56 protein-coding genes and 1 other RNA gene (2 of these 57 cut by a window edge) are annotated in these 55,547 nt (G+C 57.4%); 21 read left to right on the forward strand and 36 right to left on the reverse strand.

Annotated features, from left to right (window positions below; translation table 11 throughout):
• Positions 1-535 carry the 5' portion of a DUF3592 domain-containing protein gene (locus VQ830_RS21990; protein WP_337270297.1) on the reverse strand. The gene continues 155 nt to the left of window position 1, outside the view, so 535 of the gene's 690 nt are visible here — the first part of the coding sequence; the start codon lies at positions 533-535; the stop codon falls past the left edge of the window.
• A gap of 80 nt (positions 536-615) precedes the next feature.
• On the opposite strand from VQ830_RS21990, the gene VQ830_RS21995 reads away from it, so the two are divergent.
• Together VQ830_RS21995 and VQ830_RS22000 are read left to right on the forward strand one after the other, a co-directional pair.
• Positions 616-762: a hypothetical protein gene (locus tag VQ830_RS21995; RefSeq protein ID WP_337270298.1), complete on the forward strand. Its 147-nt coding sequence runs from the start codon at positions 616-618 to the stop codon at positions 760-762.
• A complete protein-coding gene (locus VQ830_RS22000) occupies positions 755-1,228 on the forward strand; it encodes an HIT family protein (RefSeq protein WP_337270299.1) in 474 nt (157 codons plus the stop codon). Before VQ830_RS21995 ends, VQ830_RS22000 begins: the two co-directional genes overlap by 8 nt.
• Positions 1,229-1,384: 156 nt before the next feature.
• Here VQ830_RS22000 and VQ830_RS22005 read toward each other — a convergent pair whose 3' ends face one another.
• Complete coding sequence (locus VQ830_RS22005) at positions 1,385-3,202, reverse strand: methyl-accepting chemotaxis protein (protein WP_337270300.1); 1,818 nt, start codon at positions 3,200-3,202, stop codon at positions 1,385-1,387.
• Positions 3,203-3,669: 467 nt separating this feature from the next.
• Between VQ830_RS22005 and VQ830_RS22010 the strand changes: the two genes are divergently transcribed.
• On the forward strand, positions 3,670-4,824 hold the full coding sequence (locus VQ830_RS22010; protein ID WP_337270301.1) for a lysozyme inhibitor LprI family protein: 1,155 nt from the start codon (positions 3,670-3,672) through the stop codon (positions 4,822-4,824).
• A gap of 55 nt (positions 4,825-4,879) precedes the next feature.
• Here the strand turns inward: VQ830_RS22010 and VQ830_RS22015 are convergent, their stop codons facing one another.
• From VQ830_RS22015 to VQ830_RS22050, 8 genes are all read right to left on the reverse strand, one after another.
• Positions 4,880-6,085, reverse strand: a complete 1,206-nt coding sequence (locus tag VQ830_RS22015) for a phosphoglycerate kinase (protein WP_337270302.1) — start codon at positions 6,083-6,085, stop codon at positions 4,880-4,882.
• Positions 6,086-6,153: 68 nt separating this feature from the next.
• Entirely contained in the window at positions 6,154-8,004 is a 1,851-nt protein-coding gene (locus tag VQ830_RS22020) for a potassium/proton antiporter (protein WP_337270303.1), read from the reverse strand.
• 279 nt (positions 8,005-8,283) lie between these two features.
• Positions 8,284-8,856 (reverse strand): DUF1349 domain-containing protein, encoded by a 573-nt coding sequence (locus VQ830_RS22025; protein ID WP_337270304.1) that lies wholly within the window; start codon positions 8,854-8,856, stop codon positions 8,284-8,286.
• A gap of 136 nt (positions 8,857-8,992) precedes the next feature.
• Complete coding sequence (locus VQ830_RS22030; RefSeq protein WP_337270305.1) at positions 8,993-9,703, reverse strand: GIN domain-containing protein; 711 nt, start codon at positions 9,701-9,703, stop codon at positions 8,993-8,995.
• A 40-nt stretch (positions 9,704-9,743) separates the two neighbouring features.
• Complete coding sequence (locus VQ830_RS22035) at positions 9,744-10,298, reverse strand: DUF1700 domain-containing protein (RefSeq protein ID WP_337270306.1); 555 nt, start codon at positions 10,296-10,298, stop codon at positions 9,744-9,746.
• Complete coding sequence (locus VQ830_RS22040) at positions 10,295-10,621, reverse strand: PadR family transcriptional regulator (protein ID WP_337270307.1); 327 nt, start codon at positions 10,619-10,621, stop codon at positions 10,295-10,297. The genes VQ830_RS22035 and VQ830_RS22040 overlap by 4 nt, the downstream gene beginning before the upstream one ends.
• Positions 10,622-10,867: 246 nt before the next feature.
• Entirely contained in the window at positions 10,868-11,245 is a 378-nt protein-coding gene (locus VQ830_RS22045; RefSeq protein ID WP_337270308.1) for a cell division protein ZapA, read from the reverse strand.
• A gap of 24 nt (positions 11,246-11,269) precedes the next feature.
• Positions 11,270-11,545, reverse strand: a complete 276-nt coding sequence (locus VQ830_RS22050; RefSeq protein ID WP_337270309.1) for a DUF4164 domain-containing protein — start codon at positions 11,543-11,545, stop codon at positions 11,270-11,272.
• A gap of 351 nt (positions 11,546-11,896) precedes the next feature.
• On the opposite strand from VQ830_RS22050, the gene tkt reads away from it, so the two are divergent.
• The 4 genes from tkt to gnd all read left to right on the forward strand — a co-directional run bounded on the left by tkt (position 11,897) and on the right by gnd (position 16,666).
• The gene (gene tkt, locus VQ830_RS22055; protein ID WP_337270310.1) at positions 11,897-13,870 is read left to right on the forward strand and encodes a transketolase; all 1,974 of its coding nucleotides are present in this window, start codon (positions 11,897-11,899) and stop codon (positions 13,868-13,870) included.
• Between the two features lie 300 nt (positions 13,871-14,170).
• Entirely contained in the window at positions 14,171-15,181 is a 1,011-nt protein-coding gene (gene gap / locus VQ830_RS22060) for a type I glyceraldehyde-3-phosphate dehydrogenase (RefSeq protein WP_337270311.1), read from the forward strand.
• Between the two features lie 143 nt (positions 15,182-15,324).
• Positions 15,325-15,484, forward strand: a non-coding RNA gene (gene ssrS / locus VQ830_RS22065) — 6S RNA.
• 162 nt (positions 15,485-15,646) lie between these two features.
• Positions 15,647-16,666 (forward strand): phosphogluconate dehydrogenase (NAD(+)-dependent, decarboxylating), encoded by a 1,020-nt coding sequence (gnd, locus tag VQ830_RS22070; protein WP_337270312.1) that lies wholly within the window; start codon positions 15,647-15,649, stop codon positions 16,664-16,666.
• 82 nt (positions 16,667-16,748) lie between these two features.
• Here the strand turns inward: gnd and VQ830_RS22075 are convergent, their stop codons facing one another.
• The 5 genes from VQ830_RS22075 to VQ830_RS28850 all read right to left on the reverse strand — a co-directional run bounded on the left by VQ830_RS22075 (position 16,749) and on the right by VQ830_RS28850 (position 21,077).
• On the reverse strand, positions 16,749-17,996 hold the full coding sequence (locus VQ830_RS22075) for an MFS transporter (RefSeq protein ID WP_337270313.1): 1,248 nt from the start codon (positions 17,994-17,996) through the stop codon (positions 16,749-16,751).
• Positions 17,996-18,625 (reverse strand): winged helix-turn-helix domain-containing protein, encoded by a 630-nt coding sequence (locus tag VQ830_RS22080; RefSeq protein WP_337270363.1) that lies wholly within the window; start codon positions 18,623-18,625, stop codon positions 17,996-17,998. Before VQ830_RS22080 ends, VQ830_RS22075 begins: the two co-directional genes overlap by 1 nt.
• 242 nt (positions 18,626-18,867) lie before the next feature.
• Positions 18,868-19,371, reverse strand: a complete 504-nt coding sequence (locus VQ830_RS22085) for an OsmC family protein (RefSeq protein WP_337270314.1) — start codon at positions 19,369-19,371, stop codon at positions 18,868-18,870.
• Positions 19,372-19,440: 69 nt separating this feature from the next.
• Positions 19,441-20,271 (reverse strand): GGDEF domain-containing protein, encoded by an 831-nt coding sequence (locus tag VQ830_RS22090; RefSeq protein WP_337270315.1) that lies wholly within the window; start codon positions 20,269-20,271, stop codon positions 19,441-19,443.
• Positions 20,272-20,597: 326 nt separating this feature from the next.
• Positions 20,598-21,077: a GNAT family N-acetyltransferase gene (locus VQ830_RS28850; RefSeq protein ID WP_438618463.1), complete on the reverse strand. Its 480-nt coding sequence runs from the start codon at positions 21,075-21,077 to the stop codon at positions 20,598-20,600.
• Positions 21,078-21,298: 221 nt separating this feature from the next.
• Between VQ830_RS28850 and VQ830_RS22095 the strand changes: the two genes are divergently transcribed.
• The 3 genes from VQ830_RS22095 (at position 21,299) to VQ830_RS22105 (ending at position 27,701) form a co-directional block, all read left to right on the forward strand.
• Entirely contained in the window at positions 21,299-23,413 is a 2,115-nt protein-coding gene (locus VQ830_RS22095; RefSeq protein ID WP_337270316.1) for a mechanosensitive ion channel family protein, read from the forward strand.
• 302 nt (positions 23,414-23,715) lie between these two features.
• Positions 23,716-26,319 carry a bifunctional lysylphosphatidylglycerol flippase/synthetase MprF gene (mprF, locus tag VQ830_RS22100; protein ID WP_337270317.1) on the forward strand — a complete coding sequence of 868 codons (2,604 nt, stop codon included), beginning with the start codon at positions 23,716-23,718 and terminating at the stop codon, positions 26,317-26,319.
• Positions 26,316-27,701: an AcvB/VirJ family lysyl-phosphatidylglycerol hydrolase gene (locus tag VQ830_RS22105; protein WP_337270318.1), complete on the forward strand. Its 1,386-nt coding sequence runs from the start codon at positions 26,316-26,318 to the stop codon at positions 27,699-27,701. The genes mprF and VQ830_RS22105 overlap by 4 nt, the downstream gene beginning before the upstream one ends.
• A gap of 125 nt (positions 27,702-27,826) precedes the next feature.
• Here the strand turns inward: VQ830_RS22105 and VQ830_RS22110 are convergent, their stop codons facing one another.
• The 7 genes from VQ830_RS22110 to ruvC form a co-directional block, all read right to left on the reverse strand.
• On the reverse strand, positions 27,827-28,390 hold the full coding sequence (locus VQ830_RS22110) for a DinB family protein (RefSeq protein ID WP_337270319.1): 564 nt from the start codon (positions 28,388-28,390) through the stop codon (positions 27,827-27,829).
• Between the two features lie 123 nt (positions 28,391-28,513).
• Positions 28,514-28,732, reverse strand: coding sequence for a hypervirulence associated TUDOR domain-containing protein (locus tag VQ830_RS22115; RefSeq protein ID WP_337270320.1), 219 nt, complete (start codon positions 28,730-28,732; stop codon positions 28,514-28,516).
• Between the two features lie 106 nt (positions 28,733-28,838).
• The gene (locus VQ830_RS22120; RefSeq protein ID WP_337270364.1) at positions 28,839-29,294 is read right to left on the reverse strand and encodes an NUDIX hydrolase; all 456 of its coding nucleotides are present in this window, start codon (positions 29,292-29,294) and stop codon (positions 28,839-28,841) included.
• A 50-nt stretch (positions 29,295-29,344) separates the two neighbouring features.
• Complete coding sequence (locus VQ830_RS22125; protein WP_337270321.1) at positions 29,345-30,259, reverse strand: metallophosphoesterase; 915 nt, start codon at positions 30,257-30,259, stop codon at positions 29,345-29,347.
• Positions 30,249-31,289: a Holliday junction branch migration DNA helicase RuvB gene (gene ruvB, locus VQ830_RS22130; protein WP_337270365.1), complete on the reverse strand. Its 1,041-nt coding sequence runs from the start codon at positions 31,287-31,289 to the stop codon at positions 30,249-30,251. Before ruvB ends, VQ830_RS22125 begins: the two co-directional genes overlap by 11 nt.
• Before the next feature lie 96 nt (positions 31,290-31,385).
• The gene (gene ruvA / locus VQ830_RS22135) at positions 31,386-32,003 is read right to left on the reverse strand and encodes a Holliday junction branch migration protein RuvA (RefSeq protein WP_337270322.1); all 618 of its coding nucleotides are present in this window, start codon (positions 32,001-32,003) and stop codon (positions 31,386-31,388) included.
• Between the two features lie 102 nt (positions 32,004-32,105).
• Entirely contained in the window at positions 32,106-32,615 is a 510-nt protein-coding gene (ruvC, locus tag VQ830_RS22140) for a crossover junction endodeoxyribonuclease RuvC (protein ID WP_337270323.1), read from the reverse strand.
• Positions 32,616-32,891: 276 nt separating this feature from the next.
• On the opposite strand from ruvC, the gene VQ830_RS22145 reads away from it, so the two are divergent.
• Positions 32,892-33,935, forward strand: coding sequence for a catalase family peroxidase (locus VQ830_RS22145; RefSeq protein WP_337270324.1), 1,044 nt, complete (start codon positions 32,892-32,894; stop codon positions 33,933-33,935).
• Entirely contained in the window at positions 33,935-34,489 is a 555-nt protein-coding gene (locus VQ830_RS22150; RefSeq protein WP_337270325.1) for a cytochrome b, read from the forward strand. The genes VQ830_RS22145 and VQ830_RS22150 overlap by 1 nt, the downstream gene beginning before the upstream one ends.
• A 47-nt stretch (positions 34,490-34,536) precedes the next feature.
• Here the strand turns inward: VQ830_RS22150 and VQ830_RS22155 are convergent, their stop codons facing one another.
• The gene (locus VQ830_RS22155) at positions 34,537-35,049 is read right to left on the reverse strand and encodes a nuclear transport factor 2 family protein (protein ID WP_337270326.1); all 513 of its coding nucleotides are present in this window, start codon (positions 35,047-35,049) and stop codon (positions 34,537-34,539) included.
• Between the two features lie 228 nt (positions 35,050-35,277).
• Here VQ830_RS22155 and VQ830_RS22160 point away from each other — a divergent pair, with 228 nt between their 5' ends.
• Positions 35,278-36,201 carry an MBL fold metallo-hydrolase gene (locus VQ830_RS22160; RefSeq protein ID WP_337270327.1) on the forward strand — a complete coding sequence of 308 codons (924 nt, stop codon included), beginning with the start codon at positions 35,278-35,280 and terminating at the stop codon, positions 36,199-36,201.
• Between the two features lie 79 nt (positions 36,202-36,280).
• Complete coding sequence (locus tag VQ830_RS22165) at positions 36,281-37,282, forward strand: LLM class flavin-dependent oxidoreductase (RefSeq protein ID WP_337270328.1); 1,002 nt, start codon at positions 36,281-36,283, stop codon at positions 37,280-37,282.
• Between the two features lie 27 nt (positions 37,283-37,309).
• Here VQ830_RS22165 and VQ830_RS22170 read toward each other — a convergent pair whose 3' ends face one another.
• The 4 genes from VQ830_RS22170 to VQ830_RS22185 form a co-directional block, all read right to left on the reverse strand.
• On the reverse strand, positions 37,310-37,921 hold the full coding sequence (locus VQ830_RS22170; RefSeq protein ID WP_337270329.1) for an SH3 domain-containing protein: 612 nt from the start codon (positions 37,919-37,921) through the stop codon (positions 37,310-37,312).
• Between the two features lie 8 nt (positions 37,922-37,929).
• Complete coding sequence (locus VQ830_RS22175; RefSeq protein WP_337270330.1) at positions 37,930-38,430, reverse strand: invasion associated locus B family protein; 501 nt, start codon at positions 38,428-38,430, stop codon at positions 37,930-37,932.
• Positions 38,431-38,720: 290 nt separating this feature from the next.
• Entirely contained in the window at positions 38,721-38,984 is a 264-nt protein-coding gene (locus VQ830_RS22180; protein ID WP_337270331.1) for a hypothetical protein, read from the reverse strand.
• Positions 38,985-39,134: 150 nt separating this feature from the next.
• Complete coding sequence (locus VQ830_RS22185) at positions 39,135-39,881, reverse strand: YebC/PmpR family DNA-binding transcriptional regulator (protein WP_337270332.1); 747 nt, start codon at positions 39,879-39,881, stop codon at positions 39,135-39,137.
• A gap of 151 nt (positions 39,882-40,032) precedes the next feature.
• Between VQ830_RS22185 and VQ830_RS22190 the strand changes: the two genes are divergently transcribed.
• Positions 40,033-40,536: a pyridoxamine 5'-phosphate oxidase family protein gene (locus VQ830_RS22190; protein ID WP_337270333.1), complete on the forward strand. Its 504-nt coding sequence runs from the start codon at positions 40,033-40,035 to the stop codon at positions 40,534-40,536.
• 86 nt (positions 40,537-40,622) lie between these two features.
• Here VQ830_RS22190 and VQ830_RS22195 read toward each other — a convergent pair whose 3' ends face one another.
• Entirely contained in the window at positions 40,623-41,465 is an 843-nt protein-coding gene (locus tag VQ830_RS22195; protein WP_337270334.1) for an MBL fold metallo-hydrolase, read from the reverse strand.
• A 267-nt stretch (positions 41,466-41,732) separates the two neighbouring features.
• Positions 41,733-41,990: a hypothetical protein gene (locus VQ830_RS22200; RefSeq protein WP_337270335.1), complete on the reverse strand. Its 258-nt coding sequence runs from the start codon at positions 41,988-41,990 to the stop codon at positions 41,733-41,735.
• A gap of 125 nt (positions 41,991-42,115) precedes the next feature.
• Here VQ830_RS22200 and VQ830_RS22205 point away from each other — a divergent pair, with 125 nt between their 5' ends.
• On the forward strand, positions 42,116-42,604 hold the full coding sequence (locus VQ830_RS22205; RefSeq protein WP_337270336.1) for a hypothetical protein: 489 nt from the start codon (positions 42,116-42,118) through the stop codon (positions 42,602-42,604).
• Between the two features lie 33 nt (positions 42,605-42,637).
• On the opposite strand, the gene VQ830_RS22210 is transcribed toward VQ830_RS22205, so the two are convergent.
• Positions 42,638-43,462: a TIGR00282 family metallophosphoesterase gene (locus tag VQ830_RS22210; protein WP_337270366.1), complete on the reverse strand. Its 825-nt coding sequence runs from the start codon at positions 43,460-43,462 to the stop codon at positions 42,638-42,640.
• 119 nt (positions 43,463-43,581) lie between these two features.
• Positions 43,582-44,172 (reverse strand): 5-formyltetrahydrofolate cyclo-ligase, encoded by a 591-nt coding sequence (locus VQ830_RS22215; protein ID WP_337270337.1) that lies wholly within the window; start codon positions 44,170-44,172, stop codon positions 43,582-43,584.
• A gap of 321 nt (positions 44,173-44,493) precedes the next feature.
• Here VQ830_RS22215 and VQ830_RS22220 point away from each other — a divergent pair, with 321 nt between their 5' ends.
• Complete coding sequence (locus VQ830_RS22220; RefSeq protein ID WP_337270367.1) at positions 44,494-45,321, forward strand: alpha/beta fold hydrolase; 828 nt, start codon at positions 44,494-44,496, stop codon at positions 45,319-45,321.
• A 132-nt stretch (positions 45,322-45,453) separates the two neighbouring features.
• A complete protein-coding gene (locus VQ830_RS22225; RefSeq protein ID WP_337270368.1) occupies positions 45,454-46,155 on the forward strand; it encodes an ArsR/SmtB family transcription factor in 702 nt (233 codons plus the stop codon).
• Positions 46,156-46,167: 12 nt separating this feature from the next.
• Here the strand turns inward: VQ830_RS22225 and VQ830_RS22230 are convergent, their stop codons facing one another.
• Positions 46,168-47,472, reverse strand: a complete 1,305-nt coding sequence (locus VQ830_RS22230) for an MFS transporter (RefSeq protein ID WP_337270338.1) — start codon at positions 47,470-47,472, stop codon at positions 46,168-46,170.
• Positions 47,473-47,704: 232 nt separating this feature from the next.
• Here VQ830_RS22230 and VQ830_RS22235 point away from each other — a divergent pair, with 232 nt between their 5' ends.
• The gene (locus VQ830_RS22235; RefSeq protein WP_337270339.1) at positions 47,705-48,319 is read left to right on the forward strand and encodes a LysE family translocator; all 615 of its coding nucleotides are present in this window, start codon (positions 47,705-47,707) and stop codon (positions 48,317-48,319) included.
• 3 nt (positions 48,320-48,322) lie between these two features.
• Here VQ830_RS22235 and VQ830_RS22240 read toward each other — a convergent pair whose 3' ends face one another.
• Positions 48,323-48,937 (reverse strand): TetR/AcrR family transcriptional regulator, encoded by a 615-nt coding sequence (locus tag VQ830_RS22240; protein ID WP_337270340.1) that lies wholly within the window; start codon positions 48,935-48,937, stop codon positions 48,323-48,325.
• A gap of 33 nt (positions 48,938-48,970) precedes the next feature.
• Here VQ830_RS22240 and VQ830_RS22245 point away from each other — a divergent pair, with 33 nt between their 5' ends.
• Both VQ830_RS22245 and VQ830_RS22250 read left to right on the forward strand, forming a co-directional pair.
• Positions 48,971-49,363, forward strand: a complete 393-nt coding sequence (locus tag VQ830_RS22245; protein ID WP_337270341.1) for a hypothetical protein — start codon at positions 48,971-48,973, stop codon at positions 49,361-49,363.
• Between the two features lie 26 nt (positions 49,364-49,389).
• Positions 49,390-52,791 carry an acyl-[ACP]--phospholipid O-acyltransferase gene (locus tag VQ830_RS22250; RefSeq protein ID WP_337270342.1) on the forward strand — a complete coding sequence of 1,134 codons (3,402 nt, stop codon included), beginning with the start codon at positions 49,390-49,392 and terminating at the stop codon, positions 52,789-52,791.
• Between the two features lie 68 nt (positions 52,792-52,859).
• On the opposite strand, the gene VQ830_RS22255 is transcribed toward VQ830_RS22250, so the two are convergent.
• The 3 genes in view from VQ830_RS22255 to VQ830_RS22265 are tightly spaced (each overlapping or abutting the next) and all read right to left on the reverse strand, a layout consistent with a single transcriptional unit that may run on beyond the window.
• Positions 52,860-53,831, reverse strand: a complete 972-nt coding sequence (locus VQ830_RS22255) for an NAD-dependent epimerase/dehydratase family protein (protein WP_337270343.1) — start codon at positions 53,829-53,831, stop codon at positions 52,860-52,862.
• A complete protein-coding gene (locus VQ830_RS22260) occupies positions 53,828-54,652 on the reverse strand; it encodes a glycosyltransferase (protein WP_337270344.1) in 825 nt (274 codons plus the stop codon). The genes VQ830_RS22255 and VQ830_RS22260 overlap by 4 nt, the downstream gene beginning before the upstream one ends.
• Positions 54,649-55,547, reverse strand: the 3' portion of a protein-coding gene (locus VQ830_RS22265) for an NAD-dependent epimerase/dehydratase family protein (RefSeq protein WP_337270345.1). The gene runs 322 nt beyond the window's last position; only the last 899 of its 1,221 coding nucleotides appear in the window; its start codon lies beyond the right edge, outside the window; it ends in the stop codon at positions 54,649-54,651. Before VQ830_RS22265 ends, VQ830_RS22260 begins: the two co-directional genes overlap by 4 nt.

The raw sequence follows: 55,547 nt of genomic DNA on the forward strand, positions 1-55,547 counted from the left end.
CCGCGACGACCTGATAGGGATTGCGCCCATTGACGGAATAGGCCGCGTTGATCACCACCTGCTTGAAGCTCGCATCGACGGCAACGCCATTTTTCTGCAGCTCTTGGAGACGCTTGCGGGGCCTTGCTTCGAACCATGCGATAACCAGGCCGACGATGGTGAAGATCACGCCGAGGAACAATATAATTCCCACTCCGAACCATCTGCCGAACAAGTCGTCAGTGACCCCATTTAGCGGTTCTTGCGGATCGTAAAGAACCGTGACGGTGTCGCCTTCGGAAAAACGAGGTGGGGTTGATGTAATGCTATCGATGAGTTCATGGCTCTTTCCGTTCACATCTGTGAAGGTAATAATTGCGCGATAACCCGAGCTGTTGCTGCTGCGATCGATAATGAGATCGCTCACGCGACCCTCGGCCCTCAGCGCCCGCGCAACAAACTGCTGATCGCGATAGAAAAGGACTGCGGACCCGATCAAGAGCAGGAATCCGACTGCGGCAAAGCCCCGGCCAATCCAGCGCATGATCTTGGACATGATTTTTCTCCCAAGCTAACATCTGCAGATACTTAGCCTTCATCTTCTTCTTTATCAACCCGGAGAAGAAGAAAGTAATAATGCTATTGAAGGTTGCAGATATTCTGTGGGAGTACGAACATGTCGCTGGCCACTTCTTGATGTCCTGTTGCAGGAGCGCCGTTCAGCCGCTTTCCTTCGGCTCAGGGGATATGGTGAAGATCGAGGAGGAGCATCAGCATGGATGACACCAATTATTTCAAACAGACGAGCGGCTGGACGATCAGTCAACGCGCGGATTCAACCCTGCCTGGCTATCTTATCGTTGCCGCGAAACGAAAGACTTCGGAGCTGTGGTCCTTGCCTGCCGAAGAACTCACGGAGCTGGGTTCTCTTCTGGGGGTGGCCCAAAGGGCGCTGATGGAGACGCTTGGCGCCAAACGCGTCTATATCGGCCGATATGGTCACACGGCAGGCCACTCGTTCCACTTCCACATCATCCCGATCTACGACTGGATTGAAGATATGTTTGCGAGCGATGAGAGATATCGGCTTTTGCAAAGCTTTGCCGACCCAGATTTTGGCACTGAACCTGACGGTGCGGAGCTGACGCTTTATGTGTGGCGGGAATTTTGCGAAAGCCGTCATCCACCACAGGTCCGGGGACCAACAGTCTCGGAGGCGATTGCGCTCTTGCGCGAGCGTTTGATGTAGGCAAAAGCTGGCGTCTATTTTCTGAGGGAATTACTCGAAACCGCTCCGCGAAAGTCGGTTTCGACGCATGCAGTTCGGGCTCGACCATGGTGATCGAGCCCGAACTATTCATTTCGTTATGCTGCTGTCGGTGCTTTGTTAGGTGCCTTCACGGCCTCAAGCGGCGTAACTATGCGATGGGCGCTGATGTCTGCGGCTGTCGAGCCGTGTCTCGTGAAGCTTGAACATCGACACGAGGTTGCCGAGATGAGCCGCCTGGTCGGCGAGCTTGGTGGTTGCTGCCGTGGATTCTTCCACCATGGCGGCGTTTTGCTGGGTCATCTGGTCCATTTGGCTGACCGCAGTATTGATCTCGGCAAGCCCGGTCGACTGCTCTCTGGAGGCGGTAGCGATTGCGCTAACGCGATCATTGATCATCGCGACATGCGTTCTGATCTCCGTCAGTGCTTCACCCGTTTCCGTAACCAGCTTCACGCCTTCCTGCACTTCACTACGCGAACGCGTGATCAGCGTTTTGATATCTTTGGCAGCGGTGGCCGAGCGCTGGGCAAGTTCCCGCACCTCCTGGGCAACGACGGCAAAGCCTTTTCCTGCATCGCCCGCACGGGCAGCTTCCACACCCGCGTTCAAGGCAAGCAGATTTGTCTGGAAAGCGATTTCATCGATCACATTCAGGATGTTGCCGATCTCTCCGGACGCCTGCTCGATCCGCCCGATCGCTGCGACGGCACTCTGGACAACTTCGGCCGATCGCTCGGTGCTATTTCGGGTCTGCGCCACCATCGTTGTCGCTTCCGAAGAGCGATCAGTCGAACTTTTGACGGCAGAGGTGATTTCCTCAAGGGCTGCTGCCGTTTCCTCCAAGGAGGCGGCCTGCTGTTCGGTGCGCTTCGAAAGATCCTGCGACGCCAGGCTAAGCTCTCCTGCGCCGCCGTTGATCATGTCGATAGCGGTGCGCACTTCCATCATGATGGCATGCAGCCGCTCCATCGTCGCATTCACGTTGTTCTGCAGGTCGAGGAACACGCCTTTGAACTCGCCCTGCATATTCTCGGTAAGGTTGCCCTGCGCCAGTGCGGCAACAACGCGATTGGTTTCGGCAACGCCCCGATCCACTGATGTAACGAGTTCGTTGACGCTCACGGCAAACTTATTGAGATCGGGATTTTCATACCGCTTGTTGATCCGGGCCGTGAAGTCGCCGGCAACGGCGGAGGATACGACATAGGCAATGTTGGTTTGTAGATCCGCGTTCTGTTCGTGCAGTGCGGCTTCTTGTCTGTTTAGATCGCGAACCTTGACGGCATTGTCCTTGAAGACCAGAACGGCGCGGGCCATATCGCCGATCTCGTCTTCCCTTTTGGTGTGCGGGACGTCGCTCGACAGGTTGCCGCCTGCAAGCACTTTCATGCAGTGGGTAATGCTTTCGATCGGGGTTGCGATTGCTCTGCGTCCAAAAAGGGCGGACCCAGCCATCAAGATGACGAGGATGGCGGAAAGGCCTATGCTCACCAATGATGCGGTGTTCTGCAAACTGCGGCGCTCGTCGTTTGCCGCTTCGACGCGCTGCTTCGCGACGTTGACGGTTTGGTCAACCAGAGTTGCGAGTTGGTCGCTCATCTTCTTCAGGGCGGGAAGCCGTGCTGTCACGTCCTTTTCGCCCTTTGCCATGGCAGAGCTTAAATCGGTAACCGCCGAATGATATTGATTCAGAAGGTCGGCAATCGTTCCAGCTTGCTGGCGATCAGCCGCAGGAAGCGTACCGCTGCTTGCGAGTTTCAGATATTTGGAAGCAGATTGATAGCGCTGATCGAGGTAGGCATTTGCGGCCGCTGCTTCCTGTTCGGTGCCGGCAAGGCGCAGCTCGCTGGTACCCAGCTCCATCCCACGCAATGAGGCTTTCATATCAACCATGTTGCGGGCGATTTCGGATTGATCACGGCCAAAAGATACAGCCTGATCGATCCAGTGCATTAACAACCATCCAGCGATCGAGATTAAGACCGCGAGGACGATGCCTCCCCCTGACATGAGGGTCAGTTTGGAGCTGATGCGTATAACCCGTAACGTCATGGTGTTTATAAACCTCGATTGAAAAAGCTTAACTTCGCAGTTCTGAGACGTGAGCTATCCGGTCAAAGGATTTCTTCACGTCAATAAAGAAAGTACGAAATCATACCGTTCAGCTTTTAAGAAAGCTTTTAGATCGTTCGCCGACTATTGAATTAATGCACGTCGAAGATGCAGTTCAGCAGGCTCAGGTTAGTCTGCAAGAAGGCAGCTTTTTACTTATTCGACGCCGATCTCTTCGCGCGCAATCTGTCGATCTAGATGCCTTAGCTCTTGGTGGACTGCAGGTGGATCGGCGGCGTGAATAAAATCACGCCTGCGATATATGCACCGTCAGTATAGGTGAGCGATTTTGCAGGAGGTGGCAACGAATGGCTTCACTTCGCCGCGTGATGGGATTGCCTTTCTATCTTGTTATCTTGGCGGTGTTTTTCATCGGCATGCCGCCTGCCATGGCTGATGGCGATCCGCACTCTTGCGCGGGCCCAGGCCCAAACGGTCCCGGCGCGCTCGTCGAGTTGCTTCAGCACGAAAAGACATGTCAGGCGGCTCTGAAAACCCTATGGGAATGCCAATGGGGCTCCAGCGCCGACACAGCCTTCAGTGCTGTCGTCGTTGGAAAGTGCGAAAGCAGTTTCTTCGACCGGCTTAGCTCATCCGCTCAGCGGAACTATGCCGCGCGGATGGAACTCTGCGCCTATCGATACGCGCGCGTCTCCGGAACGCTCTTTATGTCAATGGCTGCTTTTTGCCAGGCACAGGAGGCAGCGAGCACGGCATCAAATCCGGCGCTTGCCGATAAGCCTCTCGATCGGGCCAGCTTCGATTGCACGAAAGCAGAAAGTCCGATCGAGAAGACGATCTGCGCCAGCCCTTCCCTGGGAAAGGCTGATCTTGTGTTGGGGCAAGAATACCGGGATGCGCTCAAGTCGGTCACCAATGAGGATAGGGCACAGCTTGTGGCGGACGAAAAGGCATGGCTTGAGCGCATAACGAGCCAGTGCAAGCCGAATGAAACAGCTTCGCCAACGATTGTCGCGTGCCTGAGAAACGCTTTTGAAATCCGTTTCAGTACCCTTATCAATTGCGGTGAAGGTGGCAACTACACACCAGAGTGCCTGGACGACGACAGCTCTGTAAAACCTGGTGACGATGCAAAGGAGCGCGCTAGTTTCGATTGCGACAGTCCTTCGACGGCAATCGAGATCGCGATCTGTGCCGACGCCGCGTTAGGACAAGTCGACATCGAGATGGCCGCCGCCTATCAAAAGGCGCGAGATCGCGCTGCTGAAGATCATCGGAAGGTCTTGCTGGACAGCCAGCGAAAATGGCTCTTCTTTGTTGAAAAATCATGCCCTCTTGGTGCCATCGGGGGCATTCCACCTTTAGCTGAGCGTGCCTGTATTCGCTCGGCTTACCAAGAGCGCATAGTTCAATTGAACGAGTGCCCGCAGGCGAACCTCGAAGTAGAGGAGCAGTGTCTCGATAGTTTCCGTCTGGTTTCGCAGGACGCGAAAGAACCGTAGCGCGCGGTAACAAAGCCCAACCTCGGCCGATCGGGCTTTGTGTTTTTCCTATGGTTCAGTTCTTCGCTGATGAGAGCACAGCGACACCCGGCAGTTCCTTGCCTTCCATCCATTCAAGGAAGGCGCCGCCTGCGGTCGAGACATAGGTGAAATCGTCAACGACGCCGGCATGATTCAGCGCCGAAACAGTGTCGCCCCCACCCGCGACCGACACCAACTTACCAGCCTTGCTACGATCTGCCGCAATTTTTGCCGCGGCGACGGTCGCTTTGTCGAATGGTTCGATCTCGAATGCGCCAAGCGGTCCGTTCCAGACCAGGGTCGCTGCTTTTTCGATCCAGGACTTGATCGCCTCAACAGATTTCGGGCCTACATCGAGGACCATGGCGTCAGCGGGGATGGCGTTGATGCCAACCGTCTCGTTTTCGGCGTTTGCCTTGAATTCCCGGGCGACGACACTGTCCTCAGGCAGAACGATAGCGCAGCCCGCGCTTGCAGCCTCGATCATGATCTGCTTGGCCGTCTCTGCAAGGTCGTGTTCGCAGAGCGATTTGCCGACATTGGTTCCGCGCGCGGCGATAAAGGTATTGGCCATGCCGCCGCCAATGACAAGAGCATCGACCTTTTTGACGAGGTTCGTCAGGAGGTCGATCTTGGTCGATACTTTGGCACCGCCAACAATGGCGACGACTGGACGCGTCGGATTGCCGAGACCTTTTTCGAGGGCTTCCAGTTCGGCCTGCATGGTGCGGCCGGCATAGGCGGGAAGATGATGCGCCAGCCCTTCCGTCGAGGCATGGGCACGATGGGCAGCCGAGAAGGCATCGTTCACGTAAAGATCGCCATTTGCGGCCAGAGCCTTGACGAAGTCAGGATCGTTCTTTTCTTCGCCTTTGTGAAAGCGTGTATTTTCCAGCAGAAGAATATCGCCATCCTTCATGGCCGAGACGGCGGATGCCGCTGCCTCGCCGATGCAATCGGAAGCGGTTGCCACTGGTTTGCCAAGTACCTTTTCGACATCGCTCGAAATCGTCGACAATGACAGGTCCGGTGACGGACCATCCTTCGGGCGGCCGAAATGCGCAAGGAGAATGACCTTTGCGCCCTTCTGTGACAGTTCGAGAATGGTCGGCGCGACGCGCTCGATGCGGGTCGTGTCCGTCACCTTGCCGTCCTTGACTGGCACATTGAGATCAACGCGCACGAGAATGCGCTTTCCACCGATGGCATGGAGATCGTCGAGGGTCTTAAATGCGGGCATTGTGAACATCCGTCCGTTCTTGAAAAGATGGCGCGACCATAGCAAGGATGATCGCCGACGCAAGGCAGTCAGGAGCGGTTTTCGCCTGACGTTTCATCCGGGCCGGCGGCCACCGCTTTCTTGTCGTGCGAGCGAAAGTAGCGATCGCGAATCCGTGCGACGATTTCCCGAAGATTGATGAAGATCGGCAGGTTGGTAGCGGGCTCCACCGGTTCGAGCGACATGCCGATCGAGGTAATGTGACCAAGATCGTCAAGATCGCGTACGATGAGAATGATCGAGCCAAGGCGCACGCGGTCGGCATATTCTGCCTTGCCGTTGAGGCGCTGGCGCATCAGTTCGGCGATGGTCAGCGTCTTCTCGTTTTCGTTCAGAAGACCTGGCCCGTAAGCCATGTCCAGATCGGCAGCGCTGCGTGCCGGAGACAGCGCAAAAGCACCGAAAAAGTCGGTATCGTCCTCGTCCACAGGCGCGCGGCTTGCGAAGAGCCGGTCGAGGAGACGCGAATAACCGGGCGCGATGAAGAGGTAGACGAGATCGTTTTCCCTCAAGCGACCGGCATATTGGTAACGCATGGACTTGCCGTCGCGGATGACAAGCGACGGGATCGCCCAGCGCGGAATGCGTTCGCCGCGCAGGACTGGACTGTCCTTGACGACGCGATACGACAACAACTCGTGATTAGCACTACCCGGCAGGTCGACCTCGACCTTGTCGATTGCGCCGATCCGGCGCGGGACGATCAGCCCAAGCTTTTTGGCGACCGGTTTGATTGTCCAGCCCTGAATGAGAAGCGAGACGAGGACGATGATGAAGGCCGTGTTGAAATAGACCTGGCCATTTTCGAGGTTGCCAAGGATCGGCATGATGGCGAGAAGGATGGAGACGGCACCGCGCAACCCGACCCAGGCGACGAAGCCGATTTCCTGCTGGGTATAATCGAAGGGCAGGAGCGAGGCCCACACGGCCAGCGGGCGCGCGATGAAAATGAGGAAGAGCGCAAGGGCAATGGCCGGCAGCAAGATTGCTGGAAATTGTGAGGGGGTGGCAAGAAGCCCAAGCACCAGGAACATGATGATCTGCGCCAGCCAAGTCAGACCTTCCTGGAAGCGCTTGATCGAGGCATAAGCGGGCAGGCGCCTGTTGCCGGCATAGATACCTGCAACATAAACCGCCAGAAAGCCGCTGCCGCCGACCGCACCGGTAAATGAAAAGACGAGCATCGCCAGCGCCAGAACGAAGATCGGCGTCAGCCCGCGATCGGTTTCGAGCTTTGTGACGATCAAGACGATCATCATTCCGCCGAGCAGTCCGAGGATGACGCCAAGGCCCATTTGTTCGATGAACATCGCCAGCATGCCGATATTGATGCCGCCATAGCCTTGATCCGTGGCGAGCACCCCCACGAGGGCGATGGTCAGGAATATTGCCATGGGATCGTTGGTGCCCGATTCCACCTCCAGCGTCGAGCGCACCTTGTCGCGGATGTTGATGCCGCCGATGCGCAGGAGAAAGAAGACGGCAGCTGCATCCGTCGACGCCACGATGGAGCCGAGCAGCAAGCCTTCCAGCCAGGTAAAGCCGAGCAGCCACATGGCGGGCAGGGCGAAGATCGAGGCTGTCAACAGCACGCCGGCCGAAGAAAGCGCCAGCGAGGGCACTGCGGCCAGTTTGAAGGCCTGCACGGGGGTACTGAAGCCGGAATCGAAAAGAATGACCGCAAGCGCGATGGAGCCAAGGATGTAGGCGAGATAGTTGTTGGTGAACTCGATACCGAGCCCGTCAACGCCCGCCAGCAAGCCGATGCCAAGGAAAAGAAGCAAGAGAGGCGCGCCGAAGCGAAAGGCGAGCAGACTGGAAAAGGCCGCCAGAAGCACAAGTCCCGTCGAGATCAAAACGACGATGTAAAATGCTTCCACGTCTGTCCCTTTCCATGCTCATGTTGCAAAACCTGCCGGCTTTGCGCTCGTTCCGTCCCGCGGGCAAAATGCCTTGAAAGCAGCGAAAGCCGAAGCAGGTTACCCGTTGGTAACCGGTCCTGCACGTCAAACACCTCATGCCATGGGAAGCTTCGCCAACAAGCGAAACCGGACGATATGCCGTGAAACAGCACATGCTGAATTTTCCTGCTGAATGGGGCGATAGAAGGGCAGGAAAACCATGAGGATGTGCTTTGCAGCATTTTGCGCGTTCGGACCTCAGCTGAGGTCGTGCAGGTCCTTGCCGAGCGGAGCGGTCAAGCGGAAGTCTGAAAACCGGACCGCCAGTCCTGCCCGTTCCGGGGTGCAGCACATTGGGCCGACCAGGTAGGCTTCCGCTTTTGGAAATGGCGCAAGACGAAGCAGCGGCCAAGTGTGCCCATCATGGGATGACTGCAGACGCAGGACACCGTCCGCCACGGTTGCCCGGATATGAAAGTCGCGGGCGTCGTGCTCATAAGGACCGGTCGCCCAATCCGAACGCCCATCGGTCAGCACGCTCGAGAGCATCGCCCGGCCGTCCGATAGTTCGATGCCTGCTTTGACCCAGCGACGCTCGTCAATCCGCACCATCAGTCCGGCCTGGTCGTAGAGCGTCTCATAGTTGGCTCGAACCCGAAGTTGCGCGGTGAAAGCGCTGGCGGTGCAAATGCCGAAGAAGTGGCCGCTGTCACGCGTGAAACCATAGTGGGTTTCGCGCCAGAAATCGCTGCCGGCACTGGTTTCCACCACCAAGTCCTCGCCCTCCCAGGACCAGCTTTTGGGCTCGTTCAGCCATATGCCGTCTTTCATTTCGAGTGTCCTCAAGTCTTTGGAGATGTGAAGATGGCATGCGCCATTTATGGCGAAGTTTTTGCCTGTCCGGTTGCGATATATAGCGCGGCAGCCCGGTTGCAATCGCGTCGCGCAGACGAATGCTTTCGTGCGGTCAGTCGTCCTGCTTTATTCTGCCGCTTCCGTTGATTTCGGATTTGCGCAAGGTTGGGTGACCGGAGAGCCTGACATTGCCGCTTCCATTAAGCGAGACCTCCGCGTCAACGGAGGCCTTGATTTCAGCATCGCCACTGCCGTTTATTTTCACGGCGGCCGACTTTGCCTCAAGACCATTCGTTTGGGCACTTCCGGAGCCGGCGATTGTCAGCGCCAGTTTTTCGACTTTTCCGGTCGCGTTCACGCTGCCGCTGCCATTTATGGTAACGTCCAACTTAGGCTGGTCGATCTCCGAGAGGCTCATTTCGCCCGAACCCATCAGCTTCCAATTGGAAATTGGTGGACCTGAGATAGTGACCTGAAACGAGGAGCTCCCTGAGTTGCTATTGCATTCCATGGTCAGTCGGTCGCCCTCGAATTTGACATTGCCGAGGATCGCAGGGTCGCCTGTCACGATCGCCTGAGCTTCGCCCCCTGGCTGGTAATGTATCGAGGCGGGGAGATCGATTGTCAGATGATCGGTAGGCTTGAAGGGAAGGACGAGCTGATCTCCCAAGGGTGGAGAATCGGCGCAGCTTCCGCTCTGCCGATCAAGGACATTTGCCACCTCGAGCCAGGCAGGACGCCCTGAAAGGGCTTTGCCCATGGACAGCAGAGCAACTGCTCCGAGAATGCCCGTTAAGGCAACGATCTTCAATGCACGCGTCATTCTTCAATCTCCCTCAACTGCCTGACAAGTCTGTTGCGATTTAGTTTGCTGTCTGGATGAGCTGGAAATGAAGCCGCACATAGCGTCCCAGAATGCGGATGGCTGCGCCGGCGCATAAGAGCAGCAAGGCAAAGCCGCCAATCGATCCACTGAGCAAACCGGCGCCCGTGAAGAATTCGGCAAAGCCGGCCGTGCCGTAGCTCAGGACCAGGGTTTTGAAGAGGACTGCAATCCCCGCAACGCCGATGCCGAAAAGCGCAGCCGCAAGCCCAAATGCGACGGCGACCAGTGCGATGAAGACCGGCAGCAGGAAGAGGAAATCGAAAATCGTCAGCCCTGCCAAAGCGAGCATGGCAACCCTAAGGTTCGAAAGGCTCCATCTGGCTTCAAATTGCCGCAAGCCTGCATCAGCCTTCAATTCGCGGGCGATGCGGGCAGGATCGCCCAAGGCCGCGGCGGCCTGCTCTTCGCTGCGCCCCGAAGCTGCGGCATCCACGAAATGGGCCTGGTAATCGGCTAAAATTTCCTCGATCTCGCGCGGCGGCAGCCCGGTCAGTCCCTGTCTCAGCATGCGTAAAAATGCATCTTTCGTCATGACGGGTCCTTCAAAAGTGCTTCTACGGCGCTTGAGAAACTGCGCCAGTCATTTCTATGTGCTTCAAATATTGCGTGGCCGGCTGGGGTCAGCCGATAATATTTTCGCGGCGGCCCGCTCTGCGATTCAACAAGTCGCGTTGCCACCAGGCCATCATTCTGCATCCGGCGCATCAGCGGGTAAATCGTGCCCTCACCCATGCCGACAGCCTCGGCAAGCGTGCTGGCGATTTCATAGCCGTAGCTTTCGCCGCGCGAGAGAACTGCGAGCACGCAAAGATCTAGGGCGCCCTTGCGTAACTGGATCTGTATGGAGTCGGCCATGCTCGCTTCTTTCGTTTTATCTCGTATAAAGCAAGGTACCTTTTAATGCAAGGTACCGTGTATAACTTTGTTCTTGGATGGCATCGTGGCCGTTGAACGTGAATGCATTAGATCGGGGATTTAGAGGGGAGGGGCGCGCGAGCTCTTGGTGCCTACAGCAAGCAAAGCCCGCCCAGGCGAGCAATCTGGTCGGGACTGTCCTGAAATAATGCGCCCCCGCAAAAGCAGTCCGCTCTTCTCGCGAGTTCAGTCCTGTTCGACGGTGACCTTGCCGCTCAGTTTTTCGGCAATGGTGTGGATGCGCGAGGTTACTTCATTAAGAGCCACAGCAAGATTTTCTTCCGTGCGTGCGGTCGCGGCAGTGATCGTTTCGCGGCTCGCCTTCAGCGTATCGAGTTCCTTCTCCAGACTGGAGATCTTGCGGGTCATTTCGGAGAGCTCGTCCATGATCATGATCCCGGACATGACCGTAATCCTGAGGTCGCCGATTTCACCGAACTGACTTTTCAGGTGGCTGACATAGGCATCGAAGCGCGTGGCGAGATCGATCAGATGTTGTTCCTGACCTTCTTCGCAGGCCATCCGATAGGCCTTGCCATCGATCGTTACTGTCACCTGCGCCATGCTTCACGCGTCTCCAAGACTATATCAGCGGTCCAGAACGGCCCTGATGGTTTCCATGGCCGTCACCAGCCGACGCGAAACTTCGCGATTGACTTCCTCGAGACGATTGGCCCGAAACTCTGCCTGATCGAGCTCCTGTGCGAGTTTGGAGCGGTCGGCGTGGATCTGACGCACCTCAATCTCGACATCGCCCTGCTCGCGCTGACGTTCAAGCCGCATGTCCACGGCATTTTCAAGGCTCGACAGCGCTTTGTTCAGCTCGCTAAGCGCCATTTCCAAACTATTGCCACTGGGCGTCATGTCTCTCCGGCTTTCGGCTCGGGGCATCCGGCGAATCGGCCCGAATGATCCAAATTCGACATCGTCAAGATATGCGTTCAGCAGAACGCGCGTCAATAAAGTCTGGCGCATTGCAGCACACTGAAAAGGCCGTAATCTGTGGATGAAGCTATTTGTTTACCATAGCGTTTATTTTGCGCTTTTGTTCAACCGGACATGCAAATGTCAAAAAAATAGCGCAAGAGGGGTCAAGTGACGGTCGCATTTATTGACTTGGCCGTTCCAACTGCTATTTCTCGGCACGCTCTCATCGATGGCCTCCCGCGAGCCTTGGGGCCATCCCCAGTCACTCGGAACACCGTGGACAAAGCCATGACCTCACCCGAACAAAATGACCGGATGGCACATGCAATCCGTTTCCTCGCCATGGATGCCGTCGAAAAGGCAAATTCCGGACATCCCGGCCTTCCTATGGGTATGGCGGATGTTGCGACCGTCCTTTTCACGAAGTACCTGAAATTCGATCCGACCAATCCTCACTGGCCGAACCGCGACCGTTTCATCCTGTCGGCTGGTCACGGCTCCATGCTGCTTTATTCGCTCCTTTATCTTACCGGCTATCCGGACATGACGATCAAGGATATCGAGAATTTCCGTCAGCTCGGTTCCAAGACCGCCGGCCATCCGGAATACGGCCACGCCACCGGCATCGAGACGACAACCGGCCCGCTCGGCCAGGGCATCGGCAATTCCGTCGGCTTTGCGCTTGCTGAGCGCAAGCTGCGCGACGAGTTCGGCGCGGATGTCATGGATCACTATACCTATGTCATCGCCGGCGACGGATGCTTGATGGAAGGCATCAGCCAGGAAGCCATTGCGCTTGCCGGACACCTGAAGCTCAACAAGCTGATCGTCTTCTGGGACAACAATTCGATCACCATCGATGGCTCCACCTCGCTGTCGGATTCGACGGACCAGATCGCGCGCTTCAAGGCGGTTCACTGGAACACGATCGAGATCGACGGTCACGACCAGGCGGCAATCGGTGCTGCCATCGAGCAGGCTCAGAAGTCGGACCGTCCGACGCTCATCGCCTGCAAGACGGTCATCGGCTTCGGTGCGCCGAACAAGCAGGGCACGCACAAGGTCCACGGCAGCCCGCTCGGCGCTGAGGAAATTGCAGCAACCCGCAAGGCGCTTGGCTGGAGCTATGAGCCTTTCGTTGTTCCGAACGACGTCCTTGACGCTTGGCGCGCTGCTGGCAGCCGCTCCAAGGACGAAGTCGCTGCCTGGCAGGGACGTCTCGATAAGCATGCCTCCAAGGCCGAATTCGAACGCCGCTTTGCTGGCGATCTGCCTACAAACTTTGATGCTGCCATCGCAGACTACAAGAAGAAGCTGGCCGAAACCAAGCCGACGGTCGCGACCCGCAAGGCTTCGGAAGACGCGCTTGAAGTCATCAACGGCATCCTGCCGGAGACGATTGGCGGTTCAGCCGACCTGACGCCATCCAACAACACCAAGACCAGCCAAATGAAGTCGATCACGCCGGTCGATTTCTCAGGCCGCTACATGCATTACGGGATCCGTGAGCATGGTATGGCTGCGGCTATGAACGGTTTGTCGCTGCATGGCGGTCTGATCCCCTACGGCGGCGGCTTCCTGATCTTCTCGGATTATTGCCGTCCGTCGATCCGTCTTGCCAGTTTGATGGGTATTCGCGTCATTCACGTGCTGACGCACGATTCGATCGGCCTTGGCGAAGATGGCCCGACGCACCAGCCAGTCGAGCAGATCGCAGCGCTGCGCGCCATTCCGAATCTGATGATGTTCCGTCCCGCCGACGCGACAGAAACGGCTGAATGCTGGCAGATCGCGCTCAAGCACAAGGACCGTCCGTCAGGGCTTGCGCTGACCCGCCAGAACCTTGCGCCGGCTCGCACCGAATACAGCGAAAAGAACCTGTGCGAGCAGGGTGCTTATACGCTGGTCGGTTCTGCCGATGCCAAGGTCACTATTTTTGCTTCCGGCTCGGAAGTGGAAATCGCGATGGCGGCCCGCCAGACCCTGGAAGGCAAGGGCGTTTCGGTCCGTGTCGTCTCCGTGCCTTGCACCGAACTCTTCTTCGAGCAGCCGGAAGCCTACCGCAAGGAAGTGCTCGGCAATTCGCCGGTGAAGATTGCGGTTGAAGCAGCGGTGCGCGAAGGCTGGGACGCCTTCATCGGACCCGAAGGCGCGTTCGTCGGTATGAAGAGCTTCGGTGCGTCCGGTCCTTACAAGGAGCTGTACAAGCACTTCGGCATTACGGCAGAAGCCGTTGTCGCCGCCGCGGAAGCCAAGCTCTGATCCTGGTCGGCGGCGCTTGTAAAAGGCGCCGCCGAGCCCGCTTCGGGTCTGTCTATCGGCCACCACCGCTTCTGCACTATTAGCAATGAAACGAAGATCATCGACCCTGTTGCGAGCACCGCGTCTTAGGCATAGAAGGCTTCAGGCGCGATCGAGGGCGATGGAGAGCGGTACGTTGCTTGATAGCGATGTGTGCTCGGTGGATGAAATTGAACGGGGCGCTGCCGGCGCTCCTTAGAAAGAAACAGCGGGCTTTCGATCGTATCCGGTCGATGCCTGCCAAATCGGGAGTGAATGCTTATGACAGTCAAGGTAGCCATCAACGGTTTCGGCCGCATCGGCCGCAACGTCCTGCGCGCCATCGTCGAATCCGGCCGCACGGATATCGAGGTCGTTGCGATCAACGATCTCGGTCCGGTTGAGACCAACGCCCATCTTCTGCGTTACGATTCCATCCACGGCCGTTTTCCTGCGGAAGTGAAAGTCGAAGGCGACAGCCTGATCGTCAACAACGGCAAGCCGATCAAGGTGACGGCCGTAAAGGATCCCGCAACCCTGCCGCACAAGGACCTCGGCGTCGATATCGCGATGGAATGCACCGGTATCTTCACCGCCCGCGATAAAGCTGCTGCCCACCTGACAGCCGGCGCCAAGCGCGTTATTGTTTCGGCACCTGCCGATGGCGCAGATCTTACCGTCGTTTATGGCGTTAACCACGACAAGCTGACGAAGGACCATCAGGTCATTTCGAACGCTTCGTGCACGACGAACTGCCTCGTTCCCGTGGTGAAGGTTCTGAACGATCTCATCGGCGTTGATCATGGTTTCATGACCACGATCCATTCCTACACCAACGACCAGCCGTCGCTCGACCAGATGCACAAGGACCTTTACCGCGCCCGTGCTGCGGCCTTGTCGATGATCCCGACGTCAACGGGTGCTGCCAAGGCCGTCGGTCTCGTTCTTCCGGAACTCAAGGGCAAGCTCGATGGATCCTCGATCCGCGTTCCGACCCCGAACGTTTCGGTTGTCGACCTGAAGTTCGTTGCCAAGCGCGCAACGACGACGCAGGAAATCAACGAGGCGATCAAGGCTGCTGCGAACGGTCCTTTGAAAGGCATTCTCGGCTACACGGAAGAGCCGCTCGTCTCGCGTGACTTCAACCATGACAGCCATTCCTCGATCTTCGCAATCGACCAGACGAAGGTCATGGAAGGCACGTTCGTGCGCATCCTGACCTGGTATGACAACGAATGGGGCTTCTCGAACCGCATGGCCGATACGGCTGTGGCTTTCGCAAAGCTCATCTAATCGCAACGATTTGATCGTTCGACGCGGCCCGCCTCGTGCGGGCCGTTTGTGTTTTTCTCCGGTCTTTGACGCGACAGAGGATTATTTCGCATGAGGGCGGCATGGCCACTGGCGCAAGGCACCGAACCTGCCTATATTTCGTTTGCGGTCTGCGCTTCCCGACAGGAACAAATGAATCCTCGGGGCCATACCCGATCCTTAGGGAGCTGTCCCTGTCCGGGCTCGTGGGCTTGGACATACGGCGCCCACCTACTTCAGTAGGCGCCCAGGATCGATAGTTTCCATCGGTTGGGTGGACCGCACCTCTCTCCTGCAAAAAAATTTCCTGTCTCACCGCTGTTGTCGCGGAACGGGATGCCGTGGAATGCGAATATCGCCTCTTTGTGACGCAGACGTCGCTTGCCTGTGACAGTCGTGGTGCTATGTGTGGACATACATCCCAATCTGGATCGCAGGAGAAGTTTTATGCAACTTGGTATGGTTGGCTTGGGCCGCATGGGCGCGAACATGGTTCAAAGGCTGATGCGCGACGGGCATGAGTGCGTCGTTTATGACGCCCGGCAGGCCAGCGTTGACGAATTGGCAGGGAAAGGCGCAACCGGCGCCACCTCTCTTGAGGAGTTCGTCTCCAAGCTGTCGCGTCCGCGCGCCGTCTGGCTGATGCTGCCGGCTGCAATCACCGATAAGATCATCGAAACGATCGTGCCGCTGCTCGACAAGGACGATATTATCATCGATGGCGGTAATTCTTACTATCACGATGATATTCGCCGCGGAAAAGAACTCTCGAGCAAAGGCATTCATTACGTCGATGTCGGCACTAGCGGTGGCGTCTTCGGTCTTGAGCGCGGCTATTGCCTGATGATCGGCGGCGAAAAGCCGATCGTGGAATCGCTGTATCCGATCTTCGCCACCCTTGCACCGGGAATCGATGCAGCTCCCGTGTCTGCCCATCGTCAGCCGAGCGACAAGAGCACGGCCGAGCAAGGCTATCTGCATTGCGGTCCGCACGGTGCCGGCCACTTCGTCAAGATGGTCCATAACGGCATCGAATACGGCTTGATGGCGGCCTACGCCGAAGGCTTCAATATCCTGAAACATGCCAATATCGGCGCGAAGGATCATGAAGTGGACGCCGAAACAGCGCCAATCGCCCATCCCGAGCATTACCAATACGATCTCGCACTGCCCGATATTGCCGAGTTGTGGCGTCGCGGCAGCGTCATCACCTCTTGGCTTCTCGACTTGACGGCGGACGCCCTGCATGGCGATGCCGGTCTCAGCCAATATGCCGGCCGTGTTTCGGATTCCGGCGAAGGCCGTTGGACCATCATGGCTGCCATCGATGAAAGCGTGCCGACGCCGGTTCTGTCGGCCGCCCTATTCGGGCGATTCACCTCGCGCGATCAGGACGAGTTTGCCAATAAGGTTCTGTCGGCCATGCGCGCCGGCTTCGGCGGCCACGTGGAAAAGCCCAAGGCGTAAATCACAGGCCGCGCCGCAACGATAATAACTGCGTCGCACCAGAGTGGGCTGTTCAGGCGGCCCACTTTTCTTTCTGATCAGATCACTCTGAAAGCTTGTTCGGCTCAAGATCGTCCGATGAAATCCTTTTAAAATCTCGGAAGCCTTTTCCCGTGAAGGGAAGCATCGAGATTGCCAAGTAAAGTGTTCCAGCTGCGAACAAGCCGCCGCGAAGTCCTAACAGCGTGATCGCGGCGGCTCCAACCAATCCGCCGAACGGTAACAACGCCCAGATCAATGCTGACGTCAGGGCAGTGACCCGACCCAGGAGATGTTTGGGAATATGCTCGAAAATCACTGCGGACAGGATAGGGTTGAGAAATCCCGAGGCAAAGCCGGCAATTGCGAAAGTCGTGATGAGCATCGGCAGGATGGCAGTAGCGGCAACCAGGTAAAAGCGTGGGAACCCGGCGAGCAAGAAAGCGATGATGTAGACGGGAAGACGCGGCAAACGTTCCCCCGTCAGGGCGGCAATCGTCGCGCCCACGATCGAGCAACCCGAGAAGGTGGCCAATAAAATCCCAAGTACCTGCGGGCCATGGCCGGATGTCTTTATCCAAGTCGGCAGGAAAACCGCGCCAAAGCCCTGATCGAGAAGATTGGCCAAACCGACCATGATCGTGATGGCGACCAAAACCTTGTCAGCGTGCAGAAACCTCCAGCCGTCCAGCAGCTCGTTCCCATAGGCGAGAAATCCTGCGACGACGCGACGCGCTGAGGTGGATGCGGGTATGCCGAACTGCACGATAGCGGCGGCAATGGCCAAGGCTGCGCCGTTGGCGGCCAGGGAAAGCGCGGGTCCGAGCGAAGCAATCAGAAGACCGGAAGTGGCCGCTCCCAAGGTCGAGGCAAGTCGCTCGACTGCCGTTATCGTGCCGGTTACACGCTCGATGGGAAAGGCGCCAATCGCCGCGATGTCAGGAACCATGGCTTGTTTTGCCGCATCAGCTGGGCCGCGGAGCGCGCCTAAGACGAAAACGATCGGGAGAAGCATCGGTATCGTCAGGCTATCCGCGAGGTGAAGTGCCGGGATCAATGCCAGAACGACCGCCGACAGCCAGTCGCATCGAGTCGCGATCCGTTTCGGCTGAAGCCGGTCGATGAGAGGTCCGCTCAGTGCCTTCACCAGGACGTAAGGCAGCATCTCTGCCATGCCCACAATCCCGGTCCAAAGAGGACTTTGGGTTTGTGTCAGGACAAGCCAAGGGATGGCGATAGTCGAAAGGCGCGTTCCTGCAGAGGATAGTAAACTGGCTGACGTGAGAGCGACGAAGGGACGGCGCCACGTCATCACTCACCTTTATCAGGCGTTTTCATCACGCGACCAGGATAAGGGAAGGCGTGCAGCATAACCGTTACGGGAGCCATGCCGGCGGGCAGCGGTTGTCCAAGTGGTGGCGCGGTTCGCATTTCCTCGAGGATGAGACCCATGATGGCATCCTTCAGTCGCTCGGCCCGCTCCGGTGAGAGTACAAGAATGAAGTCGCTCACAGTACTTGCCCTGCGCCAAGCGTCAGGAAGGTGGGGATACTCAGCGACCGCTTGCCGTAATTGATCGACCTGCAATGCATGCGCCATCTGCGTGAAGGCAAGACTGGCCTCCAATTTTTCCGGTGCGGCGGCATCGTCCGGCACGGAGGTGAGTTCATGTCTTGCCTTCCACCAGCGATCGCGACGCGACGAGGTGGGAAGTTCTTCGATAAAGCCGAAGCGGGCAAGCTGCCTCAGGTGATAGCTCGTTGCTCCGCTGTTTAGTCCCAGCTGAGCAGCGAGCTGCGTGGCCGTCGCCGGGCCATCGACGCGCAGGATGGCGAGCATCTTGAGGCGCTCAGGGTGAGTGAGCGCCTTCAATGCAACCGGATCGGGACAAACTTGCTCGATTTCGCGGGTTGCGGTTTCACGGTTGTCCAGCTTCTTCATATAGAAACGATAGGACCGCAAAGAAAGTTTTGCAAAGATTTATTTGTAAAATAATTGTGCGAGATCGCTGGCTGTTATCGATTCCCGATGACGATGCGCAGAAAGGTTAAAAGTCGTTCTGTCTGATGCGGCGAGCGCTAAGGGCGACTGGAGCGACGGCAAGGAGCGATCAGCGCTGACGTTTTTGCCGTCGCGGCGTTTGTTCCAGCAAAGTCGGGAGGAGACGCAGCAGAGGTTCCGGCTTAAGCCGTCGGTGGAGAGATATCGATGCCTGTCATCGACGAGATTATCGGCTCGATCGTTACAGGGAATTTGACGGAGCGGGCAATGAAGCACATGTCATGTGCTGTGTGGTGAAGTTCTTCCGCCTTTGCTCGATCTGACGCCGCGGAGATCTCGATCTTTGGACGGAGCGTGACACTGGTGAACTGGCCGGCGCCGCTGCTCTCCTCGGCCATGACGCCCTCGGCTTCATCCTCGTAGGAGAGGACGGTAACGCCGGCATCGGCGCAAAGCCCGAGATACCAGAGTTTATGACAGGCCGATAGGGAAGCGACCAGGAGCTCTTCCGGGTTCCAGCGCGTCGGATCGCCGCGAAAGCTCGGATCGGAAGAGCCTAGAATAGCCGGTTTCGTGTCAGCCTTGATTTCATGATCCCGTCGGTAGCTACGATGGCTTTTCGTGCCTACGCCATCGTTGCCCGTCCACGTGACGCTGACCAAATAGCGATGCGTTCTTTCACCCATGCCTTCTTCCCTCGTCGACGCCAGTCAGCATGGCGCCGCGCATGTCGATTGGTTCCAGCACTGTCGGCACTACCAGGAGAAGCGCTCGAACCGGTCATCGCTGAGAGCGCGGATCACGCAGTTGCGGCCGAGTTCCTTGGCTTTGTAAAGAGCCTTGTCACCGCGGCTCATGACCTGAGAGAGCGTCTCGTTGGGAAGCGCCTCGCTGACGCCGAAGCTGCAGGTGATCTCGCCGCGCTCCAGCGGACGAACCGTCATTGATTCAAAAGCCTTGCGCAGACGCTGAGCAATGCCAGCCGCCCTTACGCTCGGTGTCCGAGGCAAGATGACGCAGAATTCTTCGCCGCCGATGCGCGCCGACAAATCATAGGGTCTCAGGCAGTCCGATAGAATTTCGCCAACTTCCATGAGAACCTGATCCCCGACGCCATGGCCGTGGGTGTCGTTAATTCTCTTGAAGAAGTCGATATCGAAGACAAGCACCGACATCGGTTCGCGCATCCGGAAAGCGCGTGCCTGCTCTATGGGAAAGCGCTCCATCAGCCAGCGACGATTGCGCAATCCTGTCAAAGGATCCGTCATCACTTCATGACGCAGCTTTTTCGTCATGGCATCGACTTGCGAAACCATAGACATCACTGCCGATGTGAGAACACCGATCTCATCTTGGCGCTTGGTCTTTACGACCTGCAGCGTATTGTCGGCTTGATATCGCTTTACCGCGGCTGTGAGCTCTTTCAGCGGATAAATCAGCCTCCACAATGCAAAAAGGCACAGTCCGGTGCCGATCAGCGTGGCCGCCAAAATCACGACGAATGTTCGCGTCGCGTCGGCGGTAAAGCCAGCCGCAAGATAGACGATGAGCGCCAGAAGCGGCACGTGCATGGCCAAAAAAGCCATAACAAAAACTTTGAAGATCAGCGATCTTCGAAACAGACCCAGCACTGTCGCTCCTTCGTAATCATTACGCAGGCTCCGCCAAGGAGCCCGGGGGCGGGTGAGAACCTATGTAGCATCAGTAATTACTTCCTTAAGGTAGTATATAGAACTTTAACGATCTCATGTACTATCCACAAGGTGTATCCTTGACCCGTCAGATAAAATCTTGGCGCACGCAAATGCGCAAAGAAAGTTTTGTTTTAAAAACCTTGCAAATCCAGATCTGAAGCAGCAATCGCAACCACAGGATTGATCGCGAACATCATATTGCTTCGGATGGAGGGGAATCAGCAAAGCACTTTACTAAAGCATACAGCGTCTTCCCTGCCTCGATAAGGGCCATAATTCTCGATTTTTGTGTAATTGTGCGCCATATAAAAGCGCACGGCCCTCTCGTTGATACGACGCGTTTCCAGCCAGATTTGCAAGTAACCGCGTTTCCTTGCACGATCTTCCAACGCATGCAGAAGCCGAGCGCCGGTTCCGCATCCTCTGTGCAGGGAAAACATTCTTTTCAGCTCGCAAACATCCTTCGATATCGGCCGAAAACCGCCGCAGCCTACAGCCTCGTCGCCGCGCATGGCGAGGAGAAACATAGCATCAGGGTTGTCAAAGTCGGTGAGGGCAGCATTTGCGCTTCCCGAGCTCCCCGTGATCGATTTGAGACTCTGGTTGAGCGCTTCGACGAGAAGAAGGGCGCGTTCGTCTCGAGATGGTGTCTCGACACCGACAAAACTTAAGTGCGGCTTTTCTTGTAAAACGTGCATGGTGTGCTGGCTGCGTCTTTCGCGGGCATTTCGGGCAATGAATTAATGAATTGGTGACAAACTCCTTCATGCCCAAATGGGACAAAAAGGTGACGATCGGCAAGTCACTGTCCAGCATCTGACGATGTTTTCTATCCTTTTGCCGTGCGGGCCGCACCGGCCGCTTTTCTTTCCTGTCCGGGCGGATATGGTGCCGCAGGGCATTTGGTTGGAGATCGGATATGGGGCGAGGAACAGGCGCGGCAGGGGGTTTTGCCTGGTTGTTTGGTGTGTTGATGCTGGTTGTCGCATCTGCGCAAGGCGCGGCAGCCCAGGCACCCACGGATAACGCTGGCGCGCCGGTCACTCCACCGCCTGAGGTGCATCAGCTCATGGAGCTCATGCAAAGTCCGGCCGTCAAGGAATGGATGAACTCAAAGCAGGCGCAGACGAATGATGCGGCGGCAGAAAGCCCCAATCAGATGTCGATCCTGTCGAACTTGATCAACCATGTCCGGCGCCATGTCACCTGGGTCGCGGGCGCGGCGGAAGGCCTGCCAGACGAGGCGGATGCGGCCGCCGGCCGGTTTGAAGCTGATATCGGTGGCGATGGGAGCGCTGCGCCGCTTTGGAAACTGCTTATCTTCGTCGCTTGCGGCCCGATGGCCGAGGTGTCGTTTCGCAGCTTGTCAAAGCTTCGCGGCAGGTCGTCTCGGGGCGACCAGGCGCCCCGAAATGCCGTCCATACGCTTTTTAGGCGGCTTGTGCCTCCGACCATCTTCGCAATTGCAACGCTGATACCACTTCTCGCCTTCAGCTTTCCTCCCTTAACGCAAGCTCTTGCTATTGCCATCGCCATTGCCTCTATCACGTCGCGCTTCGTTCTTGCCCTTGGCAAACTCCTGGTGCTCTTGATCACTTTGCCTGTCGGCGGGGATGGCAAGCGGCCAAGGCCGAAGGTCGTTTACTTCTGGTTTCGCCGGGCGGCCGTGTTCATCGTCTATTTTGCGGCCGGCTGGGCCTTTCTTCAGATACTGCCGCCACTCGGATTCTCGAAAGCCTCGTTACTGTCAGTCGCCTATTTCCTCGGGATCGGGCTTTTGATGATTGCTATCGAAGCGATCTGCTCGCGACCGGCCCAAGAAGGCGCGCGACGCAGCAGCGCCGTCACGTGGCTCTTAAGCTTTTATTGCATGTTGCTCTGGGGTTTATGGGTGGCCGGTTTCAATTGGCTGCTTTGGCTCGGCATCTATGCGCTGATCTTGCCCTACGTCCTGTCGGTCGCGACCTATGCCGTTCGCGCACTGCACCGTGCCGAGGCGGGCTTCCTCGCCCGCCGTCCAATCGCAGCAGTCTTGCTCGATCGCGGCGTGCGCGCCGCGATCATCACAGTGGCGGCCCTCTGGATGGGCTATATACTCGGGCTCGGCGCCGCGACGATGATGACCCCGCAAACGCCGCTATCGCATCTTCTGCGTGGCATCATCGGCGGTATCGTCGTGCTTCTGGCGGCAGATTTCGTCTGGCATGTGATCAAGACGGGGATCGACGTAAAGCTCAGCGAATCCCCGCTGACCGGTGATATAGGTGACGAGGAGAGGGCAAGGCGCGCGCGCATTCAAACGCTACTGCCGATCTTTCGCAACATCAGCGGTGTCGTGATCGCCATTATTGCGGGCATGATGGTCCTTTCCGGAATGGGCATTGAGATCGGACCTTTGATCGCCGGTGCCGGTATCGTCGGTGTGGCAGTCGGCTTTGGTGCGCAGACGGTCGTCAAGGATGTCATCAGCGGGATATTCTACCTCTGGGACGATGCTTTCAGGATCGGGGAATATATCGAAAGCGGGAACCACAAAGGCGTCGTCGAGGCCTTTAGTCTGAGGTCTGTTAAGCTGCGCCATCATCGCGGTCCTTTAACAACCGTGCCGTTCGGCTCACTCGGTGCGGTGCGCAATCTCAATCGCGACTGGACGATCGACAAGATCACCTTGCGCGTTCCCTACGAAACCGATCTTGTCCTGATGAAGAAGTTGATCAAGCAGATCGGTCAACAGCTTCTCGAAGACCCCGATTTTGGGCCGAATATTATCGAAACGCTCAAGATGAAGGGCGTCGAGGATTTCGGGGAATTTGCAATCGTGGTGCGGCTTTCCATGATGACGAAACCCGGTACACAGTTTGTGATTCGCCGGACGGCACTCGCGCTGATCCGCAACGCGTTTCGCGACAATGGCATTGCCTTTGCGGTCCCGACCGTTCAGGTGGCTGGCGCAGAGCATAGGGATGCCGACGCGCTTTCCGTCGCGGCACGCTTTGCGGCCGAGTCCGGGGCGCGTGGGGAAACGGCAGCCTGATTCTTCGCCCTGTCGAAAGGCAAGAAAAACACCGCGAACGATCAGCAAGCTTCAAAATTGCCCCAATTGCAGATGAAGGAAACGCCGCTGCCTATTCGGCGATGTACTCTTTGTTGTTCAGTCGGTATTCACGCGCGTGTTTTAGGGTTGCGTATAGTGTTCGCCTAGTTCTTAAAGCGAGATCAGTTTAAGGCATGCGACGGGGCTAGGAAGTTTCAATACATCGCGTCTGGCGATGTCGGACGAATGACGTTCACATGTCGATGCGATAGTGCGAACAGATAAACTATGATGGAACAGGAATGTCGGGGCAGGACCATCTGATTGATGCGGAAGAGACCGAGCGCTTCTCGGTCGTTGGACTTATCAGGCGCTACCGAACGCCATTGACGGCTTTGGTGACGCTTGCGATCTTCTGCTTCGTCGCCTTTGCAATCGATCGGCTGACCGATGAGGTTCGCTACGACGATGTCGTTCAGGCTTTGGCCGATACCAGCGTTCTTTCGATTCTGCTGGCAATCCTGTTCACCGGCTTGAGCTTTGTGGCACTCGCCTTCTATGATTTCAATGCCATCGAGTACGTTGGAGCAAAGCTCCGTTTCCCACAGGTCGCGGTCACCGCTTTCAGCGCCTATGCCGTTGGCAATACAGCTGGCTTCGGACCGCTGTCGGGCGGCGCTATCCGCTATCGCGCCTATTCCAGGCTGGGCATGTCGCCGGAGGACATCGGCCGCGTCATCGCCTTCGTAACACTGTCGTTCGGGCTTGGCCTGGCATGCGTCGCCGCGATAGCCCTGCTGGTCATTGCCGACCAGATAGGTCCGCTGGTGGGCATCTCCTCATTCTGGCTGCGCATCATCGCTATCGCGATCTTGGGTGTTTTCGGCCTGTTGCTGGTGGCCGGTCGCGGTGGAAGAGCCGTGTCCGTAGGGCCGGTTACCGTACGCCTGCCGGACTCGCGCACCTGGTCGCGTCAGTTCCTTGTCAGCGCGCTCGATATCGCTGCCTCCGCGACAGTGCTTTACGTTCTCTTGCCGCCGACCGCGATCGGCTGGCCGGTGTTTCTTGCGATCTATTCGATTGCGGTCGGTCTCGGCGTCCTCAGTCATGTGCCGGCGGGACTTGGCGTCTTCGAGACGATCATCATCGCGTCGCTCGGCAGTTCGGTGAATATCGACGCGGTCCTCGGTTCGCTGGTCCTTTACCGCCTGATTTACAACGTCTTGCCGCTGCTCGTTGCGGTGGTCGCCGTTTCCGCAGCGGAATTGCGCCGGTTTGCTAGCCATCCCCTAGCCGCCGAAATCAGGCGGATCGGCGTGCGGTTGATGCCGCAGCTCCTGTCGGCCTTCGCCCTTCTTCTCGGCGTCATGCTGATTTTTTCGAGCGTCACGCCCACCCCCGACGAGAACCTTGAAATTCTCGCGACCTTCCTGCCGCTGCCGGTTGTCGAAAGCGCGCATTTCTTTGCCAGCGTGATGGGTCTTGCGCTCGTCGTTGCAGCGCGCGGCATCGGCCAGCGTCTCGACGGTGCCTGGTGGGTTTCCATTACGGCCTCCGCTGCAGCGCTCGCGCTTTCGATCATCAAGGCGATCGCGCTGGTCGAAGCGATCTTCCTCGGCATTCTGATCTTCGGCCTTTTCATTAACCGCAAGCGATTTCGCCGCAGGGCCTCGCTGATTGCCCAGCCGCTGACGGCCTCCTGGCTGCTCGCCCTTGCCGTGATCTGCATCGGCGCCTTCGTCATTCTGCTCTTCGTCTATCGCGATGTCGATTACACCAATGCGCTTTGGTGGGACTTCGATTTCAGCGACGAGGCCCCACGCGGCCTGCGCGCCGTGCTCGGCATTACGCTTCTTTCGCTTGCCACCGCGATTTTCGCACTGCTGCGGCCCGCGACTGTTCGTCCGGCCATTGCGACCCAGGAAGATCTGGACCGTGCCGTCGATATCGTACGCAAGCAGCGTTTTGCGGACGCCAATCTGGTGCGCATGGGCGACAAGAGCATCATGTTCTCCGAAAAGGGCGATGCCTTCATCATGTATGGGCGACAGGGCCGCTCATGGATCGCGCTTTTCGATCCCGTAGGCGAGCGTGCTGCCTTCCCGGACCTCGTCTGGCAATTCGTCGAAGCGGCCCGTGCTGCCGGTTGCCGCGCTGTTTTCTATCAGATCTCACCTGTGCTTCTGCCTTACTGTGCAGATGCGGGTCTGCGTGCCTTCAAGCTCGGCGAGCTTGCGGTGGCCGATCTCTCGACCTTTGAAATGAAAGGCGGCAAGTGGGCAAACCTTCGTCAGACAGCAAGCCGCGCGCAGCGCGACGGTCTCGATTTCGAGGTTATTCCTCCTGAGGGCGTTCCCGCCGTCATGGATGCGCTCAAGGAAGTATCGGACGCTTGGCTTGCCGATCATAATGCCAAGGAAAAGGGCTTTTCGCTTGGCGCCTTCGATCCGGAATATCTGTCCTCGCAGCCGATCGGCGTTTTGAAGCGCGAAGGTCGTATCGTGGCTTTTGCCAATATTCTCGTCACCGACGCCAAGGACGAGGGGACGATCGATCTGATGCGGTTTTCGCCCGATGCGCCCAAGGGCTCGATGGATTTTCTGTTTGTGCGCATCATGGAATATCTTCGCGAAGAGGGCTTTGCGCATTTCAACCTTGGCATGGCGCCGCTATCGGGCATGTCCAAGCGCGAAACCGCCCCGGTCTGGGACCGCATCGGCAGCACCGTCTTCGAACACGGCGAGAGATTTTATAACTTCAAGGGCCTTCGTGCCTTCAAATCCAAATTTCATCCGCAATGGCAGCCGCGTTATCTTGCGGTGTCCGGTGGCGGCAATCCAGTGATCGCTCTGATGGATGCAACATTCCTTATCGGCGGTGGACTGAAAGGTGTGGTAAAGAAATGATCCGGAAAATTTTGATGACGGCAGCTTTTATGCTGTCGCTTGCCGTCCCGGCTGTATTCGCCGCCGAAGAAACAACCGATAAGTTTGAAACTGGGCTCATTCCTTCCCCGCATGTGTTCCTGCCAAGCGGGAAAGTGAAGGCGGCGATCGTGCTGTTTTCTGATTCCTCCGGTTGGAGCGATGCCGACAAGAAGCAGGCGAGCGATCTCGTGGATCAGGGTGCCGTCGTCATCGGCATCGACCTTGCGCAATATTTCGAGCAGATGCGCAAATATGACCTCAGCGAAAACGATGGCTGTATCTATCTGGTCTCGGATATTGAAGCGCTCAGCCAGCAGGTGCAGCGCGCGGCGGGCGACAATGTCAGCTACCAATTGCCGATTATCGCCGGCATCGGCGATGGTGGCTCGCTGGCTTTGACCATTGCGGCTCAAACACCGGATGCGACGATTGCAACGACACTCGCAGTCGATCCGACATCGGGTATTCCCGTCACGCAGCAATTCTGCACGCCGGCCAGCAAGATGACGGTCGGCGACCGGATGGTCTATGGTTTGAGCGACGGGCAGTTGCCGGACGATATTATCACCGTCTTCACACCTTCCGCGAGCAAGGATGGGCGCTCGCATGTCGAAGAGCTGAAGAAGGATCATCCCGATATCGACGTGCGCGAGTCCTCCAGCGATCCGCGTGCCGCGCTTGCCGAACAGCTTTCCAGCCTGATCGAAGATCTTGGCAATGCCGACAATGCGCTCGGCTTGCCGCTGACCATTCTCGATGCCAAGCCGAAATACGACACGCTGGCGATCATCTATTCCGGCGATGGTGGATGGCGCGATATCGACAAGGAAGTGGGAGCAGCACTGCAGAAGGATGGGATCCCCGTCATCGGGGTCGACTCGCTGCACTACTTCTGGTCTGAACGCAAGCCGCAGGAAACGGCTGACGATCTCGGCCGTATCATCGAGCTCTATCGCAAGCAATTCAAGGTTCGTCATGTCCTTCTAATCGGCTATTCCTTCGGCGCCGACATTTTGCCTGCCGCCTATTCGCGGCTTAAGCCTTCCTCGCAGGGCGCTGTGACGCAGATCTCGCTGCTTGGCCTGTCGCGTGAGGTCGATTACCAGATCTCGGTCATGGGCTGGCTCGGACAGAAGACATCGGGCAAGGGTGGCGATACGACTGAAGATCTCAAGAAGGTCGATCCGAAACTGGTGCAGTGCATTTACGGCACTGACGACGATGACGAAATCGTCTGCCCAGAAGTAAAGGCGAGCGGCGTGCAGGTTATCCCGCTGCCCGGCGATCACCACTTCGATGAGAATTATGAGCTGCTCGCGCAGAAGATCATCAACGGTTTGAAGGCCCGCCTTCAGGATTAGGATCGGTGTGTGGGGCAGAATTTCTCTGCCTCGAAACGCCTATATTCGAGCAGTGGAGGTGGATCTTCTTTCGCCCCGCTGCTCTTTCCATATCCTTGCGCTCGTCTGTGATGCGATTGTTTGCGTCAATGCATCAACTTGAATTCGTTCCATCCAAGTGCCGCTACATCGCCCTGTCGATGTCTTGCATCATCGGCGGTGATGAATTCATCGAGCTGGGGCGGCGGAACGCTAGTTCCAGACAACATCGCATGCACCTGGCCGCGATGATGCGTCTGATGCTGAAAGAGATGGGAAAGAACGTCCTCCACCCGCTCTGTCTGAATTCGCCCTGTTCTTTGCAGAGGCATGATTGAAGACAGCCGACTGATATCGAGATCTTCGCACAAAGCAATCAATCTGCAATCCACGTCCGCCTGTGCTTTTGTCAAATCGGCAATTGCATCGAAAGGCTCTTCCTGCGCCCAGGCTTTCGGGCCGAGCGTGCCGCCTTCCAAAGCATCGACATAAAACCAGTCGACCGTCACTATGTGATTGAGCGTTGCTTTGATGGATGGAAAGAAGCTGATCCGCGTTGCTTCAAATTCGCCAGGCAGGAGTTTCGAGCAGGCTTCATGCAAGCGATGATTGGCCAGCCTGTTGTTATAAGCCAGTTTGCGGAAACTGCGGCAGGGATCGAAAGCAGTCATCTGGGGTCTACTCGTTGATGTCCTCATGCGCTTGAGCATGCCGTCCATTGGTATCGAGGGACGATGATAGAGCAGATGAGGTGAAGCCCTCAAGAATGCTTGAGGGCTTATCATCGGTTGAGCTCACGACGTCTTGTGGACTTCCGATTTGCTTTTCAGTGCTTTGGCGCCATCCTTCTGCTTTACTAAAAAGGCAGGCTCCTCCTTGCTGGCCTTTCGCTTAATCTCGCTGCCTTTAATCTTGCGGGTAACGTCATCGGTGAATTTCTGCTCGACCTTGCCCTTGGCTTTGCCTTTGCCCCAGGACCATTCGACCTCGGTACCCTTATTGATCTCTGCCATTTTCGCTTCTCCCTTTGGTTGGGAGGACAACGGGCAGCTTTCGAAGGGGTTCCGTGCTTCTCAAAACCCCTTCGCGCCGACGCATGTTCGCAGCATCGTCGCTAAATCAGATGGCGTCGAGATCACCGTCCCGCCAAACAAGGTGGCGGGGTGTGGTGGGGAGGGTCTCAATCTCTTCTGCGATGAAGTAAGGGGGAATGTTGACTGCGCGCAATGCCGCGGTCGTTGCCGGTACCCATTTGAACTCAAGCTTGTGGCCGTCCTCAATGCGGTGGACGATGTCATGCGGTGCAAAAGGGAACTGCTCCGGGATATCCATGCGGTAGTAAAAACCGAGTTCGTGCCAGCGCCTGCGCTCATAGTCAAAGAAGTTTTCGACGATCCATAAAAGCGGGCCGACCTTAACAGTCACGCCGAGTTCTTCCATCATCTCACGCGCCAGGACATCCTGGGTGGGTTCGCCAATTTCGGCGCGTCCGCCCGGAAATGTCCAAAAAGGTTCGTGAACGGCGCGGTGGACGAGAACATGACCATCACGAAAACCAAGCCCTGCCACACGCATTTGAAAGATCCGGCGACCCGGATATTTCTTGCGGATGCGCAGATCCTTGCTCACGCGCTTTCCCCGAGCTCTAGGACCAGGATTTCCGGAGGAGACAGAAAGCGGATCGGTAGGCCCGAGCAGCCAAGACCGCCTGAAACGATGAGGTGTCGGCCGTCTTCCACCTTGTGGCCATAGACGTACCGCGAGCCGAAGCGCGAAGGCACGACCGGGGTCCAGCCAAAGAGATTGATCTGGCCGCCATGAGTATGGCCGGCCAGCGTCAATGAAACGCGTTGCGGCACTTCAGGAAAAATATCCGGTTCGTGGATGAGAAGGATAATCGGCGCACCGTCGGACACACCGGCGAGAGTGTGAGGCAGGTTATCCAGGCCAACGCTTCCGCTCCTGTCCTCCAGCCGGTACGCCCATTGGTCTTCAAGCCCGGCGATCCAAAACGCGTTTTTACCTTCACCTAAGCGTCTTGCCTGATTGGAATAGGTTGTGATCCCCACCGAGCGCAGCGCGCGGTGCGAAGCCGTTTCTGTCAGCCGCTGCTTCTGCGCATCCCGATCCTTCCACCAGTCGTGATTGCCGAAGATGGCATGAACGCCGAGCGGTGCCTTGAGGACCGAAAGGGCAGCCGCACATTGCTCCGGCGAGACGTCGTCGGTCGCGACCGGCATGTCGGACATGTAATCGCCCAACAGAAGGATTGCGTCACCGCCAAGGCTGTTCGCATGTTCGCAAAGCCTGACGACACGTTCGGGTGGCATCCATGGATGGCAGGCATGAATGTCGGACAGCACCACCAGCCTCAGCTTCAAGCCGGGACGCCAACCGGGCGGCGTGAACCGATAATGGGCAGTGCGAAGCCGAAGCTGCGGCTCAATGCCGCCGGCATAGACGCCAAAGGGAACGATAGTGCCCGCGAGCGCGGCGGCGCCTTTCAGGAAAGTTCGCCGGCTGATCCATCTACTCGTCATCGAGGTTCATGCGAAATTGCGCAGCCTCCATGTCCTTGGGTGGCTGAAGGCCAAGATGCTTCCAAGCGCTGTTGGTGAGCACGCGCCCGCGCGGCGTTCGCTGAATAAAGCCCTGCTGGATCATGTAGGGCTCGATAATGTCTTCAATCGCGTCGCGTGGCTCGGAAAGGCCCGCCGCGATGGTGTCGATCCCAACCGGCCCACCGGCAAAATTGACGGCAATCATATTGAGATAGCGCATATCGAGCTGGTCGAGGCCGGCCTGATCGACGTGAAGACGTGTCAGGGCCTCGTCGGCGATCTCCTGCGTGACCGCCTCGGCGCGGGCCACTTCCGCAAAGTCCCGCACGCGGCGCAGAAGACGGCCGGCGATACGCGGGGTACCGCGAGCACGCCGTGCGATCTCACGTGCGCCACCGTCGGTCATCGGAAGGTTCATCAGCCGCGCGCCGCGCCGCACGATTAGCTCGAGCTCATCGACCGTATAAAAGTTCAGCCGGATCGGGATGCCGAAGCGGTCGCGCAGTGGCGTCGTCAGAAGGCCGGCGCGTGTGGTGGCAGCCACGAGGGTGAATTTGGCGAGGTCGATCTTGACGGAGCGTGCGGCGGGGCCTTCGCCAATAATCAGATCGAGCTGGAAATCTTCCATCGCCGGATAGAGAATTTCCTCAACGGCAGGGTTGAGCCGGTGGATTTCGTCGATGAACAGCACGTCGCGCTCTTCAAGATTGGTCAGCAGGGCGGCAAGATCGCCAGCCTTGGCGATAACGGGGCCTGACGTCGAGCGGAAGTTCACGCCAAGTTCTTTGGCCATGATCTGCGCCAAGGTTGTCTTGCCGAGGCCAGGCGGCCCGACGAAAAGGACATGGTCGAGGGCTTCGCCGCGGTTTTTGGCCGCTTCAATGAAAACTTTCAAATTAGCGCGCGCTTCGGCCTGACCGGTAAATTCGTCCAGCGCTTGCGGACGAAGGGCGGTATCGAGATCTTCGCCGCGCTTTTCCGGCGTTATCAGGCGGTTATTTTCCATCACAGAAACCGGTGAAGCAGCAGGACGCGACGTGCTGATCGCCTGCCGGCCATGTTTCCCCATCCTTAAGGCGATCGCGCGCCAAGATCAAAAACCCCTTCATCGCGACAGCTCCTTGAGACCGAGGCGGATCAGCTTCGCACTGTCGGGATTGTCACCGGCGGTTTTCAAGGCGGCGGCAACGGCATTGGCTGCTTGATCGCGCGAATAGCCGAGGTTGGTCAAAGCGGAAACGGCATCGGAGACGGGTGCGCTTGCCACGCCTTCGCCAAGCTCCTGCTTGAAGCCAATATTGCTAGCCTCCATCCCGCCAAGCGCAGGAGCCTTGTTCTTCAATTCGGTGACGATGCGCACCGCCACCTTCGGCCCGACGCCCTGCGCGCGGGAGACGGCCGCCTTGTCCTGGAGGGCAATGGCATTCGCCAGTTCGCCGGGGGTCAGCGCCGATAGAACGGCAAGCGCCACACGCGCGCCCACACCCTGAACGCTTTGCAGGAGATTGAACCACTCGCGCTCCAACGGCGTCGCAAAGCCGAAGAGCTTGAGCTGATCTTCGCGAACATAAGTTTCTATAAAGAGAACCACCGCTTCGCCCATCGAGCCAATCTTGGACAGGGTCCGCGCGGAGCACGTGACTTCGTAGCAGACGCCATGGACATCGACGAGGACATAGTCGTCGCCGATTTCATCTATAGTGCCCTTGAGCTTGCCGATCATGGTGGGTCCGTCTGAATGGGTTTGGCTGGTTTCGACGATAGACTTGAGGAAGGGTTACCTGTTCGCGGCGCCTGTGAAAAGCAGGATTATTGGCCTCACCAATCAGCCCGCCAAGGCCTTTTCGAGGCGTCGTGCGCCGCGATTATGGGCGTGGCAGATGGCGATCGCCAGAGCGTCGGCGGCATCGTTGCCCTTGAATTCGGCTTTCGGCATCAGGATTTTCAGCATCATATGAATCTGCTGTTTCTCCCCATGACCAACGCCGATCACGGACTTCTTCACGGCATTTGGCGCATATTCCGATACGGGCAGGCCGGCGCGGGCCGGTACCAGCATAACGACGCCACGGGCTTGGCCAAGCTTCAAGGTCGCTACTGCGTCCTTGTTGACAAAGGTTTGCTCGACTGCGGCTTCATCGGGCTTATAGGCATGAACGATTTCGGCAAGGCCGTCATGCAGCTGGCAAAGGCGCGAGGCAAGGTCAAGATCGCCGTCCGACGTGACGGTGCCCGAGCCGACAAAGCGCAGCGAATTGCCGAGCGCATCGATGATGCCCCATCCGGTGCGGCGCAGGCCCGGGTCAATGCCGATAATGCGAATCGTATTGTGCATGGCGTCATCCTATTCCATCGCAAAGAGAAGTGCCACGAAGAAGTGAACAAAAGGGAAACGCTTTAGAGTGACAGTGCCGCATCGCGGTCGGCGGAAACGATAACTTTCGATCTGAATTGATCGCATTCGGTCTCAGAAGACATGATGCGTGAGGCGGGATGCGGCGCACAACCAAAGCGTAAAATCGCATTTGCTTTTTCAAATATGGTTTGTATGGTTTCTGACAGTCAGCCGGTTCCTCGGTGCGGAACCAGCCACGCGATGGGGGATATACACGTGCCGGAAAAGCCTTCTTCACCGCGGTCTCCCGTCCTCGGGGCCGCCATCATTGCACTTGTCGTCATCGGAGGTGGAGCCGCCTTCGCCTATACGGGCGGTTGGTTGTCTCCAGGCCGCCTGACACCCCAAAAAATCGTCGCCGCCTTGACGCCGCCCAATGTCGATCCTTCCGGACATAGGCGCAATCACGCGAAGGGCATCTGTTTCACCGGCCGCTTCGAGGCCAATGGCGGCGGCGCGGCGCTTTCGAAGGCTGCCGTGCTTGCAAGCGGAACTTACCCGGCGCTTGGTCGGCTGAACCTTGGAACACCAGATCCCAATGCGCTGGATGCGACGGTGCGGGTGCGCGGCCTCGGTTTGCGTTTGACGGCGCCCTCCGGCGAAGAATGGCGCATGGCGATGATCGACCCGCCTTTCTTTCCGGTTTCGACGCCGCAGGCCTTTTACGATCTCTTGAAGGCGTCGGGAGATAAAGATCCTAATGCCATGGCCTCGTTTGCCGCAGCTCATCCCGAGATTGCCGCCTTTGGAGGTTGGGCCAAGAGCGCGCCTTACACGCCGAGCTATGCGGAAAACGCCTTTAACAGCCTGAATGCCTTCATCTTTACCGATTCAAAAGGTGGCGATCACGCCGTGCGTTGGTCTTTCGTTCCGACTGCACCTGTTACGGCGATTTCCGACGAAGAGCTGAAGGGCAGGGGCGCAGATAGTCTCGAGAAGGAAATCACCGATCGGGTTGTGGCTGGCCCGGTCAGCTGGAAGCTTATGGTGACAGTCGCCAATGCGGGCGATCGAACCAACGATCCAAGCAAGCCATGGCCGGAGGATCGCCAGAAGATCGATGCAGGCACGCTGGTGATAGAGAAGATCATCCCGGAGGCGAACGGGCCTTGCCGTGACGTCAACTTCGATCCCACGGTTCTGCCGGCAGGTGTCAAGGTCTCGGATGATCCTTTCCCCGCTGCTCGGTCTGCCGCCTATGCCGTTTCTTTTGACAAGCGGATGGGTGAATCCCAATCTTATCCGAAGGAGACGAAGTGATGTCCGGCACGAAACGCGCTTTTACGCCACTTCAGCGGCTGCTTCACTGGTTGATGGCGATCTGTCTGCTGACCATGCTCTTTGTTGGTGTCGGCATGGTCGCAACCGTCTCGCCAGCTTATGTCTCGCTTGTCTCCTTCCATAAGACGCTTGGCATCGTCATTCTTCTTCTTGTCGTCATCAGGCTCATCGTGCGGCTGGTCTATGGAGCGCCAGCCTTGCCGGCCGATATGCCACCCCTCATGAAGCTTGCTGCGCATCTGTCGCATCTCGGTTTTTACGTACTGATGTTCGCAATGCCGCTTATCGGCTGGGCCATGCTGTCGGCGGCGGGATATCCAATCGTGTTGCTAGGCGGGGTAACGCTGCCGCCAATTTTGTCACCCGATCGGGCAACCCATGCGGTACTATGGACCGCGCATCAATATCTGGCCTACGCCTTCTTCGCCCTGATCCTCGCTCATGCGGCTGCCGCGCTTTATCACGCCTTCTTCCGGCGTGATGGTGTGTTCGAGCAGATGACGACGGGCGCCTCCGATCGCGTCTCCCGCTAAGGCGACGAAGAGCCGCGCAGTCATTGATTGCGCGGCTTGATCGATCGTTACTTGCCGCCCTTGGTGGCAGGATCCCAATGCTCGTCGGCCTTGCCGTCGACAAACCGCCAGCTGTCGAACCAGGTGGTGGTGTAGCTCTTTGACGGGTCCTTGGGGTCTTTCATTTCCCGTGGGTAGGCGACCGTGACGATGTCGCCTTCAGCCACGACCGAAACGATCTTGGTCTTCATTTTGTCGGGAATGGGCGTTGGCTTAACCTTGAGCACCTTGGTGAAGTAATCGACCACGCCCTGGCGCCCTGAGGCTGCATTCGGATTATGCTGAATGTACCGCTCCGTCAGGTATTGATCGGCTCGGTCCCAGTGGTTTGCTTCCAGCAATTCCTTGATGATCTTGTAGGTTGTCTGCTTGTTCCTGTTAAGCGTCGGATCTGGGCTGGTGAAGAGTGCATCGGCATCCTTGACGCCGACAACCGCCTCCTGCGCGACGCTAAATTGCGGCGTCGAGAGCGTAAGTGCTGCCGCCAGGATGAGATATTGTGCAGACATGGCAAGTCTCATGAAGTGTTCCTTCCTTTGTGTCGGGGGCTGAGGATATGCAGCGCATCGCAAGCGGCAAGAGGGCATTTTTGCGGGAGATAGGCAGAATAAAGTAACTCGCTGCAGAGAGCCTCTCCGCGCGTTGCAGCGCCGAAGAGACGGTAACGAACCTGCGCGAAGCTCGAATTAATGCGTTAACGGGATGTCCATCTGATAGACTGTCTCTATTTCCGAGAAAGGGTGAGCGTCATGACAAGCATCGGCAGACTTTCAGTCGAACTTCAGTCCTATCCCGGTCTCGACGAAAGGATAACGATCCTGCGGGCGGGTGACGAGGTCGATGCCGTCTTTGTCCGGACCGAACGCTTCAACATTCTCGTCGATACGCTGAGCACGCCCGATCTCTGCCAGCAGGTGCTGGATTTGATCGGATCAGAACTCGACCGGCGTCCGTTGCTTGTCGTCAATTCGCACATGGACTGGGATCACTATTGGGGCAATTGCGTTGTCGCCGGGCGTGCGCCGATCATCGCGCATGAGACGGCGCATCGGCGCTTCTACGATCCGGCGAACATCGCCACGCTGATGCGTAAGGCGCAAGAGGAGGAGCGCTTTGCGGGTCTTCAGCATGTGGGGCCAAATGTCAGCTTCACCGGCACCATGATGATCGATGGCGGCGACCTTATCCTGGAGCTTTTGCATACCCCCGGCCATACGCCCGATCATATCGTGGTCTGGATCCCGCAGATCCGCACTTGTCTCGCGGTCGATGCGGTCGAAGCTCCCATCCCCGAGGTTTGGACCGACGCGCCATCTGACCTTGCGCACTTGCGCAATTCACTTCGGATGATCAGCAACCTCAATGCAGAGTTTCTCGTTCTAGCGCATGGTCAGACGGCAGATCCGCAGACGGTGTTTCGCAACATCGCCTATTTCGATGCGCTGGCGCAAAAGGTCAGCGAAATCAATGGCGATGTTCTGAAAGACAATACGCTCATCGAAATCGACGGCTTTGGCCTTGAGGATTTTATCACTCTGCCGCGCGAGATGCCGGAGGCCACAAAGGCCTTTTATCGCAAATGCCACGAAACGAATTTGCGGGCCACCGTCAACAGCAGGTTGCGTCCTTCAGCGGATGCCGCCTCGGTTCCTCCGACACATATTCCTGAATAGTCTATTCAGAAAAACTGATTTGGCTGTTCTGCGTGAGCTTCCTACATAGCTAAAATACGTAACAACCTCAGGTGCGGTTATGATCCCATTTTCCATTCTCGATCTGTCTCCCGTCGTCGAAGGTGCAGAGGTCCGCGACGCACTGCAGGCTTCGGCGCGGATGGCGGTAAAGGCCGAAGAGTGCGGTTACAATCGCATCTGGCTTGCCGAACATCATGGCATGCCAGGAATTGCAAGCGCTGCAACGGCTGTCGTGCTGGCGCATGTCGGCGCGGCTACAAAGCACATCCGCATTGGATCTGGCGGCGTAATGCTTCCCAATCATTCGCCGCTTGTGATTGCCGAACAGTTCGGAACGTTGGAAGCCTTATTCCCGGGCCGCGTCGATCTCGGCCTTGGCCGCGCCCCAGGAACGGATATGCGCACGGCCCAAGCGCTTCGGCGCAATATGGAAGCTTCTGGCAACAGCTTCCCGCATGACGTGGTCGAACTGCAACGCCTCTTGGGTCCTGCGACCGAAAACCAGAGCTTGCTCTCCATTCCAGGCGCAAACACCAATATTCCGATATGGCTTCTGGGCTCAAGCCTTTACAGTGCGCAGCTTGCTGCGATGCTCGGTCTGCCCTTCGCGTTTGCTTCGCACTTCGCACCGGATATGCTGCTGGAGGCATTGTCTATCTATCGCGCCAAATTCGAGCCGTCGGCTGTCCTGCAAAAGCCTTATGCCATGGTCGGCGTCATGGGTTCGGTGGCAGAAACGGATGCTGCGGCAGAACGCCATTTCACCTCGGCGCAGCAGCAATTCATCAACTTGCGACGGAATGTTCGCACAAAATTCCCAAAGCCCGTCGACGACATGGACGCGCTGTGGAGCGAATCGGAACGCGTTATGGTCGAGCATACTTTGCGTTACGCCGTTGTCGGTTCCCCTGCGACAGCCGAGCGAAAGCTGCTCTCCTTCCTAAAGGAGACAGAAGCCGATGAACTGATCATCTCGATGCCGATTCATGATGTCGAAGCGAGGCTGCGCTCTGTGGAGCTTTTCGCAAGCCTCGGCAGTTTTGCCCGGGCTGCGGCCTGAGAGCGATTAGGAAAGAAGCGTTGTCTTTTATCCCTCGAGCCGTTCATGCGGATAGGTGCCGCACAGCGAGGTTTGTCGTAACCATCCGCTGACATCGTGGCCGGTGACGTTGACCCTGCACCAGCCATTATCGCAGGCGCGAAGGGATAGCCGAACTTTGGCGCCGAGTTTTGCCTTCACCGTCGATGCCGTCGAGGCGGATGCCTGAAGAGCGATCGGGTTTTCTATCCAAGCGCCGATGATCGCGGTGCGCTTGCCTGACAGCAGGGATGAATGCATCCATCCGGTGACGCCATCACAATCACGCACCTGTCGCCAGTTCCCGTATTCGGCAACGATTTCCATGGGTAGGCCCGGTGCCAGATAAATCCACTTGGTTCCATAGTCGAAGGACGGACCGATGCGCATGCGCGCATCGCGCGCTTTCAGGGACACAAAACGCGGAACTGGTAAACCAGTCTCGCGGCCTCGTGCGCTGCTCCCGGCATTTGCCACCTGCGATAAAGCAGGATGGTCTTCCATATGCCGCGCAATCGTCGGCACGCTCGAAAGGGCAATCAAAGCAAGAGCGGCCGCGGATATACGGCTGAAGGGGAAACCCCTTTTTTTCTGCCGCGCGCCCATTTTGTCTTTCGACATATTCGCCTTCATCGGCATCGGCTGCCTTCGACAGCTTTCAGGCCGTCCGATACACCCCGGAGCGAATAGGTGTAGCTCGTCTTGGTTCCACGCTTCGACATGGCTTCGATGACCATGTCCCGTCCACCACGCATGGCGGCCATCATTTGCGGTTCGCGTGATTCATGCACCATCCAGGCCGTATTGCCCTTTGTGAAAAGCCGAAAGGTATCATTGCCGATATTAACCGTGACCACGGAGCCTTCCTTCAGGTCGTAGCCGGTACGGATCTGCGGCTCGTAACGGTCCGATCCCTTCGGTCCATGCCCGATCAGAAAGAAATTTTGTCCGTGATCGACATTGGCCGGGCGCTGTGCGGAAGGCATTGTCAATAGGTAGCACACGGTGCGGTTGCCGTTCTTGTAGGCGTAGAGGCCCCAGTCTCCATACTGCTTGACGAGAGAGGGTTTAGCCTGTGCCGCTGCTGCGGTGAGAAGTGTCAAAAAAAGTGCGAGGGTCAGTTTCTTCATGCGTTTTTTCCCGCCGATTGTTTGGAAGTTGCGGTCTCGACAGACCGGCTGGAGCGAATGCGCTGCATTCAAGGCGGGCACGGTTAACGGCTCCTTACCGTTAGGATCAACTCACATAGGTGTGACGCTGCGCGAGATGGTTGTGACCAGAAGTTGATGAATTGGCTTGGAAAATCACCTTTGCTTCGGCAGCAGCAGGCTTAAAGACGCTTGGCAAAACGCCAACACCCGAGGCAGTTGGCGCTCCTCGGGTGCGAATAAACTTTTTTTGATGTCTTTCAGGTCGCCGCTTATTGCTGGTCAACGCGCTCCGGCTTGCCGTTAATCATCAGATGATGGCCGCCGGGATCTGCCATGAAACGTGGACCGACGAGGCGAACCTTCTTTCCAGAAATGTCGGTGATGTAGGTCGGCCCAGATCTCTCATCTGCGGTGCGATCGACCGGTGCCGGATTGAGTGGTGCCGGACGGGTACGGTTCATCGCCGCATGTCCGCTGGTCGCAGCAGCGGCAATCAGAAGCGAGATAATAGCGAAGCTGCGCAAACGCGGCATGACAAACCCCTCGACGAAAGCGTTGCGGTAAAATTTCGCCGCATTAACGTCATAGAAAGGTTTTTGGTTCCCGGCGGTAAAAGAGATGTGATTTCCACGGAAAAAGCCGGCCACTTTTGGGTGACCGGCTTCGGATCTTCTTTGGCGAATTTAAGCTGAAAGCTTTGCCATAACCTCTTCCGAGACCTCGAAGTTGGAATAGACGTTCTGCACGTCGTCATCGTCTTCCAGGCTCTCGATCAGCTTCATCAGCGATTGTGCTTTTTCTTCATCGACTGGCACTGTGTTTTGCGCGCGCCAGACGGCCTTGACTGTTTCGGCTTCGCCGAGAGCAGCTTCCAGAGCCTTTGAAACCTCGCCAAGGGACTCGAAAGCACAGATGATCGTGTGTCCCTCTTCGTCCGACTGGACGTCATCGGCACCCGCCTCGATGGCTGCTTCCATAACCTTATCGGCGTCGCCGACTTCAGGCTTGTAGGTGATTTCGCCGACGTGGTCGAAGGAGAAGGACACCGAACCGGTTTCGCCGAGCGCACCGCCCGACTTGGTGAAGATCGAGCGCACGTTGGAGGCCGTGCGGTTACGGTTGTCCGTCAGCGCTTCGACGATGACGGCCGTTCCGCCCGGGCCGTAGCCTTCGTAGCGGACTTCGTCATAGTTCTCTGTGTCGGCGCCGGACGCTTTCTTGATGGCGCGATCAATGTTGTCCTTCGGCATGGACTGAGCCTTGGCGTTCTGGATCGCCAGACGCAGGCGTGCATTCATCGTTGGATCGGGCAGGCCGGCTTTTGCGGCGACGGTGATTTCGCGCGCCAGCTTGGAGAACATTTTTGACCGCACCGAATCCTGGCGACCCTTGCGGTGCATGATGTTTTTAAATTGTGAATGGCCAGCCATGGCACCCCTGTTCACGTCTTTCTATTCGGATCGGGCGCTTATAGGGGCGAAAGCGCCTGTGTTCAAGGAAAAACCCATGATGGAATAAGGGAACAAAGGCCCCGACGCGACGTTCACTTGGCTGACAAAACCAGACGGAAAGGATGGGAAGATGGCAAGCATTACCGAAGCTAAGGAAAGCCCTGCACAGCAGCTGTGGGAGCAGGTCAACACTGTTCATGCCGGTATGCTGGGCGTCGACGGCGCGGATCTGCACATGCAGCCGATGGCCCCGAATGCCGACCCGAAGACGAACACCATCTGGTTCTATACGAAGTCAGATGCGGAAATCGTGCGCGCCATCAAATCGGGTGCACGGGCGCACTTCATTCTCGTTGGGAAAGACCATGATTATCATGCGTCGCTGGCGGGCAAGATCGAAGTGCGCAACGATGCTTCCAAAGTGGATGAATATTGGAGTTCGGTCGTGGCCGCCTGGTATGAGGGCGGTAAGAAGGATCCAAAGCTGACGATGCTCGCCCTTCACGTCGATGACGCCGAGATCTGGGTCTCGACCGGCAGCAAGGTAAAGTTTGGCTGGGAAATCGCTAAGGCCAATCTCGATGACGAGAAGATGCCCGATGTGGGCGTAAAACGTCATCTGCAGTTCGCCTGAACATCAAGCCAAACTGCGTCGAGTTAAGTGGCGCCGGCACGTTTGTTGCCGGCGTTTTCTTTGCCGACCCGCGCATGACATCACTTCTACTGCATGCCCCGCGGGATGTAGATCAGGGGCTTTTTCGGCAGCGTGCGCATCGAAACTTCAATCGTATCGCTTGGCGCGTAGGTTATATCCACCTCCTTGCCGAACATTGACAAGAAGTTCGCGAGAGGTGCGCGCTGGTGCATCGGTAGGATGAGCGAGGATCGCAGGTGTTTGATCACGCGGCTCATGCTGTCCGACCCCATCGTCAATCCACCGTCCACGGGCACCATCACGACATCGAGCCGTCCGATCTCTGCGTAATGGCTGTTGGTCAGCTCGTAGTGGAGATGGCCGAGATGACCGATGCAAAGGCCGGCGACCTCGAAAATGAAGATCGAATTGCCATTCATTTCAGGTGCACTGAAGCCGCCGCGAATATCTGTCGTCACGTTCCGGATATAGGTGTCGCCGACCTTAACGTTGATTTTCGCTTTTTCTCCAGGTGTATCGCTCCATCCGTGCAGCACATATTTGATCCCTGGGTCCGGCGTCAGCGTATAATGGGTGGAGTGCGCGTGGTTCATGGTTACTACCATGGGTGTCACGGGCGGCTTATAGACGCCTGAATAATCCGTTGCGATCGTGACGCCGCCAGGCGTTTCAATGAAATAGGTGGAATGGCCGATATAGGTGATCCGTACGACTTCCTGATCAGCCGCGGCTCTTCTGAGCGGTGCGGAGGGCGTAAAGCGCGCGAAAGTTGCTTTCGGTAGCGCCTCTGCGATGGCCTGGCACTGGCTGACCGGCGGTCGAGTTTGGTCTTCAGCTCTGGCGATGCCAAAGCCGACGGTCAGGAGGCAGATCGTTGCCCATGCACATGCCAAGAACCCTGCGCGCATGCGATTTCTCCCGGCGCATTGTATGTGAAGCATGTTGTGATCAAATGCGCTGATTTGATCTGTCCGAACAAGCGTCACGTCAGGCGCTTAAAGCGCGCTCAGCGCCTTCAAAAAACGCCCTACGCTGCGAGTCAGAATGTGCGAACATGCAAACGCCGTCCACCCGCAAAGCTCTTGGGCGCTCTCACATTTGCGTCATTTTGGAGAAGGGGCGATGGAGGTGACGTTCGCGCGCCGCCAGGAACAAGAGACGCCGTCGACCCGTATTTACGGATCTGCGTCGAGTGCCTTGATCACACCCATATTGCGCGCGTGCTGACGGCGTAACCATGCCTCATCTGCATCCAAGCGGTCGCAGTGCAGCTTTTGCAAGGCCACCTCGATTTGCTTGGCGCGCTCTGCGTCATAAGGCTCTTCGCCCGACCAGTGCTGGCATTGCGCGCGGCGGTCGAGGAAGGCTGTTACATCGAACGGCAGTCGATCCGGTCCTGCTACAAGCGTCGTTGCGACCCAAAGCGCCAGCACTCTTTTGTTTTCCTTCCGATCTGCATCGTTTGCCAAGGAGCTCGCGGCTCGGATCCTGATTGCCACGATATACAATGTCATGACGGCGCGATAGGACGATGAAATGACGATGACGGAAACGAAGAGTGGGGGGCTTGATGGGAATGGTGGCAAGGAGGGTGGGCCTGTTCTTGCTCGCGGGCACAATAGGGTCGTTGGTCGCTTCTACGACCGAGGCAGCTGCTTGCCGGTTCGATATGCCGGCGGATCTCGGTGCCACGCCCGGCCGATGGCTTGGCGCCTGCCCTGACGGAACTGCCGATGGTCTCGGCGTGATCAGAGCCGGCACCGCCGAACCCTACGCATTTTTTGTAGGCCGAATGCAAGGCGGTCGTCCGGCAGACGGTCTGCTGATTTTGCGCGAGGGCGGCTGGATGGTTGCTGTCCGCTTCGACGCTGGCCTGCATGTGGTCAGTAGCGACGGACTTAAGCCCGAAGACGATGATCGCGTTTTCCAACAAGCGCATGCTGCCGCATTGGAAACTGCCGCGCGTTTTCGACAAGAAGGTAACAAAGCTTCTGCCGACTACTATACTTTGCTTGGCCGCCGCATCACCGAGGGGCGGCCCGAATAACGCTCTTACGATCTCCTTTTCACCGAACGGAGGTCATGCCCAGAACGGGGGAAGCGTCTCCGTCAGCCGCGGACCAATGCGCAGCGGCGCAATCTTTTCCGCAAGACCGGTGGCGTCGGAAATTTCGATGCCGACGCCGCAGATCGTCGCAGGCCCGTTGGCGGCCTCCATCCTGCCTTTCGGCATCTTGGAGATGAAGCGGTTCAGCGGCTCTTCCTTGTCCATGCCAAGCGAGGAATCATAATCCCCGCACATGCCGGCATCCGACAGGTAAGCCGTGCCACCATTCAGGATTTGATGGTCGGCGGTCGGCACATGGGTATGAGTGCCGACGACCGCTGAGGCGCGGCCATCGACGAAATGCCCGAAACACTGTTTCTCGCTGGTCGCTTCGGCATGAAAGTCGAAGAAGATCGCGTCGGCCTGTTCCTTTAGCGGGCACGCGTCCAGAATGACCTCCGCCGACTTGAAGGGGTCGTCGAGTTCGGGATGCATGAAGACGCGGCCCATAATATTCGCCACCAGAACGCGTGCGCCATTTCGAGCATAATAAAGCCCGGAGCCACGACCGGGCGTGCCAGCAGGATAATTGGCAGGTCGCAGGAACTGGTCCTGGCGACCGGCAAAGCCGACGGCATCTTTCTGGTCCCAGACATGGTTTCCTGTCGTGACGACATCAGCGCCTGCGTTGATGGTCTCCAGGAAAATTTCCTCCGTGATCCCGAAACCGCCAGCGGCGTTCTCGCCATTGACGATCACAAAATCGAGTTTCAAGTCGGAGATCAGGCCTGGCAGACGGTTCCAGACGGCAGTGCGTCCCGTCTTTCCAACCATATCTCCTAAAAACAGCAACCGCATACCGGTCTTATCCTTCACATCGACGCGCCACAGATCTGAGCGATCGACAACGCATTCCTGGTCAAGCTTCCAGGATTTCTAAAATTAAACATTGGCTTTGCGCAAAGCGGGCGGGATTTTCAAGCCTTTGCCGCGAAAAAGCGGAATCCGCTTTCGGTCAGGATGGCATCCAGGCTCACGTCATGCGGTTCTGCCGGTACTTGTGCCACTTCCTGGCAATCGAAAGCAATACCGATGAGACTTGGCTTTTTGCCTTTCTCATGCAGCCGTGCGATGGCGCGGTCGTAGTGGCCGGCACCGTAGCCGATGCGATGGCCTTTGCTATCAAAAGCAGACAGCGGCACCAGCATGATGTCCGGGTCAAGAATAGCAGCATCGGGACCAGGACCAACCGTTCCGAAACCGGTCGGAACGAGCGCAGCGTCCGGTGCGAGTTCGCGAAAGACGATGGTTTGTCGGTCGAGGATAGCCGGCACGCACAGCCGTGCGCCCTTTCGCTGCAGCTTCTCCATCAAAGGTCGCAGATCGGCCTCCGATCGGATCGGCAGGAAGCCTGAGACGACGATACCGGGATCGAGGGCAATCGCATCGGTTCCATGGTCGGCCATGGCAAGGCTCTTTGCTTCCCTCTCTTTGGGGGAGAGTGCATCGCGCAATGCCAAACGCTCCGCGCGCAGGGCCGCCTTTATGGTTTTGGCTGTGTCCGTCATGGGCAAACCATAGCGTCTGCTTTGCATAAAGCAATTATGCTTAGGGGCTTAAGGCAAGACGATCCCAACGAGAGGTTTCACGGCCAGAAAAATGTGACGCCTTTATTGATTTTTTCGTTCTTGCGGCTTGACCGTTCCTCAAAATGGGTATTTATATTGTGCACAACTTAATTGTACGCGATGGAATTGCGCATGGAAAGCATTACTCACCTCAGCCGTCGTCACGTCCTGGCCCTTGGTGCCGGGCTTTCGGCTCTCACGCTTGCCAATCCAGGTTTGGCTGCCGCCGCGCAGTCCCTGAAATCCAAAGGAGAAATGATCATGAGCACGATTACCACGAAGGACGGCACCAAGATTTTCTACAAGGATTGGGGTCCGCGGAATGGCCAGCCGATCGTCTTTTCGCATGGCTGGCCGCTTTCCTCCGACGCCTGGGATGCCCAAATGCTGTTTTTCGGCATGAAGGGTTACCGCGTCATTGCCCATGATCGGCGCGGTCACGGTCGTTCAGATCAGCCATGGGATGGCAACAATATGGATCAATATGCCGATGACCTTGCCGAACTCATCGAAAAGCTCGATCTGAAAAACGCTGTGCTGATCGGCCACTCGACGGGTGGCGGCGAGGTTGTGCATTATATCGGTCGCCATGGCAACAAGCATGTCGGCAAGATCGTGCTGGTTGGTGCAGTGCCGCCGCTGATGCTGAAAACCGCTGCCAATCCGGAAGGCACTCCGCTGGAGGTTTTCGACTCCATCCGCGCTGGCGTTGCGACCAATCGCTCGCAGTTCTATTACGACCTGACAATGCCGTTTTACGGCTTCAACCGTGAAGGCGCCAAGGTGAACGACGGATTTCGTGAAAGCTTCCGCCTACAGGGTTTGGCCGGTGGCATCAAAGGCCAATACGACTGCGTGCGCGAATTTTCTGAAGTCGATTATACCGATGACCTTAAAAAGATCGAACGTCCGACGCTAATCATTCATGGGGGCGACGATCAGATCGTGCCGATCAAGGCATCTGCCGACAAAGCCATCAAGCTCGTCAAGGGCGCAACCTTGAAGGTCTATGACGGTGCGAGCCATGGTCTTGCCCAGGTTGATGCGGATCGCTTCAACGCTGATGTGCTTGCCTTCATCAAGGCTTAAGCCTTCTTGATCGAATGAGAGCGGGGTTAACACGACCCCGCTCTTTTCGTAGCGCGACCTTGACCATCCCGGTCGATTGGAATGCGTGACATCCTTCTTGTCTGACGCGCATGCTTCGATTATCATCGAATGATGAAGCACGGCCCTGATATAGCGCATGTCGCAAGCCTGATCGGCGATCCGGCGCGCGCCAACATGTTATCGGCTTTAATGAGCGGCAAGGCTCTTACCGCTGCCGAACTCGCGCGTGAAGCAGGAATTTCCGCCCAGACAGCAAGCTCCCACCTTGCCAAACTGGAGCAGGGCGGCCTGCTAGTGGCCCGCAAACAGGGGCGACACAAGTATTTTTCGTTGGCAAATGAAGACGTTGCGCGTCTGCTTGAGGCCTTGATGGGGCTTGCGGCACGCACTGGGCATTTGCGCACAAGGCCCGGACCAAAGGATGATGCCTTGCGCGAAGCAAGGGTCTGCTACAACCACCTCGCAGGCGATATGGGCACCCGCCTCTTCGATGCCCTCGTGGCGAGGAAGGTTCTGGATACTCGGGACGATGAGATCGAGCTGACGCCCGCTGGTGTCGATTTCGTCGCGGCGTTCGGGATTGATCTTCCGTCGCTTGATGCGAAACGCGCTCCGCTGTGCCGCAGGTGCCTCGATTGGAGCGAAAGGCGCTCTCACCTTGCCGGTAGTCTTGGCCGCGCTTTCCTTGAGCGTTTCGAGGTGCTGGGCTGGGCGAAACGTGACGGCAAAAGCCGGATCGTGGCCTTTAATACGAAAGGCAAAGCGAATTTCGAGGCGTTGCTTGGTGATTCCTCGTCGTCAGGCCTCGCGTGACGTTGATGCTTGTCATTCTTGCTTTTTTCCCTCCAGTCTTGCGGCGGTGATTGCAGCGAGGCAGGCGAAGGAGGCCGAGATCAACATCGCCGTCAGCAACGCGCTTCTGGTGGGCGGTGCCGCCAGCAGAAGACTGGTGATGCCCGAAACGAGCGCGCCACCGGCAATCGTCACGGCCGCAGCAAGGCCGGCGGCAGTGCCGGCCAGTTTCGGCTCTACTGACAGCGCCGCGATGTTGGCGGCCGATAAGCTCATTCCATTGCCGATGCCAATAAACATGCAGGGAGCGAAGAAGGCGAGCAGTGTCGTGAGCCCGACGCCCGCCAGGGCAAGTCCTGCCAGAAGCGCAAGGCAGGTCAAAAGGCGGGCCAAGATCAGAAGGCGGCTTGTGCGGAGCGCAGGACCGAACCGCCCGGCCAGGAAGCTGCCACAGATAAAGCCGATTGGCAGGAAGCCCATGTAAAGTCCGAGTTCAGCGCTCGGCCGGTCGATGGCAAGCGGTGCGCCCGCCAGGAATATGTAGAGCGTGCCGAGCGAACAGGCCGTGCATGACGTATAGGCGAGAAAGCGGCGGGAGCCGAGCAATCGTCGATAGGCGCGCAAGTGGCTATCTTGAGATCGCTCAGCGATTCGTGCCGTTTCCTGTAAATGCCGGAAACAGCCAAGCAGCATAAGAAGGCCAAGTGCAGCAAGGGCGAGGAAGTTGGCCCGCCAGCCAAAGAGCGTATCGATGACGCCGCTAACCACCGGTCCGAGCATTGGCGCAAGCGCCCAGCCGATCGCTATATTGCTGCTCTTGCGCAAGGCCTCGTCCCCGCTTGAGGTCTCTTTGATGATGACGAGCGAAACGGAAAAACATGCGCCGACAGAAGCCTGCAGAATGCGGCAGGCAAGAAACATCACAAGGTTTACGGATAACGCGCAGCCAATCGAAGCAACGGTAAATATCAGAATGGAGCAAAGGGCGACGGGTCTTCGTCCATACCGGTCGGAGAGAGCCCCTGCCAGCAGTTCCGCCGTCGCCGTGCCGATTGCATAGCCCGCTACCGAAAGACTGAGCGGCGCCACATTACCCCCGAAACTTTCACCAATGTGCGGGAGGGAGGGCAGGGGCATGTTGAAGGGGATGACGGCAAGCGCGGACAAAAGCATAAGCAGCAAGCGCGGCGGCGGTTTGAGGGCGAGGGAATTGACGTTTTGCAGAGGTTCTGCGCTTGGATCGGATGTCGGCATGGGCTCGGTCTTGTTCACGGGGGGAAGGAGCCTGATGTTCCAGGCAATAAAAAAGACCCCGAAAGGGGCCTTGATTTCGCGCATGGGAGGCTACTGCCGGATGGCTACGCCATCCTGCCCATGCGCCTGATCACCACCACATGCATCCTCAAGTAGGTCATGAGCGCAGGCTAAGTCACGGCTGAGCCAAGGTCAATCCGCGCTGCTGGCCATAAGACACGCTTTTCGTCAGGGAATCTGATCTTTCTCGTCGGAGTGACTCCCTTTTGCATATCAGTTCGTTAGTATCGCTTCGTCTCTTCGAAAGGGCCGGGCCATGGATCATGCAACGCTTTTCGCCTTCGCAATCGCCTTTTTTGTGTTTGCCGCAAGCCCAGGTCCCGACAATATGACAATTGTCGCGCGGGCGATCTCGCATGGCGCGGCCTCGGGTATTGCCTATGGTGTCGGCACCGTTGTCGGTATTCTGGTGTTTCTGACACTGGCGGCGTTCGGGCTTTCCGTGGTCGCGGGACAGTTTGCGGGCGTCATGGTGGCGCTGCGTTATCTTGGTGCGGCCTATCTGATCTTTATGGGTTGGAGAATGTGGACGGCAAAGCCGCAAGTGCCGGCCCTTCAGCCCGCTCGGGAGCCGCGCAATCTGTTTTCGGTGTTTCTCACCGGCTTTGTACTCAACCTCGGCAACCCGAAGATGCCGCTCTTTTACATTGCGCTCTTGCCCGGCATCGTCGGTCCTCACTTGTCCTTTGGGCAAGTCGGCTGGCTGGCTGGCGCCATCTTGGCTGTTGAGGTCGTGGTGATCGGCGGGCATGTGGCACTTGCGGTGCGTGCCCGGCGTTTCCTACGAACGCCTGCGATCGTGCGGCGTGTCAACCGTATGGCCGGCGGCATGATGATCGGGGCCGGTGTTGCCGTCGTATCGACGCGCTAGGCGTCAGGCGTCCGGCAGTCGTGCATAGCCTTCTGCGAAAGCGCTCGTGAGCATCCTCAACTGCTTTTCCAGCATATCGAGCGGCACGCGATCAAGCCTGCCTTGAAGACTCAGCGAAACCACGCCGTGCACGGCCGAATAGATTGTTCTGGCCGTCGCGTGGATGAGCGAGCGATCGGCATTGGGCATAATCTTTGCCAACGGTGCTTCGACGTGGCGAAAGAGGATGTAATGCTCCTGTTTATGCTCCAGCGGCAGGTCTCGACCTTGCTGCATCTGGTGCTCGAAGAGCGCGGCCCAGCGACGAGGCTCATCTTGCGAAAATTGCAGATAGGACATGGCGAGCGCCAGAAATCTTTCAGCTACGTCATGATGAAGATGGGCCTCTGCCGTGGCTGAAAGCCGCTGATCCAGCTCTGCGAGCGTGATCGCATTGGCGGCTAGGACGACATGATCAAAATCCGGAAAGAGCTTGTAGAGCCAGGACTGCGCACGTTCCATTTCTCCGGCGACCGTGCGGGCGGAAACGGCGGCGAGGCCCTTGTCCCTGATCTGTTGTGCGCAGACCTCCGCAATCTGCCGCCTCGTTTCGTCTTTTTGCGCGGGCGTATATGCCAAATCAGCCTCCAGTAAAAAAAGAGAACACCGTTCTTGAAAATGCTTGCGCCGTCCGATTTTCTGCGTTATCAAAAAAGAGAACAGTGTTCTCTTTATCGAGAACAGTGTTCTTTAAATCCTCTGTTAACCGCGCAGGCAAGCCCTGCCAAGTCCTGGAGAAAAATAATGTACGCTCCTCAGAAACCATCCGATGCCTGGAGAACTTTTATTTATGCAACGACATTTCTTTCGGTCGTCATTATTGCCGCCCTCATCTTCTTTTCCTCCATCGACCCGCTTTTGAAGGTCGCTCTTTCGATTGCTTCCGCCTGGGCGCTTTCCAACGCAGTTACGCTGACCAAACTTTTGCGTGACAAGCAGGAATATGAAGAATGGCAGAAGGCCCATGTCGAGCCCGTCCGTAACCGGACAACTCTCGAAGCCTGATTTTTCCTCCGGAAGGGATTACCGTGATGACACGTCCGCTTATCCTCTCGCGCCGGTTTGCGCCGCTGTTTGCGACGCAGTTCCTGGCCGCCTTCAACGATAATTTCCTGAAGAACACGATGGTCTTTCTGGTGCTCGCCACCATGTCGGCCTCCGAGGCCGCCACCGTCGTCACGGCCGCTGGGGCTGTCTTCATCGTGCCTTTCTTGCTCTTTTCGGTTGTTGGCGGGCAGGTTGCCGACAAGTTCGACAAGGCCGGCGTGGCGCGCTGGCTGAAACTGGCTGAAATTGCCGCTGCCGCCATTGGAGTTGCCGGTATCGCCGGCCATTCCGTTCCGCTGATGATGGTGGCGCTCTTCCTGTTCGGCACGGGCTCGGCGCTGTTCGGCCCCATCAAGTACGGCATCTTGCCTGACCATCTGGAAAAGGAAGAGCTGCCGCGGGCCAATGCGTGGATCGAGGCGGCTACCTTTATTTCGATCATTGCCGGTACGATCTTTGCGGGCCTTTCTTTCGCGGCTGGCGGTGGCGATCCCTGGGTTTTCGGCCCGCTGCTCGTCAGCATCTCGGTGCTCTGCTACGTGTCGAGCCTCTTCATCCCGAACACAAAGCCTGCCGACCCGAACGTCAAGGTGGAATGGAACATTGCCAAGTCGACGGTCGCAATCATTGCCGACATGGCAAGTGAAAAGCGTATTTTCATCACGTCGCTGATCATCTCGTGGTTCTGGCTGATGGGCACAGTCGTCATGTCCATCCTTCCTTCGGCGGTGCGTGCTTTATCCGGCTCGGAACTTGCAGCGACAGTCTATCTCAGCGTCTTCGCCATTTCCGTGGCCATCGGCTCGGCGGTCGCAGCCTGGTTTTCTTCGGGTCGCATCGTTCTTTTGCCGGCCGTGTTTGGTGCCTTCTTTGCCGGCCTCTTCTGTGTCGATCTTGGATTTGCGCTGTCAGGTGCCGCTATCGGCGGAGAAGTCGTGGCACTTTCCACCTTCTTTGCCTCCGTCAACCATCTGCGCGTTGGCTTCGATCTGGCGATGATCGCCTTCTTCGGCGCCTTCATGGCCGTTCCCACTTTTGCAGCTCTCCAGGCCTGGGCCGTTCCGGCGCGAAGAGCAAGGACGGTTTCCGGCAACAACGTCATCAATGCCCTGTTCATGGTGGTCGGCGCGGGTGCAACGGCAGCTGTCCAGGCGCTCGGTGCGAGCCTTTCGAGCGTAGCGCTCGGGCTCGGTATCGCCTCTCTCGTCGCATCGGTGTTGATCTTCCTGACGCTGCCGACAAGCCCTTTTCTGGACTTCATCTCGATCCTGTTCCGTGCCTTTCACCGGCTTGAAGTCGAAGGGCTGGAAAATCTGGATAAAGCGGGAGAAACGCCCATCTTCGCCCTCAATCACGTTTCGCTTCTCGATGCTCCACTGGCGCTGGCTTTTACTGATCGCAAGCCGATCTTCGCCATCAATACGGAAATCGCCAAGCGCGCCTGGGTGCGCCCGTTCCTCAAGATCTGCAATGCCTTCCCGCTCGATCCCACAAAGCCCATGGCGACCCGCAACCTGATCCGCCAGGTTGAAGCCGGTAATCCGCTGGTTATCTTTCCGGAGGGGCGCATTACCGTCACCGGTACCTTGATGAAGGTCTATGACGGCGCGGCCATGGTTGCTGACAAGACCGGTTCGATGATCGTGCCCGTGAAAATCGAAGGGTTGGAAAAGAGCTACTTCTCGCGCCTCAACGCCATGCAGGTTCGCCGCCAGCTTTTCCCGAAGGTCAAGGTCAAGATCATGCCTCCGGTTGGCCTGTCGGTCGACCCGGAACTTAAAGGTCGCAAGCGGCGTCAGGCAGCTGGTGCCAAACTCTACCAGATCATGTCCGATATGGTGTTTCGCACCTCCTTCAAGACCGGCACCATCCTCGAAGAAGTGGTCAATGCCGGCCGTGAATACGGTGAAGGAAAGACAGCGCTCACCGATTACGCCAACAACAATGTCAATCCGATGAGCTACAAGCTGCTTTTGACCGGCGCGCGCGTGCTGGCCGGCAAGTTCAAGACGCAGTTACCAAAGGAGCCGGTTCTTGGTGTGATGCTGCCAAATGCCAACGGCGCGGCGGTCACGATCCTTGCCTTGATGTCGGCGGGCAAAGTCCCGGCGATGATCAACTTCACGGCAGGTCTTTCCGGCATTCGCGCAGCCTGCAAGGCCGCCGATGTGAAGACCATCTTGACCTCGCGCGCATTTATCGACGTGGCCAAGCTTGGCGATCTTGTTGCTGCCCTGTCGAGCGATCTGCGGATCGTCTATCTCGACGATATCAGACAAAGCGTCAGCAGGACGGATAAGATCCTCGGCCTTATCAGTCGTCACAAGCCGCTGGTGAAGACCAACCCCCAGGATACGGCGGTCATCCTCTTCACATCAGGGTCGGAGGGCACGCCGAAGGGCGTTGCACTGACACACAGCAACATTTTGTCGAATACGGCGCAGGCCGCCGCGCGCATCGATTTCAACATGAGCGACCGGCTGTTCAACATCCTGCCTGTCTTCCATAGCTTCGGTTTGACGGCGGGTCTGATCCTGCCCCTGGTTTCAGGGGTGCCGGTCAATCTTTATCCGTCGCCGCTGCACTACCGGGTCATTCCGGAGCTGATCTATGGTTCGAACGCAACCATCATGTTTGCGACCGACACATTCCTCAGCGGTTACGCTCGGGCCGCCCATGCCGATGACCTGCGTTCGATCCGCTATATCTTCGCAGGCGCCGAACATGTGAAGGCCTCGACGCGGGAGATCTACATGAACAAGTTCGGCATTCGTATTCTGGAAGGTTATGGCGTCACCGAAGCTGCGCCCGTCATCGCCATCAATACGCGCCTTTACAACAAGCCCGGCAGTGTTGGAAAACTCCTGCCCGGTATGGAGGCACGCCTTGAGCCGGTCCCTGGCGTGACAGAGGGCGGCCGACTCTTCGTCCGTGGTCCCAATGTCATGGCGGGTTATTTCAAGACTGATAAACCGGGTGTCTTACAGCCGCTGGAAGATGGCTGGCACGATACGGGCGATATCGTCACCATCGACGAGGACGATTTCATCACCATTCGCGGCCGGGCCAAGCGCTTTGCCAAGATTGGCGGCGAGATGATCTCGCTGGCCGCCGTCGAAGCTGTTGCCGGAGACCTGTGGCCTGGCGTTCTCAGCGTCGTTGTCAATCTTCCCGATCCGCGCAAGGGCGAACGCCTCGTGCTGATGACAGAAAAGGAAGGGGCGACGAAAGCTGAATTTGCTGCCTTCGCGAAACAGAAGGGACTGACCGAACTTGCCGTTCCCTCAGACGTGATCATCGGCAAGGTGCCGGTGCTGGGTTCTGGCAAGGTCGACTTCGTCGGTGCGGCAAAGCTTCTGGAGGAGCGCTACGCCAAAGTGGCATAAGGTGAAGACACCGCCTGCTTTCTATGAGAAACCGGCCTTCGCGCCGGTTTCCTCGGTTTTGTTGTCCGTCAAATTGCCTGGCGCAGCAACGGCAGGCTGGCCGACATGGTCGGCGCTTGCATGATCGCAGGCCTTATCGAAGATCCCATGCCAGCTGTTTCGCCGTAAACCTGATGAAGCGTCCGCTCCAAAGCCGGCCAACCTCCGGGTGACCAGCCGAGCGATTGGAGACGCTTGGTGTCCATGGAACAGAGGGCTGATTTGTCGGATGGCGGTGGCAGCAGATGCGGGGAATAGACCTGCGTGCGGACAATGGACAGGATGTCCCGTGTGTCGACGGCAATATCGGAAACGTTGAAGATCTGGCCGGATATGCGTCCAGCCTCCGTTTCCAGCATCAATCGGACGGCCCGGGCGAGATCGCGACCATGGACCTCCGTGCCGGCCCGAGCAGCAACCGGATGGCCGGTGAGATAGTCGCGGACGAGGCCGTCCCATTTGACCGGAGTAAGTTCGCCATAAACACCCGTTGAACGCAGGCTCGCTGTGGCGAAACCTGGTGCGGCAAGATCTGCCAAAGCGCCTTCGGCCTTGGCTTTGATCTCGCCATAAAGGCTCTGTCGCGTGGCAGTGGTCGTTTCTGTCAGAAGCGTTCCAGGCGCGTGCTCGTCCCCATAGGCAGCGCGGCTGGAGAGAAAAACGCAGCGACGAATTCCTGAACGCTTGGCCGCTTCGAAAAGGCGAACCGAGCCCTCAAGGTTCAGCCGCTGAAATTCACCTGGGTCGTCGCCTTCGCCGCCACGATAGTAACCTGGCTTATGCGCAAATCCGGCATGCACGAAAAAATATGCATCGTCGAAAGCATCAGGTGCTGCGGCATCCGGATCAAGCGAAAGAGGCGTAAAGGGAACATCCTGCGAGAAGGTGCCCGGCAACGGCTTTTGCCGGCCGCCGATGATCACCTTGTAGCCTTTGGAAAGCAGCTCCTCGACAATATAGCGCCCGACAATGCCCATGCCGCCAGATACCAGAACTTTCATAATGCCCCTTGCGGATTGCGCATGTTGGCGATCTCAGGTGCGTCTTGACCGGTATAGTAGACGTGCCAAAGCTCGATAAGCGGTTTGAGGTCTTCAACCTTGGGGTGGTCCGGCTCCCAGGGTTTTTCATATTGAAAATGGAGCACGCGAACACTTTGCCAATCCCATAGCGCCGGCAATTTGAACCAGACATATTGCAGCATGTTGAAATAGACAGGCAGGCCGTGCCATTCGGGAAAGAAAAGTTGGAGGAAAGTCTGGTCGGTGCGTGGGAAAAAACTGTCCGGCTGATCGAGCGCGGCAAGCATTGCATTGAACGTCTCGATGTTCGGCTCAGCGACAAACAGACCTGAGTTCAGTCGCCGAAAATCTTCAAGGCTTTCGTAAACATTGGGGGCAGCGCAAAACTCCGGGTAATCGAAGAGCCTGTCGATGTTCCTCAAAACGATCGCGTCTGCATCGATGAAAATGCATCGCTTGTACTCCGTCAGCTCCCACAGGCGTAGCTTGCAGAAATTGTCGAGCGGGGTATGAAAGCTGGGCTTGCGCCCTTTCGTAAAGGGCGCCTTCTGATGCAACTTGCTGCGACCATGTCGTTCGTTGAATTCGTCAGACAGCGGCAGATGGGCGACCTCGATCAGCCGGCAACCGAGTGCGGCAAGGCGGTGGAGGTCTGCGCGATCAAGCGCGCCGGTGTAAAGCACAACGATATCAGCCTGCGTTCGCGTCCACCGCAGCGAATGAACGAGGGCTGTCGCGCCTTTGATGTAGTCTTGGTTGGTGACGAGGGTCACATAGGCGAAGGAGCTTGCGCCGCTCATGACACCGATTTCAGCCTCTTGCCTTCCGGATCCCGGTCGATGGTGGCCGCAAGGTCCTTGGTCCAGGCGGAAACTGCCGGCACGCGAGAGCGATCCACACGATAGGCAAACTTCCTGGCGACATCGACGATTTCGCTCAACAGGCCGTCTTGCAGCGTGGTTGGATTGAGGCCAAGCGCAAGGAACTTGTCGTTTTTGACGATCAGATCGTTTTCCGGCGCTTCCTTGCGAGGATTGGGGAGCCAGGCGATCTTCGAGCCGGTCATGCCGGCAACAAGTTCAGCAAGATCGCGAACCCGATGCGTCTCCGTCATTTGGTTGAAGATCTCAACGCGCGCGCCGCGAACAGGCGGATTTTTCAGCGCAAGTTCGATGCAGCGCACGGAGTCTTGGATATGGATGAAGGCCCGCGTTTGCCCGCCCGTCCCATGAACCGTCAGGGGGTAGCCGATCGCGGCCTGGATCAGAAAGCGGTTCAGCACCGTGCCGTAATCGCCATCATAGTCGAAGCGATTGACGAGCTGGGGATGCTGACGCGTCTCGTGGGTATGTGTCCCCCAAACGATGCCCTGATGAAGATCGGTGATGCGCAGCCCGTCATTCTTGGCGTAAAACTGGAACAGAAGCTGATCGAGGCACTTCGTCATATGGTAGATGGAGCCCGGATTGGCGGGATAAAGAATGTCCTGCTGTACCGTCTCGCCCGTCGTGGTTTCCACGCCGACGGATAAGAAGCCCTCTGGGATAGCGGCGCCGACCGTCGAGTAGCCATAGACACCCATTGTGCCGAGATGGACGAGATGCGCATCGAGGTCGATCTCGACGAGGGCGTTCAGCAGATTGTGCGTGGCGTTGACGTTATTGTTGACCGTGTAATTCTTGTGGCGGTCGCTTT

The sequence above is a fragment of the Oryzifoliimicrobium ureilyticum genome, assembly GCF_037199735.1.
Lineage (GTDB): Bacteria > Pseudomonadota > Alphaproteobacteria > Rhizobiales > Rhizobiaceae > Rhizobium > Rhizobium ureilyticus.

What these genes read in the sequence shown, in the direction of transcription:
- VQ830_RS22255 (WP_337270343.1), bottom strand. Translation starts at nt 53,831, where the DNA reads ATGAAAGTTCTGGTATCTGGCGGCATGGGCATTGTCGGGCGCTATATT.
- VQ830_RS22110 (WP_337270319.1), bottom strand. Translation starts at nt 28,390, where the DNA reads ATGACTGCTTTCGATCCCTGCCGCAGTTTCCGCAAACTGGCTTATAAC.
- VQ830_RS22075 (WP_337270313.1), bottom strand. Translation starts at nt 17,996, where the DNA reads ATGACGTGGCGCCGTCCCTTCGTCGCTCTCACGTCAGCCAGTTTACTA.
- VQ830_RS22045 (WP_337270308.1), bottom strand. Translation starts at nt 11,245, where the DNA reads ATGGCGCAGGTGACAGTAACGATCGATGGCAAGGCCTATCGGATGGCC.
- VQ830_RS22090 (WP_337270315.1), bottom strand. Translation starts at nt 20,271, where the DNA reads ATGGCTTTTTTGGCCATGCACGTGCCGCTTCTGGCGCTCATCGTCTAT.
- VQ830_RS22165 (WP_337270328.1), top strand. Translation starts at nt 36,281, where the DNA reads ATGATCCCATTTTCCATTCTCGATCTGTCTCCCGTCGTCGAAGGTGCA.
- VQ830_RS22030 (WP_337270305.1), bottom strand. Translation starts at nt 9,703, where the DNA reads ATGACGCGTGCATTGAAGATCGTTGCCTTAACGGGCATTCTCGGAGCA.
- VQ830_RS22170 (WP_337270329.1), bottom strand. Translation starts at nt 37,921, where the DNA reads ATGTCGAAAGACAAAATGGGCGCGCGGCAGAAAAAAAGGGGTTTCCCC.
- ruvA (WP_337270322.1), bottom strand. Translation starts at nt 32,003, where the DNA reads ATGATCGGCAAGCTCAAGGGCACTATAGATGAAATCGGCGACGACTAT.
- VQ830_RS22080 (WP_337270363.1), bottom strand. Translation starts at nt 18,625, where the DNA reads ATGAAGAAGCTGGACAACCGTGAAACCGCAACCCGCGAAATCGAGCAA.
- VQ830_RS22175 (WP_337270330.1), bottom strand. Translation starts at nt 38,430, where the DNA reads ATGAAGAAACTGACCCTCGCACTTTTTTTGACACTTCTCACCGCAGCA.
- mprF (WP_337270317.1), top strand. Translation starts at nt 23,716, where the DNA reads ATGTCGGGGCAGGACCATCTGATTGATGCGGAAGAGACCGAGCGCTTC.
- VQ830_RS22005 (WP_337270300.1), bottom strand. Translation starts at nt 3,202, where the DNA reads ATGCACTGGATCGATCAGGCTGTATCTTTTGGCCGTGATCAATCCGAA.
- gap (WP_337270311.1), top strand. Translation starts at nt 14,171, where the DNA reads ATGACAGTCAAGGTAGCCATCAACGGTTTCGGCCGCATCGGCCGCAAC.
- VQ830_RS22260 (WP_337270344.1), bottom strand. Translation starts at nt 54,652, where the DNA reads ATGAGCGGCGCAAGCTCCTTCGCCTATGTGACCCTCGTCACCAACCAA.
- VQ830_RS22125 (WP_337270321.1), bottom strand. Translation starts at nt 30,259, where the DNA reads ATGACGAGTAGATGGATCAGCCGGCGAACTTTCCTGAAAGGCGCCGCC.
- VQ830_RS22085 (WP_337270314.1), bottom strand. Translation starts at nt 19,371, where the DNA reads ATGGGTGAAAGAACGCATCGCTATTTGGTCAGCGTCACGTGGACGGGC.
- VQ830_RS22230 (WP_337270338.1), bottom strand. Translation starts at nt 47,472, where the DNA reads ATGCGCGAAATCAAGGCCCCTTTCGGGGTCTTTTTTATTGCCTGGAAC.
- tkt (WP_337270310.1), top strand. Translation starts at nt 11,897, where the DNA reads ATGACCTCACCCGAACAAAATGACCGGATGGCACATGCAATCCGTTTC.
- VQ830_RS22095 (WP_337270316.1), top strand. Translation starts at nt 21,299, where the DNA reads ATGGGGCGAGGAACAGGCGCGGCAGGGGGTTTTGCCTGGTTGTTTGGT.
- gnd (WP_337270312.1), top strand. Translation starts at nt 15,647, where the DNA reads ATGCAACTTGGTATGGTTGGCTTGGGCCGCATGGGCGCGAACATGGTT.
- VQ830_RS22040 (WP_337270307.1), bottom strand. Translation starts at nt 10,621, where the DNA reads ATGGCCGACTCCATACAGATCCAGTTACGCAAGGGCGCCCTAGATCTT.
- VQ830_RS22225 (WP_337270368.1), top strand. Translation starts at nt 45,454, where the DNA reads ATGAAGCACGGCCCTGATATAGCGCATGTCGCAAGCCTGATCGGCGAT.
- VQ830_RS22210 (WP_337270366.1), bottom strand. Translation starts at nt 43,462, where the DNA reads ATGCGGTTGCTGTTTTTAGGAGATATGGTTGGAAAGACGGGACGCACT.
- VQ830_RS22195 (WP_337270334.1), bottom strand. Translation starts at nt 41,465, where the DNA reads ATGCGCGCAGGGTTCTTGGCATGTGCATGGGCAACGATCTGCCTCCTG.
- VQ830_RS22050 (WP_337270309.1), bottom strand. Translation starts at nt 11,545, where the DNA reads ATGACGCCCAGTGGCAATAGTTTGGAAATGGCGCTTAGCGAGCTGAAC.
- VQ830_RS22155 (WP_337270326.1), bottom strand. Translation starts at nt 35,049, where the DNA reads ATGAGACTTGCCATGTCTGCACAATATCTCATCCTGGCGGCAGCACTT.
- VQ830_RS22010 (WP_337270301.1), top strand. Translation starts at nt 3,670, where the DNA reads ATGGCTTCACTTCGCCGCGTGATGGGATTGCCTTTCTATCTTGTTATC.
- ruvC (WP_337270323.1), bottom strand. Translation starts at nt 32,615, where the DNA reads ATGCACAATACGATTCGCATTATCGGCATTGACCCGGGCCTGCGCCGC.
- VQ830_RS22120 (WP_337270364.1), bottom strand. Translation starts at nt 29,294, where the DNA reads ATGCGTGTGGCAGGGCTTGGTTTTCGTGATGGTCATGTTCTCGTCCAC.
- VQ830_RS22185 (WP_337270332.1), bottom strand. Translation starts at nt 39,881, where the DNA reads ATGGCTGGCCATTCACAATTTAAAAACATCATGCACCGCAAGGGTCGC.
- VQ830_RS22160 (WP_337270327.1), top strand. Translation starts at nt 35,278, where the DNA reads ATGACAAGCATCGGCAGACTTTCAGTCGAACTTCAGTCCTATCCCGGT.
- VQ830_RS22150 (WP_337270325.1), top strand. Translation starts at nt 33,935, where the DNA reads ATGTCCGGCACGAAACGCGCTTTTACGCCACTTCAGCGGCTGCTTCAC.
- VQ830_RS22180 (WP_337270331.1), bottom strand. Translation starts at nt 38,984, where the DNA reads ATGCCGCGTTTGCGCAGCTTCGCTATTATCTCGCTTCTGATTGCCGCT.
- VQ830_RS22250 (WP_337270342.1), top strand. Translation starts at nt 49,390, where the DNA reads ATGACACGTCCGCTTATCCTCTCGCGCCGGTTTGCGCCGCTGTTTGCG.
- VQ830_RS22220 (WP_337270367.1), top strand. Translation starts at nt 44,494, where the DNA reads ATGAGCACGATTACCACGAAGGACGGCACCAAGATTTTCTACAAGGAT.
- VQ830_RS22015 (WP_337270302.1), bottom strand. Translation starts at nt 6,085, where the DNA reads ATGCCCGCATTTAAGACCCTCGACGATCTCCATGCCATCGGTGGAAAG.
- VQ830_RS22000 (WP_337270299.1), top strand. Translation starts at nt 755, where the DNA reads ATGGATGACACCAATTATTTCAAACAGACGAGCGGCTGGACGATCAGT.
- VQ830_RS22115 (WP_337270320.1), bottom strand. Translation starts at nt 28,732, where the DNA reads ATGGCAGAGATCAATAAGGGTACCGAGGTCGAATGGTCCTGGGGCAAA.
- VQ830_RS22190 (WP_337270333.1), top strand. Translation starts at nt 40,033, where the DNA reads ATGGCAAGCATTACCGAAGCTAAGGAAAGCCCTGCACAGCAGCTGTGG.
- VQ830_RS22215 (WP_337270337.1), bottom strand. Translation starts at nt 44,172, where the DNA reads ATGACGGACACAGCCAAAACCATAAAGGCGGCCCTGCGCGCGGAGCGT.
- VQ830_RS22025 (WP_337270304.1), bottom strand. Translation starts at nt 8,856, where the DNA reads ATGAAAGACGGCATATGGCTGAACGAGCCCAAAAGCTGGTCCTGGGAG.
- VQ830_RS22105 (WP_337270318.1), top strand. Translation starts at nt 26,316, where the DNA reads ATGATCCGGAAAATTTTGATGACGGCAGCTTTTATGCTGTCGCTTGCC.
- VQ830_RS28850 (WP_438618463.1), bottom strand. Translation starts at nt 21,077, where the DNA reads ATGCACGTTTTACAAGAAAAGCCGCACTTAAGTTTTGTCGGTGTCGAG.
- VQ830_RS22035 (WP_337270306.1), bottom strand. Translation starts at nt 10,298, where the DNA reads ATGACGAAAGATGCATTTTTACGCATGCTGAGACAGGGACTGACCGGG.
- VQ830_RS21995 (WP_337270298.1), top strand. Translation starts at nt 616, where the DNA reads ATGCTATTGAAGGTTGCAGATATTCTGTGGGAGTACGAACATGTCGCT.
- VQ830_RS22235 (WP_337270339.1), top strand. Translation starts at nt 47,705, where the DNA reads ATGGATCATGCAACGCTTTTCGCCTTCGCAATCGCCTTTTTTGTGTTT.